The sequence below is a fragment of the Lentzea sp. NPDC051208 genome (assembly GCF_040682435.1).
Lineage (GTDB): Bacteria > Actinomycetota > Actinomycetes > Mycobacteriales > Pseudonocardiaceae > Lentzea > Lentzea kristufekii.
Window position 1 is genome coordinate 183,730 of the sequence record NZ_JBFBAW010000002.1, and the last position, 57,671, is coordinate 241,400.

Annotated in this window: 48 protein-coding genes (2 of these 48 only partly in view); 24 read left to right on the top strand and 24 right to left on the bottom strand. The window is 68.3% G+C overall.

All coding sequences use genetic code 11. The features are described 5' to 3' along the window. On the bottom strand, positions 1–1,577 hold the 5' portion of the coding sequence (locus AB0M48_RS05265; protein ID WP_363836092.1) for a nitrate- and nitrite sensing domain-containing protein. The gene continues 820 nt to the left of window position 1, outside the view; the window shows 1,577 of its 2,397 coding nt (coding positions 1–1,577); the start codon lies at positions 1,575–1,577; the stop codon falls past the left edge of the window. A gap of 1,066 nt (positions 1,578–2,643) precedes the next feature. Here AB0M48_RS05265 and AB0M48_RS05270 point away from each other — a divergent pair. Both AB0M48_RS05270 and AB0M48_RS05275 read left to right on the top strand, forming a co-directional pair. Next, complete coding sequence (locus AB0M48_RS05270) at positions 2,644–3,522, top strand: ATP-binding cassette domain-containing protein (protein WP_363836093.1); 879 nt, start codon at positions 2,644–2,646, stop codon at positions 3,520–3,522. Further along, the gene (locus AB0M48_RS05275) at positions 3,519–4,325 is read left to right on the top strand and encodes a hypothetical protein (RefSeq protein ID WP_363836094.1); all 807 of its coding nucleotides are present in this window, start codon (positions 3,519–3,521) and stop codon (positions 4,323–4,325) included. The genes AB0M48_RS05270 and AB0M48_RS05275 overlap by 4 nt, the downstream gene beginning before the upstream one ends. 3 nt (positions 4,326–4,328) lie before the next feature. Here AB0M48_RS05275 and AB0M48_RS05280 read toward each other — a convergent pair whose 3' ends face one another. Further along, the gene (locus AB0M48_RS05280; protein WP_363836095.1) at positions 4,329–4,976 is read right to left on the bottom strand and encodes a hypothetical protein; all 648 of its coding nucleotides are present in this window, start codon (positions 4,974–4,976) and stop codon (positions 4,329–4,331) included. 449 nt (positions 4,977–5,425) lie between these two features. Here AB0M48_RS05280 and AB0M48_RS05285 point away from each other — a divergent pair, with 449 nt between their 5' ends. From AB0M48_RS05285 to AB0M48_RS05305, 5 genes are read left to right on the top strand one after another with little or no spacing between them, the layout of a single operon-like run. Then, positions 5,426–6,739 carry a helix-turn-helix domain-containing protein gene (locus AB0M48_RS05285; RefSeq protein ID WP_363836097.1) on the top strand — a complete coding sequence of 438 codons (1,314 nt, stop codon included), beginning with the start codon at positions 5,426–5,428 and terminating at the stop codon, positions 6,737–6,739. Between the two features lie 35 nt (positions 6,740–6,774). Continuing rightward, on the top strand, positions 6,775–7,731 hold the full coding sequence (locus AB0M48_RS05290) for a MoxR family ATPase (RefSeq protein WP_363836098.1): 957 nt from the start codon (positions 6,775–6,777) through the stop codon (positions 7,729–7,731). 6 nt (positions 7,732–7,737) lie between these two features. After that, the gene (locus AB0M48_RS05295) at positions 7,738–8,871 is read left to right on the top strand and encodes a DUF58 domain-containing protein (RefSeq protein ID WP_363836100.1); all 1,134 of its coding nucleotides are present in this window, start codon (positions 7,738–7,740) and stop codon (positions 8,869–8,871) included. Next, positions 8,868–11,096, top strand: a complete 2,229-nt coding sequence (locus AB0M48_RS05300) for a DUF3488 and transglutaminase-like domain-containing protein (protein WP_363836101.1) — start codon at positions 8,868–8,870, stop codon at positions 11,094–11,096. The genes AB0M48_RS05295 and AB0M48_RS05300 overlap by 4 nt, the downstream gene beginning before the upstream one ends. Next, a complete protein-coding gene (locus AB0M48_RS05305; protein ID WP_363836102.1) occupies positions 11,093–13,684 on the top strand; it encodes a PKD domain-containing protein in 2,592 nt (863 codons plus the stop codon). The genes AB0M48_RS05300 and AB0M48_RS05305 overlap by 4 nt, the downstream gene beginning before the upstream one ends. Positions 13,685–13,687: 3 nt before the next feature. Here AB0M48_RS05305 and AB0M48_RS05310 read toward each other — a convergent pair whose 3' ends face one another. The 3 genes from AB0M48_RS05310 to AB0M48_RS05320 are packed head-to-tail and all read right to left on the bottom strand — an operon-like array spanning position 13,688 to position 16,612. After that, a complete protein-coding gene (locus AB0M48_RS05310; RefSeq protein ID WP_363836103.1) occupies positions 13,688–15,079 on the bottom strand; it encodes a toll/interleukin-1 receptor domain-containing protein in 1,392 nt (463 codons plus the stop codon). 37 nt (positions 15,080–15,116) lie between these two features. Then, the gene (locus AB0M48_RS05315; RefSeq protein ID WP_363836104.1) at positions 15,117–16,121 is read right to left on the bottom strand and encodes a hypothetical protein; all 1,005 of its coding nucleotides are present in this window, start codon (positions 16,119–16,121) and stop codon (positions 15,117–15,119) included. Continuing rightward, a complete protein-coding gene (locus tag AB0M48_RS05320) occupies positions 16,118–16,612 on the bottom strand; it encodes a hypothetical protein (RefSeq protein ID WP_363836105.1) in 495 nt (164 codons plus the stop codon). The genes AB0M48_RS05315 and AB0M48_RS05320 overlap by 4 nt, the downstream gene beginning before the upstream one ends. 369 nt (positions 16,613–16,981) lie before the next feature. Between AB0M48_RS05320 and AB0M48_RS05325 the strand changes: the two genes are divergently transcribed. Continuing rightward, positions 16,982–17,224 carry a hypothetical protein gene (locus AB0M48_RS05325; protein WP_363836106.1) on the top strand — a complete coding sequence of 81 codons (243 nt, stop codon included), beginning with the start codon at positions 16,982–16,984 and terminating at the stop codon, positions 17,222–17,224. Further along, a complete protein-coding gene (locus AB0M48_RS05330; RefSeq protein WP_363836107.1) occupies positions 17,218–18,912 on the top strand; it encodes an HEXXH motif domain-containing protein in 1,695 nt (564 codons plus the stop codon). Before AB0M48_RS05325 ends, AB0M48_RS05330 begins: the two co-directional genes overlap by 7 nt. Positions 18,913–18,916: 4 nt before the next feature. On the opposite strand, the gene fxsT is transcribed toward AB0M48_RS05330, so the two are convergent. From fxsT to AB0M48_RS05345, 3 genes are read right to left on the bottom strand one after another with little or no spacing between them, the layout of a single operon-like run. After that, positions 18,917–23,155 (bottom strand): FxSxx-COOH system tetratricopeptide repeat protein, encoded by a 4,239-nt coding sequence (fxsT, locus tag AB0M48_RS05335; RefSeq protein WP_363836108.1) that lies wholly within the window; start codon positions 23,153–23,155, stop codon positions 18,917–18,919. Next, positions 23,152–24,186: an AAA family ATPase gene (locus AB0M48_RS05340; RefSeq protein WP_363836109.1), complete on the bottom strand. Its 1,035-nt coding sequence runs from the start codon at positions 24,184–24,186 to the stop codon at positions 23,152–23,154. Before AB0M48_RS05340 ends, fxsT begins: the two co-directional genes overlap by 4 nt. Then, positions 24,183–26,300, bottom strand: coding sequence for a hypothetical protein (locus AB0M48_RS05345; RefSeq protein WP_363836110.1), 2,118 nt, complete (start codon positions 26,298–26,300; stop codon positions 24,183–24,185). Before AB0M48_RS05345 ends, AB0M48_RS05340 begins: the two co-directional genes overlap by 4 nt. 126 nt (positions 26,301–26,426) lie before the next feature. Between AB0M48_RS05345 and AB0M48_RS05350 the strand changes: the two genes are divergently transcribed. Next, entirely contained in the window at positions 26,427–27,080 is a 654-nt protein-coding gene (locus AB0M48_RS05350; protein WP_363836111.1) for a Crp/Fnr family transcriptional regulator, read from the top strand. Between the two features lie 82 nt (positions 27,081–27,162). Then, on the top strand, positions 27,163–27,486 hold the full coding sequence (locus AB0M48_RS05355) for a hypothetical protein (protein WP_363836112.1): 324 nt from the start codon (positions 27,163–27,165) through the stop codon (positions 27,484–27,486). Positions 27,487–27,539: 53 nt separating this feature from the next. On the opposite strand, the gene AB0M48_RS05360 is transcribed toward AB0M48_RS05355, so the two are convergent. The 3 genes from AB0M48_RS05360 to AB0M48_RS05370 all read right to left on the bottom strand — a co-directional run bounded on the left by AB0M48_RS05360 (position 27,540) and on the right by AB0M48_RS05370 (position 32,169). After that, positions 27,540–28,640, bottom strand: coding sequence for a serine hydrolase domain-containing protein (locus tag AB0M48_RS05360; RefSeq protein ID WP_363836113.1), 1,101 nt, complete (start codon positions 28,638–28,640; stop codon positions 27,540–27,542). 80 nt (positions 28,641–28,720) lie between these two features. Further along, on the bottom strand, positions 28,721–29,389 hold the full coding sequence (locus tag AB0M48_RS05365; RefSeq protein ID WP_363836114.1) for a phosphoribosylformylglycinamidine synthase subunit PurQ: 669 nt from the start codon (positions 29,387–29,389) through the stop codon (positions 28,721–28,723). Further along, positions 29,386–32,169: an AIR synthase-related protein gene (locus AB0M48_RS05370; RefSeq protein ID WP_363836115.1), complete on the bottom strand. Its 2,784-nt coding sequence runs from the start codon at positions 32,167–32,169 to the stop codon at positions 29,386–29,388. Before AB0M48_RS05370 ends, AB0M48_RS05365 begins: the two co-directional genes overlap by 4 nt. A 312-nt stretch (positions 32,170–32,481) precedes the next feature. On the opposite strand from AB0M48_RS05370, the gene AB0M48_RS05375 reads away from it, so the two are divergent. The 3 genes from AB0M48_RS05375 to AB0M48_RS05385 all read left to right on the top strand — a co-directional run bounded on the left by AB0M48_RS05375 (position 32,482) and on the right by AB0M48_RS05385 (position 34,105). Continuing rightward, positions 32,482–33,318: a hypothetical protein gene (locus tag AB0M48_RS05375; protein WP_363836116.1), complete on the top strand. Its 837-nt coding sequence runs from the start codon at positions 32,482–32,484 to the stop codon at positions 33,316–33,318. Then, positions 33,315–33,623, top strand: coding sequence for a transcriptional regulator (locus AB0M48_RS05380; RefSeq protein WP_363836117.1), 309 nt, complete (start codon positions 33,315–33,317; stop codon positions 33,621–33,623). Before AB0M48_RS05375 ends, AB0M48_RS05380 begins: the two co-directional genes overlap by 4 nt. A gap of 278 nt (positions 33,624–33,901) precedes the next feature. Then, positions 33,902–34,105: a cold-shock protein gene (locus AB0M48_RS05385; protein WP_030475722.1), complete on the top strand. Its 204-nt coding sequence runs from the start codon at positions 33,902–33,904 to the stop codon at positions 34,103–34,105. Between the two features lie 111 nt (positions 34,106–34,216). Here AB0M48_RS05385 and AB0M48_RS05390 read toward each other — a convergent pair whose 3' ends face one another. Beyond that, positions 34,217–34,777, bottom strand: coding sequence for a TetR family transcriptional regulator (locus AB0M48_RS05390; RefSeq protein WP_363836118.1), 561 nt, complete (start codon positions 34,775–34,777; stop codon positions 34,217–34,219). Between the two features lie 59 nt (positions 34,778–34,836). Here AB0M48_RS05390 and AB0M48_RS05395 point away from each other — a divergent pair, with 59 nt between their 5' ends. Then, positions 34,837–35,253, top strand: coding sequence for a DUF3995 domain-containing protein (locus AB0M48_RS05395; protein WP_363836119.1), 417 nt, complete (start codon positions 34,837–34,839; stop codon positions 35,251–35,253). A 10-nt stretch (positions 35,254–35,263) separates the two neighbouring features. On the opposite strand, the gene AB0M48_RS05400 is transcribed toward AB0M48_RS05395, so the two are convergent. Then, on the bottom strand, positions 35,264–35,842 hold the full coding sequence (locus tag AB0M48_RS05400) for a helix-turn-helix domain-containing protein (RefSeq protein WP_363836121.1): 579 nt from the start codon (positions 35,840–35,842) through the stop codon (positions 35,264–35,266). A 159-nt stretch (positions 35,843–36,001) separates the two neighbouring features. On the opposite strand from AB0M48_RS05400, the gene AB0M48_RS05405 reads away from it, so the two are divergent. Both AB0M48_RS05405 and AB0M48_RS05410 read left to right on the top strand, forming a co-directional pair. After that, positions 36,002–36,817, top strand: a complete 816-nt coding sequence (locus AB0M48_RS05405) for an oxidoreductase (RefSeq protein WP_363836122.1) — start codon at positions 36,002–36,004, stop codon at positions 36,815–36,817. Between the two features lie 120 nt (positions 36,818–36,937). Then, positions 36,938–37,810, top strand: a complete 873-nt coding sequence (locus AB0M48_RS05410; protein ID WP_363836123.1) for a phosphotransferase — start codon at positions 36,938–36,940, stop codon at positions 37,808–37,810. Positions 37,811–37,887: 77 nt separating this feature from the next. On the opposite strand, the gene AB0M48_RS05415 is transcribed toward AB0M48_RS05410, so the two are convergent. From AB0M48_RS05415 to AB0M48_RS05425, 3 genes are all read right to left on the bottom strand, one after another. Further along, positions 37,888–39,723 carry a DUF1996 domain-containing protein gene (locus AB0M48_RS05415; RefSeq protein WP_363836124.1) on the bottom strand — a complete coding sequence of 612 codons (1,836 nt, stop codon included), beginning with the start codon at positions 39,721–39,723 and terminating at the stop codon, positions 37,888–37,890. 424 nt (positions 39,724–40,147) lie between these two features. Beyond that, positions 40,148–41,680 (bottom strand): MFS transporter, encoded by a 1,533-nt coding sequence (locus AB0M48_RS05420; protein WP_363836617.1) that lies wholly within the window; start codon positions 41,678–41,680, stop codon positions 40,148–40,150. 155 nt (positions 41,681–41,835) lie between these two features. Then, entirely contained in the window at positions 41,836–42,738 is a 903-nt protein-coding gene (locus AB0M48_RS05425; protein WP_363836125.1) for an NAD(P)/FAD-dependent oxidoreductase, read from the bottom strand. Between the two features lie 98 nt (positions 42,739–42,836). On the opposite strand from AB0M48_RS05425, the gene AB0M48_RS05430 reads away from it, so the two are divergent. Next, positions 42,837–43,418: an XRE family transcriptional regulator gene (locus tag AB0M48_RS05430; protein ID WP_363836126.1), complete on the top strand. Its 582-nt coding sequence runs from the start codon at positions 42,837–42,839 to the stop codon at positions 43,416–43,418. Positions 43,419–44,047: 629 nt separating this feature from the next. Here AB0M48_RS05430 and AB0M48_RS05435 read toward each other — a convergent pair. Further along, on the bottom strand, positions 44,048–44,197 hold the full coding sequence (locus AB0M48_RS05435; RefSeq protein ID WP_363836127.1) for a hypothetical protein: 150 nt from the start codon (positions 44,195–44,197) through the stop codon (positions 44,048–44,050). Between the two features lie 1,066 nt (positions 44,198–45,263). On the opposite strand from AB0M48_RS05435, the gene AB0M48_RS05440 reads away from it, so the two are divergent. Both AB0M48_RS05440 and AB0M48_RS05445 read left to right on the top strand, forming a co-directional pair. After that, positions 45,264–46,193: a cytochrome D1 domain-containing protein gene (locus tag AB0M48_RS05440; RefSeq protein WP_363836619.1), complete on the top strand. Its 930-nt coding sequence runs from the start codon at positions 45,264–45,266 to the stop codon at positions 46,191–46,193. 1,354 nt (positions 46,194–47,547) lie between these two features. Continuing rightward, a complete protein-coding gene (locus AB0M48_RS05445) occupies positions 47,548–47,868 on the top strand; it encodes a hypothetical protein (protein WP_363836129.1) in 321 nt (106 codons plus the stop codon). A 181-nt stretch (positions 47,869–48,049) separates the two neighbouring features. On the opposite strand, the gene AB0M48_RS05450 is transcribed toward AB0M48_RS05445, so the two are convergent. Further along, positions 48,050–48,229 (bottom strand): hypothetical protein, encoded by a 180-nt coding sequence (locus AB0M48_RS05450; RefSeq protein WP_363836131.1) that lies wholly within the window; start codon positions 48,227–48,229, stop codon positions 48,050–48,052. A 460-nt stretch (positions 48,230–48,689) separates the two neighbouring features. Then, on the bottom strand, positions 48,690–49,508 hold the full coding sequence (locus AB0M48_RS05455) for an SAM-dependent methyltransferase (RefSeq protein WP_363836132.1): 819 nt from the start codon (positions 49,506–49,508) through the stop codon (positions 48,690–48,692). 210 nt (positions 49,509–49,718) lie between these two features. On the opposite strand from AB0M48_RS05455, the gene AB0M48_RS05460 reads away from it, so the two are divergent. From AB0M48_RS05460 to AB0M48_RS05470, 3 genes are all read left to right on the top strand, one after another. Then, the gene (locus tag AB0M48_RS05460) at positions 49,719–50,603 is read left to right on the top strand and encodes a helix-turn-helix transcriptional regulator (protein WP_363836133.1); all 885 of its coding nucleotides are present in this window, start codon (positions 49,719–49,721) and stop codon (positions 50,601–50,603) included. 148 nt (positions 50,604–50,751) lie between these two features. Beyond that, positions 50,752–50,967, top strand: coding sequence for a DUF397 domain-containing protein (locus AB0M48_RS05465; RefSeq protein WP_363836135.1), 216 nt, complete (start codon positions 50,752–50,754; stop codon positions 50,965–50,967). Continuing rightward, entirely contained in the window at positions 50,951–51,256 is a 306-nt protein-coding gene (locus AB0M48_RS05470) for a hypothetical protein (RefSeq protein WP_363836136.1), read from the top strand. Before AB0M48_RS05465 ends, AB0M48_RS05470 begins: the two co-directional genes overlap by 17 nt. A gap of 86 nt (positions 51,257–51,342) precedes the next feature. Here the strand turns inward: AB0M48_RS05470 and AB0M48_RS05475 are convergent, their stop codons facing one another. Further along, entirely contained in the window at positions 51,343–51,840 is a 498-nt protein-coding gene (locus AB0M48_RS05475; protein WP_363836137.1) for an NUDIX hydrolase, read from the bottom strand. A gap of 244 nt (positions 51,841–52,084) precedes the next feature. Continuing rightward, positions 52,085–52,381, bottom strand: a complete 297-nt coding sequence (locus AB0M48_RS05480; RefSeq protein WP_363836138.1) for a VOC family protein — start codon at positions 52,379–52,381, stop codon at positions 52,085–52,087. Between AB0M48_RS05480 and AB0M48_RS05485 the strand changes: the two genes are divergently transcribed. Next, complete coding sequence (locus AB0M48_RS05485) at positions 52,350–52,928, top strand: peptidoglycan DD-metalloendopeptidase family protein (RefSeq protein ID WP_363836139.1); 579 nt, start codon at positions 52,350–52,352, stop codon at positions 52,926–52,928. The genes AB0M48_RS05480 and AB0M48_RS05485 overlap by 32 nt on opposite strands. Before the next feature lie 182 nt (positions 52,929–53,110). Here AB0M48_RS05485 and AB0M48_RS05490 read toward each other — a convergent pair whose 3' ends face one another. The 3 genes from AB0M48_RS05490 to AB0M48_RS05500 form a co-directional block, all read right to left on the bottom strand. Beyond that, positions 53,111–53,290: a hypothetical protein gene (locus tag AB0M48_RS05490; protein ID WP_363836140.1), complete on the bottom strand. Its 180-nt coding sequence runs from the start codon at positions 53,288–53,290 to the stop codon at positions 53,111–53,113. Between the two features lie 532 nt (positions 53,291–53,822). After that, the gene (locus AB0M48_RS05495) at positions 53,823–54,152 is read right to left on the bottom strand and encodes a hypothetical protein (protein WP_363836141.1); all 330 of its coding nucleotides are present in this window, start codon (positions 54,150–54,152) and stop codon (positions 53,823–53,825) included. Further along, positions 54,152–57,671 carry the 3' portion of an RHS repeat-associated core domain-containing protein gene (locus AB0M48_RS05500; protein ID WP_363836142.1) on the bottom strand. The gene runs 206 nt beyond the window's last position, so only the last 3,520 of its 3,726 coding nucleotides appear in the window; the start codon falls outside the window, past its right edge; the stop codon is at positions 54,152–54,154. Before AB0M48_RS05500 ends, AB0M48_RS05495 begins: the two co-directional genes overlap by 1 nt.

The following is a 57,671-nucleotide window of genomic DNA, read 5'->3' on the forward strand; positions in this document are numbered from 1 at the left end:
GGAGAGGAGAACGACGTCGCGTTGTCGACGAGCTCGGCGATCAGGTGGATCGTGTCCGCGACGGCGGCGCCGACGAGCGCGACCTCGGGCACCGGGTGCACCTTCACGCGGGCGTACTGCTCGGTCTCCGCGACGGCGGCGCGCACGACGTCGAGCATGCGCACGGGCTTGCGCCACTGCCGGCCCGGCTGCTCGCCGGTGAGGATGATCAGGTTCTCGGCGTTGCGGCGGGCGCGGGTGGCGAGGTGGTCGAGCTGGAAGAACGCGTCGAGGTGATCGGGGTTCTCCTCCTCGCGCTCCAGCTTGTCGAGGATCTTGAGCTGGCGGTGCACCAGGCCCTGGTTGCGGCGCGCGATGTCGAGGAAGACCCGGTTCACGCCTTCACGGGTCTGGCTCTCCTTCACGGCCGCGGCGACGGCGGTGTACTGCGCCGCGTTGAACGCGTCGGCCACCTGCCCGATCTCGTCGTTGCCGTAGTCGAGCGCGGGCACCTCGGCGGCGACGTCGACGTGCTTGCCTTCGCGCAGCCGCTCGACGATGTCCGGCAGGCGTTCGTGCGCGAGCTTGAGCGAGTCGCTCTTCAGGCTGATCAGGCGGACGATCAACGCCTTGTTGACCAGCCGGTTGGAGACGCGCACCGCGACGAAGATGCCGGCGATGACCGCGATCAGGGCGATCAGGCTGCCGATCAGGACGGTGGTGAACTTCTCCTTGCCGTTCGCCATCGCGATGTTGACGGCGCCGGTGGACTGCTCCTGCACCATCGTGGTGAGTTCCTGGGACACCGCGCGGGTGGCGCTCTCGTAGTCCGCCAGCGTGACCTGCTGCCCGATGGGCCGTTCCGCGTTCTGCAGGAGGCGGTTCTCCAGGGTCACCAGCTGCTGGTACGGCGCGCTGCCGGTGAGCTGCTTGAAGTGCTCGCGCACGTTCGGCAGCGAAGTGGGCTCGATGACGTTGAGCGTGAAGTGGTACGCGCCGACGAGGCTGACGAACTCGCGGTGCTCCTCCGGCGTGAACCTGCCGGTCACGATCGCACCCGCGGCCACCGAGCTGGACCGCGACATGGCGTCGGAGGCCTGGAAGTACTGCAGCGCACCGAGTGCGCCCTGCACGGTCTCGGCGTCGGGCACGATGCGGGCCTGCGTGCCGAACAGCGAGCCACCGGCGTCGAGCACGCTGTTGTAGTAGCGGTAGACCTCGTCCTTGGACGTCGCGCCGGACTCCAGCCGCTCCCGCTGCTCCGGCAGCTGGTCGAGCAGTCCGTTGAGCTTGTTGATGCCGTCGACGATCTCCTGCGGCGCCTGGGAGGCGAGCTCCGCGAACGCCGACTTCATCTTCTCGACGTCCCTGTCGGTGTCCTGCTGCTGCTTGAGCAACGCCGACGTGCTCGAGCCGGACCGGCTCAGGCTCGTCATGGACAGCTCGCGTTCCTTCTGCAGCGACGCGAACGACTGGACCGCGGGGATCGACGCGTCACGGGCACCGGAGGCGACCAGCTGGAGGTAGAGGCCCTCGAACACCGTGTAGGACGAGAACAACGCCCACATGGCCAGAAGGACGACGCTGGGAACCACCACGACACCAGTGAGCCGGGAACGAATTGTCTTGTAATTCGTCTCAGGCACGTTCTTCAGCTTCACAACGCTCCACGACCACCCGAATTGGCGACGGAAAGATAACACCACATGATCAACATGACCAACAGCGATGATCTTGAGGGGGTGAGTGCAGAGTACTCAGTCGGATGCGCAACGCAACACCCCCGTTCCGAGGTTCACTCGCACTCGTTGTGGTGGGTGAACGCGCTCTCCCAGGCGGGGCGGGCCGCCGTGACCGAGCGGGCGAAAGGATGCGAGCTGGGCTTTTGCCAACTGAACTGTGGAAACGCGGCGCTATTGACGGTGAACTTGACAGGGGTGCACGGCGTCTTCTACGCGAGAACGGAGCGCGACCAATCGTCGCTATCCGTCACCAGCTCTTATTCGGGAATTCGCATGACGATCACGGCGGCCGACCGTGATCGGCACAGGCCATTCCTTGATCGCGATCAGCGGGACCGGCCTCTCCCGCGTCGCTGAGAACGCGGTAATAGCGCTGGTCACCGCCACTACGACGACAGCTCCGGTCGTGACCACGGCGAGGAGCGTCCAGGGAACGCGCACCCGATCGTGGAGCGGCCGAACCGCCGGTGCCCGCCAATGCCGCACTGGCCCGCCACGCAACCTGGCACCAGGCCGATGACCGCCACCGCAGTGGCCTCGGCCACAGCTGTGCGGACTGGGGCGGTTCAGCCCCGGCACGGTGAGGCTCTGCGCGTTTCCTGTCCGATTTCTGCCCGCACGCGTCTCCGCCCAATCCGCCGCGGTGCTCACCTCTCCGATACCCGCTCGCTCGATGTGTTCGGCGACGACACCGGCGTTTTGTTCCGTTCCCACCTGGACGACGGACTCGGCCAACAAAGCTTTCGCCCGGTTCGAGCGGCTCCGGAAGTCCTTCGACGACGGTGAGACTCAGCGTTTTTCCTTCCGCCTCGGCGATGAGCACCTCGCCGGTGCGGATCTGTTCGGGTGAACGGCCGTGCAACTGGGCCGCGACACGGCGAATCAGTCCACGACGGACAGTGACTACCGCTACGGTGGGTAGGTGCTTGCAGCGTGGGGGCTGACCAAGGCCTATGAGGGTCGCACCGTCGTCGATCAGGTGGGCTTCGAGCTCCAACCGGGCACCGTGACCGCCTTCCTCGGGCCGAACGGCGCCGGCAAGTCGACGACGCTGCGCATGATCACCGGACTGACCCGGCCCGATCGCGGCCAGGCGACGATCGCGGGGCGCGCGTTCACCGCGTGGCCCAACCCCTCCCACGTCGCGGGCGTGCTGCTCGACGCGGCGGCCGTCCATCCCGGCCGGAGCGGCCGGAGTCATCTGCGGATGGCCGCGACGCTGTCCGGCGTGCCCGCCCGCAGGGCCGACGAGGTGCTGGAGATGCTGGGGCTGGCCGACGCCGCCACCCGCAAGATCGGCAAGTACAGCCTCGGCATGCGGCAGCGCCTCGGCATCGCGCACGCGCTGCTGACCGATCCGCCGTTGCTCGTGCTCGACGAGCCCATCAACGGTCTCGACCCCGAGGGCATCCGCGCGGTGCGCAACCTGTTGCGGGGGCACGCTTCCCGGGGTGGCACAGTGCTGCTGTCCAGCCACGTGCTGTCCGAAGTGGACCAGACGGCCGACCGCGTGCTGGTGATCGGCGGCGGGCGCATCGTGGCGGACGGGCCGCTGGCGAGCCTGACCACGTCCTCCCGGTCCCTGGTGCGCGCCAAGGACATGAACCGCCTGGCGGAGTCGTTGCAGCGGAGTGGCGTCGCCATCCAGCCCGCGCCGGACGGCTTCATCGCCGCGCACGCGCCGGTCGAGAAGATCTCCGACGTCACGTTCGCCGCGGGCATCCCGTTGCTGGGGCTGCGCGAGGAGCAGATGAGCCTGGAAGACCTGTTCTTCCGCCTGACCAGTGGAGGTAGGTCATGACCGTCGGTCATCCGGCCGCGTGGCAGCAGCAGGCGGCGCCTCCCGCCGCGCCCGGCCCGTGGGCCGCCCGCGCCGCCCGGTCGTCGTCGTTCTGGCGGCTGGTGGCGGTGGAGGCGCGCAAGCTCGTCGGCACGCGCTCGGACAAGATCGTGATGGCCTGCGCGCCGGTGTTCCTGGTCGGGCTGATGGCGCTGTTCACGTTGCCGCAGACGAACCTCGCGAGCGCGGGCAGGCAGCTGCAGCCGATGCTCATGGTGATCCAGCTCGGCCTGCTGCTGGTCTTCGCGACCGTGATCAAGCTCGTCGCGGGTGAGTGGCAGTACAAGAGCGTGCAGCCCACGCTCCTGGTGCAGCCCTCGCGCCTGCGCTACCTGCTGGCGCAGGGCACGGTGCTCGCCGGCGTGTGGCTGGTGTGCTCGCTGTTCACGTTCGTCCTGTACCCGTTGCTGATCAAGACCGCGGCGCAGGGGCTCAACCACAACTACCTGCTCGGCTCACGGCCGGGCTGGGTGCTCGGCGTGACGATGCTGGCCACCGCTCAGGTGCTGCTCACGGCGTTGATCGTCTCGCTGCTCATCCCGAACACGGGCGGCTCGCTGACGGTGTTCTTCGTCGTCGTGCCGCTGCTGGCGGTGGCCCGCCTGGCGCTGCCGGAGGTCTTCGGGCTGGTCTACCCGCTCGAGGCGGCCTGGCACATGGCCGGTGACGGCGCGGGATGGCCGCAGACGATCTCGTCGCTGGTGATCTGGCTGACGCTGCTCGCCGTCTCGCTCGTGGTGCTCAGCCGGCGCGACGCGGGCTGACGCTCAGCCCGCTCGGCTGCCGCCGTTCTCGTCGATCAGCGGCAGCAGTTTCTCCGCCGCTTCCCTGGCCCTGGGGCAGAACTCGCGCAGGGCGCGGTCGATCGGCTGGTCGACGTCCTGGGCCGACAGGGCGATGCTCTCGTCGAAGTCCATCGAGGCCGTGACCTCGAACGGCTGCTCGGAGCCGGTGTCGACGGTGACCGTGCAGCTGTCGTTGACCGAACCCGCGATCTTGGTGATGGCGTAGTAGCGGTCCAGCAGGATCGACCGCTGGAAGTAGCCCCCTCCGCCGAGATCGCCGTTCCAGGCGTCGGAGAAGTACTGGGCCTTCGACTTGCGGTTCGACATCGGGCTGAACAGGTGGATCGAGAGGTTGCCCCACGGCTCCCGCGCGGTGCAGCCGCCACCCATGCCGTCGGCGGGCTTCGACTCCAGCCCGAGCACCGACTGGAGGTCGCGCGGAAGCGTGCCGCACTTGTTGTCGAACACCTCGGGACGTGACTTCACGAAGTCCAGGTTGTCGTAGTTGACCGCCTGCGGGTCCAGCCGCGGTCCCGGCGTGGCCACCGGCGGTTCGGGCGGCGAGGTGCAGGCCGTGAGGGCCGCGATGCAGGCCAGTAGTGCGGTGTAACGGATCGTGCGCGTGCCCATGCCGTCAGTTCAGCACATCCGTGATCTTCCGGCGCGGATTCGGCGCAGTTGACCAGGTGCACGACCGGGTGACGCGTGGTCAGGAGGGCGCGCCCGTCCAGTCCCTGTTCACTCTTCAGTTCCCCTTCTTCACGTTTGTCTGTGGCGGCAGGACTGGGCCCCCAGCCCCGGCCTGCCGCCACACCCCCCAGAAACCGGCCGGCGTCTTGCGCTGCCGACCGGAATCAGCATGTCCCGCAACGGCTTCGCGGGGCAGGGGTCTCCCGTCTCCCGATCGTGCTGGCGACGGGAGACGCCTGGGATTCGGCGGGACGGCGGATCAGACTCGGAGGCAGCCAGGCGTCCGCTGACGCCGGCGCTCCGGGGGACTGGGCCTGCGACCAGCGGCTCAGTAGTCTGCAACGGTCGATTCACCGGCCGCCGGGGGCGGCGGTCGAGGGCGGGGACGAATGGCTGAGCAGTCGGATGTCTTTGGGGTGGAGCTGCGGCGCGTGCGCACCGCGGCGGGCCTGTCGCTGGCGGCGCTGGCGGCGCAGGTCCACTACAGCAAGGGCTATCTGGGCAAGATCGAGACTGGATTCAAGCAACCAGGTGTTGATCTGGCCCGGCGCTGCGACGCGGTTCTCGGAGCCGGTGGACGTCTGGCAGCTTTGGTGGACCAGCCCTCCCCCGCGAGCCCGCTCGCAGCCGTCGCGGCCGACGGCGACGGCGACGGCGACGGCGAAGTGTGGGTGATGAGCATGGCTCCGGACGGGTCGAGCTGGATGGTTCCGATGCCCCGGCGTGACGCGATCGCGACGGGAGCCGCGTCGTTGCTCGGGCTGACGCTGGGGGCTCCCCGCGCCGCCTCCGCGAGCGCGGCCCACGACGGCACGCTGGCGGCGTTCCGCTCGTTGTTCACCGAGGTCAGGAAGCTGGGGCAGACGACGAGCCCGAGCGTGGTGCTGCCGATGGTGACGGTGCACACCCACACGTTGCGCGGCATGGCCAACGGCGCCCCCGCACCCGTGCGCGAACAACTGCTGGGGCTCGCCGCCCGCTACAGCGAGTACGCCGGGTGGATGGCCCAGGAGGCCGGTGACGACAGGGCCGCGATGTGGTGGACCCGCAACGCCGTCGAGATGGGCGCCGCGGCCGGTGACACCGAGATGGCCACGTACTCGCTGATCAGGCAGGCGTTGATCACGCTCTACCGCGACGACGCCGCCGGCACCGTCGACCTGGCCCGGCAGGCGCAGGCCGCACCGGGCACCTCCCCCCGCGTCCAGGGGCTCGCCGCGCTGCGCGAGGCTCAGGGCCACGCGCTGGCCTGCGACTACGACCTCTGCCGGCGGGCGCTCGACCGTGCCGCCGTCCTGCTCGCCAGGGCGGACACCGCCGACGGCATGGTCATGGGCTCGGCCTCGGTCAGCGGCGCCGACCTGATCAGCCTCGTCGAGGCGTGGTGCCTGCACGACCTCGGCCAGTCCCGCGAGGCGGCGGACGTCTTCGACCGGCAGCTGTCCCTGGTGCCGGACAGCGCCCACCGCACCCACGCGCGCTTCGGCGCCCGCCGTGCCCTCGCCTACGCCTCCGCCGGCGACATCGACCACGCGAGCGCGCTGACCGCGAAGGTCCTCGACGCCGCCGACCTGGTCGACTCGGCCACCGTGCGCCAGGACCTCAAGCAACTGGCCCGGCTCCTGGGCCGCGAGCGCAAGCAGGCCTCGGTCAGCGAGGTCTACCCCCGCCTGAACGCGGCTCTGCGCAGTCAGCTCCACTGACGATTCACCGAACACCAGCACGATGGGGGCTCGAAGTGTCCGATGCGGCGATTTTCCAGCGCAGGTTCGAGGCGCTGGCCGCGAACGTCGAGGACTTCATCCGCGGCAAGCCCGAGGTGGTCAGGCTGGCCCTCGTCTGCCTGCTCGCCGAGGGACACCTGCTGATCGAGGACGTGCCGGGCGTGGCGAAGACCTCGCTCGCCAAGGCGATCGCGCGGTCGATCGCGGGCGCGGAGGTCAAGCGGATCCAGTTCACCCCCGACCTGCTCCCGTCCGACGTGACCGGAGTGCAGGTGTACGACCAGGGCCGCTCGCGCTTCGAGTTCCGCCAGGGCCCCGTCTTCACCCACATCCTGCTGGGCGACGAGATCAACCGGGCCTCCCCCAAGACCCAGTCGGCACTGCTGGAGGTCATGGCCGAGGGCCAGGTGACCGTCGACGGCCGCCCGATCCCGGTGCCCTACCCGTTCCTGTGCATCGCCACCCAGAACCCGGTCGAGCACCAGGGCACCTACGCCCTGCCGGAAGCGCAGCTGGACAGGTTCATGATGCGCATCAGCATCGGCTACCCCGAGAACCTGGCCGACGAGGTCAGCATCCTGTCCTACGGCGTCACCCGCCGCCGCCCGGACGAGCTCAAGTCCGTGATGGAACTGGACGACCTCCGCCTGATGATCCGCGCCGTCCGCGAGCAACGCGTGGCCGACGACCTCCGCGAGTACGTCGCCCGCCTGGTCCGCGCCACCCGCGTCCACCCGGACGTCGAACTGGGCGTGAGCCCGCGCGGCGGCATCGCCATGATCACCGCGGCACAGGCCTACGCGCTGGCCGCGGGCCGCCCCTACGTGACGGCGGACGACGTGAAGGCGGTGGCGGTGCCGGTGCTGAACCACCGCCTCCTGCTCACCCCGGAAGCCCGCATCCAGCAACGCACCGCCCAGGCGGTCCTGACCGAGGTGCTGGCTGCGGCGCCCGTTCCGAACGGTGGATGACGCGCGGTGCTGACCAGAACCGGCACAGCCATGGCCTGCACGGCCGTCGCCCTGGTAGCCCTGGGCACGTGGGCGGACTACCCCGAACTGGTCACCCTGGGCCTCGCAGCCGCGGCGACCCTCCTCGTCGCCACGCTCTGGCTGGTCGCCGCACCACGCCTGACCGTCGTGCGCGAGGTCCGGCCCCATCGCGTCTTCGAGGGCACGGCCGCCCGAGCCGCCCTGACCGTGACGAACGCCGGCCGCCGCCGCAGCCCACCCCTGCAGGTCACCGAAACCGCTGGCGGTCGTCGCACCGCCGTTCCAGTACCGGCGCTGGCCGCCGGCGACAGCTGCACCGTTGGCTACGCCCTACCGTTGACCACCCGCGGCCGCTACCTGATCCCGCCCGTGCTGCTGGGTCACTCCGACCCCTTGCGGCTGATGCATCGCGGCCGGGCACGCGGCGCGGAGCTGGTCGTGCACGTCTACCCGCGTGTACACCCGCTGGCGACCGTCGAGGTCGGCGGCCCGCAGGACGCCGAAGGTCCGACGAACAACAGTGCGCCTCTCGGCGGGGCGGCGTTCCACAGCTTGCGGGAGTACGCGCCGGGCGACGACCGGCGGCACATCCACTGGGGTGCAACGGCTCGCACCGGCACCGTGATGACCCGTCACGTCGTGGTGCCCGACGAACCCCGCCAGCTGGTAGTGCTGGACACGAGCACCACGCCTTACCCCGGTCCGCACTTCGAGGACGCCGTGCGCGTGGCCGCGTCGTTCTGCGTGGCTGCCGAGAACGCGCGGCTGCCGTTCCTGCTGCGCACCACCGGCGCCGTGGAACGGGAATCCACCGGCCCAGCTCTGGAGTTCCTGTCCACAGTGCAAAAGAGCCACACCGACCAAGGCCTCGCAGTCTTGTCCGAACGCGTGCGCGACGTCATCGCCGGCGCCCAGGGCGTCGCCCTCACGGTGGTGACCGGTCACGTGGATGCCCAGGCCGCCCAGCTTCTCATGATGTTGCGTCCCCGATTCCTGTCGATCAGCCTCGCTGAACTTTCCGCCGCGGACAACGGGATTCGGCCGCACGGCGTGCTCACCGTCATCGCCACCAGCAGCGATCAGTTCGCCATCCACTGGAACCGGCTGGTGCTGCGATGAGCTGGCGACGTCTCCTACCCGGCGCGACAGCAGCCGAGGTGACGCTGGCGGTTGCCGCGTCTGCGGCTGGTGCTTTGGTGTACCTGCAGTTCTTCGCATCTCCCGATTACCTCGTCACCACGGGAATCGCGGGCGTGGTGGGAGGAGCGACAGCGGCACTGGGCCACCGTCGTCCTACCTGGTTCGCCGTGCTCTTGGCCACGACGAACCTGTCCGCCGTCATCGTCTTCGGTGTCTTCCACGGCACCTACTCGGCCGTCTTCGACGGCTTGCACGGAAGCTGGAACCGCCTGCTCACGACCGCCGTGCCAGCTGACCCGTGGGGCGAACTTCTCGCCGTGCCGATCTTGATGACGTGGACTGCGGCCTCGTCGTCGGCTTTGCTGGTCCTCACGACTCGGAACGTGCTCTCGCCGCTGGTACCGCCGCTCTTGGCCTTTGTGTTCGCCATCTTCGTCGTCGGCAACCAGGCGGCCACGGCGAACACGACTGCCACGATCGTGTTCCTGGTAGCGGCACTACCTTTGATCGCAATGCGTGCGCACCGGTGCACCGGCGGCGCCACGGTCCGGTTCGAACGGCACTCGCCCCGATCACTCAGCGCGCTGACCGTCGTGGCTTTGTTGCTCGGCATCAGCGCTCTGGTCGGCATCGCGGGAAGCCGGACGTTGCCCCTTGCGTCCGGTACGGACCGGTTCGACCCTCGCGACGTGTTCGCGCCGCCTGTCAAGATCACCGATGCCCTGACGCCTCTGTCCCGCGTGAAGAGTCAGCTCAAGGAGAAACAGCCGCGCACTCTCTTCACCATGCGGCTCACCCGTGAGGACTCCAGGAAGATCGACCGGGTGCGCACAGCGGCTCTGGACGTGTTCGACGGCAACATCTGGACGTCGTCGGACACGTACCGCACAGCGGGAAGCCGGCTCACCGCCGACCCCGCGCTGACTCAGGGCACGCCGGTCACCGCACGTATCGAACTGAACGATCTCCCAGGCCCCTACCTGCCGGTCATCGGCTGGCCATCCCGACTCAACGCGGACGGCACCGCTCAGGACCGGTTCGGGTTCGATCCTGACTCCGGCGTGGTGGTCGGCACGACCACGAACCTGCGAGGCCTCACCTACGAGGTGACCGGCGAGGTCACCGGCAGGGACTACGGCCCACTGTCTCGAACCATCCCCACGTCCGAGCGAGTGCCGGACCTTCCGCCCGGCATGCCGGACTCACTCCGCATGAAGCTCACGGAGTTCACCAAGACCACTCCATTCGAGAAACTGTTGTCGCTCGAGATGGACCTCAGGACCCGGCCCAACCTGCTGGACGGCCCACCAGGCCAGTCGTACGCCGCTGTGGCGAACCTGATCGACAATGCGACGAGCGGCGCCGGCTTCGCCGAGCAACACGTATCGGCTTTCACCATGCTGGCGCGCGCGTGGGGCTATCCCGCCAGGATCGCCGTCGGCTACCAACTCAATGACTACAAGGACGGCGGCTTCCAAGTCACCACACTCCAGGCGTATGCGTGGTCCGAGGTGCATTTCGCCGGGTACGGCTGGGTTTCGTTCGATCCCGCACCTCCGGTGGGAGGGGAAAGGCAGACCCCACCCACCGAAGTGCCCCGCGTCGCTCCGCCACCTCCTGCATCACCGAGCACGTCCTCCACCACCAATGGCCCGGTCTCTCCCTTGCCCGACGAGGTGGCCGAAGCACAAGGCTATGGCTGGAACGGTGTCCCGGTTGGCGTTCTGCTGCTCGTACCAGGCATCTTCCTGTTCCTGATGTTCGCGGCCGGTTTCGTCGTGTTCGCCAAGGCACGTCGCCGCAAACGCAGGAGAAGCGCGCCGGACCAGGCAGCGAGGGTGCTCGGCGCCTGGCACGAACTGCTCGACCGGCTGACCGAACAGAACGTCTCACCGCCGGTGTCCCTCACTTTTCACGAGGTGGCCGAGCACGCCCGTAGCGTCCTCGGTGACAAGGCGAACCTGATCGCGGATGCAGCCGAAATCGCGACCACGGCGATCTACGCGCCCGACCACGTCGGCCGGTCGGAAGCAGATCAGGCTTGGCAGTTGGAGGAACGGCTGAGAACGGAACTCCACTCCCGGCGCGTCTCCGCAGGCCGACTCGTCGCAACCCTGGATCCCCGTCCACTGTGGACGCGGTGGACCGCGGCACGACGACAGCGACAGGCACGGGAAGGCCTGGAAATGGGGCGGTACCGATGAAACGACGCACCCGGACGCTGGCGGCGCTCACCGCCGTCGCTGTGGCCGCCGCTGTGCTCATGTCCGGGCCCGGATACGACACCGCGCAGGTGCGCATGTTCTCCGGTGCGGCGTGGTTGATGTCCAAGTGGAGTGGCGGCGCGGTGCTCGTGGACGGTGCCAGCGCGGAGCTGGCGGCTACGGTGGCAGTCGCCAAGCAGGGCACCGCGCTCAGCGTCACCCAGCAGGACGGCGCCGCCCTGGTGCTGAATCAGGAGACCGGCGAACTGAGCCGCGTCGACGGTGCTACCCGCGCCATCAGCAGGTCGACCGCCATGCTGGCCGCAAGCCCAGGGCTGGTCGTGAAGGCCGCACGGGACCGCGTCTACGGCGTTGACCTCCTCAGCGGCATGGTCGCGACGGCCGATCTGCACACGCTGGCTCCGATAGGGGAGCCGAACAAGCTGGCGGCAGCTATCAGGCCGGACAGCACCGTGGTGGACGGCAATGGACGCCTGTGGGCGATCGACGACAGGACAGGTGACCTGGTCTGGCTGACCCCGGCCGGTCAGAGGACGCGCACCGCCGCATCCAAGACAGGCAGCCTGGCGATCGCCCGAGGTGCACCGGTGCTCGTGGATCCCGGGCGCGGCACTGCCGAACTGCTTTCCAGCGAGACCGGCACCGTCACTCGATCTGTGCGGACAGATCTCCGACCCAGCGACGTGGTGGCAGTCAGCGGTTCAGCCGATGCCGCGACGGCGCTCATCGCGACAGGCACCCGCGGAGAGCTGATCATGTGCTCCTTCGACGCCGGTTCGTGTGCCGATGCGGTGCGCGTCGGTACACCAGGTGCGGACCTGGGAGCACCCGTCGAGGTCGGCGGACACGCGGTCGTGCCCGACTACTCGACCGGGCAGGCGACGATCGTCGACCTCCGCTCGGCCCAAGTGGTCGCCGTGGGAAAGCTTTTCGACCGTCCCGTCCGTTTCGACCTGATAGCCCGCGACGGCATCGTGTTCTTCAACGACCCGAACGGCAGTGTGGCGGGCGTGCTGGACCTGGCAGGCGACGTCCGGACGATCACCAAGTACGCCGAAGGACCCTCCTCGTACGACCCACCCCAATCTGATCCTCGAGCCCAGGCAGATCAGGCGACCGAAGTCGGTCAAAAGAAGCAGAAGCCTGGACTCGGACTCCCTGGGCAATCGGTGCGAACGCCTCAGACGAACCCGCTGCAGCCGCCCTCAGCGCTGATCCAGGTGAGTCCGAGCAACCGCGGTGAGGTCGGCGACGAGTTCGAACTGAGGCTGGTGCTCAACCGGACCGGTTCCGTGACCACTCAGTGGTCGTTCGGTGACGGAACGATGGAAATGGGTACCACCGTCCGCCACAGTTGGCGAGAGCAAGGAGAGTTCCTCGTCCGTGCCACCACCACGTTCCCTTCCGGCGGGACCGTGGTGACGGAGACGAACGTGACCGTGGACCCGGCACAGGCACCGCCGGGCATCGACCGGATCGACGTCCAGCGCGCGAAGCCCGTGATCGGGGAGTCAGTGCACTTCAGCGCAGACAGCTCCGGGAAGCCGGAGCAATGGGAATGGACCGTGACACCGCTTGGGCAGACCATTCCGGTGGCCACCGCGCAGACGGCTCGGTTCGACCACAGGTTCACCATCCCTGGCAGGTACACCGTCTCGTTGACGATCACGAGGGGCACTCTGACAGCGCGGTCGTCCCGGGAGTTCACCGTGGCGCGGGGAGCGGTCGAGGGCTGGGGCGACATGGGCACCGAGCAGCTCCAGATCCCACCCGAGGCGTCCAGCGGCGTGATGGCGATCGATGCGGGCAGGCTTCACTCTCTCGCGCTGAAGTCAGATGGATCCGTCATCGGCTGGGGAGAGAACTCGAAGGGGGCTGTGGCGATCCCGCCTGAGGCGTCCAGCGGTGTGGTCGCGATCTCAGCCGGCGCGGAACACAGTCTTGCGTTGAAGGCCGATGGCTCCGTCATCGCCTGGGGCGCGGACTTCTCCGTAGGACTGAACGACGTACCAGCGGCAGCCAAGCAGGGTGTGGTCGCCATCGCCGCCGGCGGGTACCACAACCTGGCGCTGAAGAACGGCTCTGTGATCACGTGGGGTACCAACTGGGGAGGACAGAACGACGTTCCTCCAGAAGCCACGAGCGATGTCGTCGCCATCTCGGCCGGAACCTTCCACAGCATGGCTTTGAAGGCGGACGGCACTGTGATCGCCTGGGGCTGGGGTGGGGACGGGCCCTGCGCCATGCACACGCCGGTGCGCGGCGCGGTCGCCATCGCCGGGGGCCATCAGTCCTGCATGTCGGTGCTGAGCAACGGCTCGGTGGTCGGGACGACCTGCCCGACTTGGGAAGGCCCCGCACCCCCAGTACCGCCCACTGCCATGAGCGGCGTCATCGCCGTGGACACCAGTTACCACAGCTTGGCGTTGAAGGCGGACGGCTCCGTCATCGGCTGGGGGGACGACAGCGACGGTCAGGCAACGGTTCCACCCCGGTATTCGAGTGGGGTGCTGGCGGTCTCCGTCGGCGAGATCTTCAGCCTCGTGCTGGTGGAAGGTCTCGACTGACGGCTACGCGTAACGGGCGCGAGTGGCCTGGCGCAGCTCGCGCCAGGCCGCGGCGACCTGCCGGGTGTCACCGCCGAACGCGCCGGACCGCAACAGTGCGGAGTCCGCGTCCAGGCGCGCGGCGTTGCGGTCGTAAATGACGAAGTCGTCTCGATCGAGGCTCACGGCGAACTCGCCCAGCGACGAGAACGGCGCGTCGTGCAACTCCAGCAGGCTGCGCAAGAACTCATAGTCCGCGAACGCCCAGTCGAAGGCGCTACCGTCCAGGATGTTGAAGAACACCCGGCTCAGCACCTGGCGCAGTTGCACACTCAAGGCCTGCTTGGGAGGCGCTTCTCTCCACAGCGGAAGCGAGGCCGCGTGCCGTGGGTCGACGACGTTCCGCAAGGCCAGCGCGCGCAGAATCGGAGTCGTTGTCCGGCCGTCGGTTCCGATGATCACCGTCTTGCACAGCGTCCGGTGCACGAGGTCCTCCCGGCCTGCCGCCACGCCCGCGACGCCGATCACGTAGACGAGCAGCAACGCCGGATAGACCGTCGAATTCGTCCACACCTCCTGTGTGCCGCGCTGGTGTGGCGCAGGTTGCAGGAAGCGTTCGACCAGGCTCGTCCACAGGTCGTCGTGGCGGCGGTCGCCGGAGCGCACGCCGATGGCCACCAAGCGCAGCAGCGGTGCCAGGTCGTGCTCGTAGCCGGTGAGCCGGTTTTCCAGCTCAGCGGGCAGATCAGCGTCGTCCAGCTGGCCGGATGTGGGGTAGCGAGCTTCCGTCAGGAGTTCGAGAGCTGCGCCGGCGGCGGCCTGGACGCGGTCGCTCACCGTCTGGCCCGGCGGTCCGGCCAGTGCCGCACGGAACTCGGTGATGGGACTGCGCAGCTCTCCCTCGACCGGCCAGGCCTGGCGTGCCGGAGCGGGTATCGGGCGGGACGTGACCAGTTCCGGGACCAGCTCGACCAGTTCGTCGACCAGGCGGGGCAGGTCCAGGTCGTCGCTGCGGTGGTGGATGCGCAGGTACTGGCAGCGGGCGACGCGCTGCAGAACGTCGGGCAGGTCGGCCTCGCGCAGCGGGTCGATGCCGTCCATCAGCACCGGGATGACGCGCAGGCCGCAGTCGAAGGCCTCGAGGATCTCGCGGCGCACCCAGTCGTCGGGCTTGTCGAGGCGGCGGACGCCCTCGCGGTCGACGGCGTTCACCCAGCGGGGGCCGATGAGGGCCAGGAGGACCTCGCACCGGCGCAGGCCGCTCAGGATCTCGCGGGAGAAGTCCTCGCCGAGGCGGATCGACTGGCTCGCGTAGAAGACCTGATCGGCTCCGAAGCGCGCGCTCAACTCCCGCTTGACCAGGGCAGCCGCCCATTCACCGTCACCGGTGCGGTAGTTGACGAACACGCCAGGCATCGCCCTAACCCTCTCACGTGAGGCCGTGACGAGGAGATTACTGACCGCCTCCAAAGCGATTTGCCACCCGGCGCTCTTCGCGGGCCTGTTCGACGCGTTCCTCGAGGGCCTCGAACCACTCGCGGCCCTGGCTGCCGCAGTGGTCGCGGATCTCGTGCTTGAGCTCGGAGGTGTTGGCGTTCAACGTGCGCACCATGCCCAGTCCCTCGTCCACGTGCGACCGCAGCTCGCCCTGGGAGCGGGCCAGGTGGGCCGCGGCTGCCCTCATCTCGGCGCGGGCCCGGCTGCTCACGGTCAACTGGTAAGGCGCGCGCCGGGCGTGGCGGACCAGGGTCGCCATCGTGCGCAGCGAGGTCTGCGCGGAGTGGTAGGCGATGTGCGCGGTGTCGGCGCACTGGTAGGACTCGCGGTGGAACACGCGCAGGGAGTGGAACTCGACGCTGGGCCGCTCCGAACGGGGGAGCGTCTCCGAACGTTGGAGCTTCTCCACGCGTGCCTGCACCTGTTGGGCCTGGCGGCGCACCCGGTCGTTCTGGGCGCGGACGCGCCGCAGCGCCTGGTCGGCCTCGGCGGCCGCCGCGCGCACCTCCTCGACGGTGACCCTGCGGGCGCGACGGTCCCAGAGCCTCATGGCGACCAGGACGGCGAGGCCGATCAGCGCGGTGCTGCCGAAGAGCGATGTGCCGTCGTCGACGACCTGGTCGCCGAGGAGGGAGGGCTCCTTGCGCAGGAACACGAAGGCGTTCGTGGCGGTGAGCAGCACCAGGCCGCGCACCAGGAACCCGGACCAGCGGCGCACCGGTGGCGAGCCGCGCAGCCGGCCGCGGCGGCTCAGCGCGAACCGGACCGCCAGCGCGGCCAGCGGCACCGACACGGCCGAGCCCCAGAGCCATTGCTCCAGGTACACCGCGTGCTCGGGCCGGCCGTCGACGACGATGCGCGCCGCGATCGCCGGTGACACCAGCACCACCGCCAGCGGCATCGCGAAGAACAGGGCGAGGAACGCGAACGCGCAGCCACAGCCCTGCCGGTTGCGGCTCACCGGGTGCGGCGCGGCTTGCGGCGGGCGGGTGCGAGAGCGACCGCGCCGGATCCGTTGAGCACCTTGTCGATGACGTCCGCGACGCCGCCGGTGAGTTCGGAGTGGTGCTGCACGAGCATGGTGGTGAAGTGCTGCGTCAGGTCGATGTAGGCGCGGCGTTCCGCCAGCTCCAGTCCCGGCCTGACGGTCGCGCGCTGCATGTTGACCATGCACTCCCGCAGCGCCGCCGCGCTCTTTCCCGCCCTGCCGAGCTCCTTCTGCATGCCGCGCAGCGTGGCGGTGGACTCCCGGCGGCGCTGGTCCAGCACCGCCAGCCTGATGTCCCTGTCGTCCACCGCCTTCGACTCGTGCACCCGGCGGATCTCGGTGGCCAGCGCGTACGTCTCGGCGACGCAGCGGCCGGCGGGGCCGAGTGGTGTCAGTTGCTCGGCGACACGGGACAGGGCATCGGTGAAGCCGACGTCCCTGCCCTCGAAGGTGACCAAACCCATGGAACTCTCATCCCTCCGCCCACGCGGAGCGTTACATCCCGAACGACCTCGGTCAAGATTCAACTCTCGACGACGGCCCTCGGCCGCCGAGAAAGCACCTGGCACGCAACGGGTTCCGCAGACAGGACACCGCGATATTCCGCCGTGACGGGAATCCGTGTCCATGAATTGTCCACTTTGGCCTCCTACAAGGATTTCCGCTGGTCATGAGATCATGGAGTGACCGAACATCACCCATGGTGCCGAAATTCCCCGTGGTGGCGCAGATGGAGCAGCACCCATGTACGCGAAAGGATCTCCCATACACCAGGCCGATTGGGCATGATGCAAGTGACATCGGTGTCACGGTCGGTAGTCGGGAGGGAACCCGTGGAAGAGGCTCCAGAGGTGAACTGCGCACTCGTCGACCTGACAGGCATTTCTCTCGATGAACTCAGGCACACCACCGACGAGTCGGTGACCGCGTCCGTCCGCGCGGTGCTGCTCGACGTCGCTGATCCGGGCGCCCGGGCGGCGCGGATGAGCGATTCGGGCGGACAGAACGACTGCAGCGGCGCCAGGGTGCCCGAGCGGTGGGACGAGCGGAAGCTGGTACCGCTGATCACGTGCTGACCTCTCATCGGCTGCCGCCTCGGTTCGTCGACCAACTCGCCTGGGGCGGTGGTGATGACGCGGTCCTGACGGTGCTGGACGACGGTCAGTTCAGCGCCCGGCTGGTCGCTCTGCGCGCTCTGCTGGACGAGGTCTCCGGCCGGTCGCTTCTGCTCGGGGTCGACGAAGCGTGGGACCTGCTCGTCGAGGCGCAGCGGAAGTCCCCCGGCCTCGTGCGCGAAACCCTGTTGCTGCCCCAGGTCGGCGTGTGGCTCACCGACGTGTTGCGAAGACTGCACGGGACCGCCGAGTCGGCGGGACCGCTGTGGGCGGACGTCGGCCACCTGAGGTGCGTGGCCGTGGTCGCGGCCCATCTGAGCGATCTCGACTTCTCCCTGGACGTCCCGGTGAGCCGGGGTGTGATCTCGCTGCCCTCGCTGGGCGTCGCGACCTTCCCGGAGGTGCGCACGTGGGCGGTGGCGCGAGCGGAACGCCGGGCGGGTGTGCTCTGCCTGTCCTTCGGGGACCGCACCATTCGCGTCCCTGACGACGAAGGCTGGCTGCCCGTGCGCCGGATCGGTGCCGGTGGCTTCACCCCCCTGCTGGACGACGTCGAGCCGCACCGCGACTACCGCGCCACAGCCGGGCCCCGCCGCTTGACCGGCGTCGAGGTCGCGCTCTGGGAACAGGGTCTCCAGGACGCGTGGCCGTTGCTGCGCACCGAACACGCGGAGGCGCTCCGCGCGCTGGTGAGCACCGTGGTGCCGGTGCCACCGAGGAATGGCGGCATTCCCTACAGCGGCTCCTCCGCGGACGCGTACGGGGCGGTGCTGATGTCACCCCCGCCCGACCCCTCCGCATTCGCCGAGACGCTCACACACGAGGTGCAGCACACGAAACTCGCCGCGCTCGCGACCATGGAACCGCTGTGCGCCGTGGGTGGCAGCGCGTACTGCTACGCGCCGTGGCGCGACGATCCGCGGCCGGTGAGCGGGCTTTTCCAAGGGGTGTACGCCTTTCTCGGCGTGACCGACTTCTGGCGGACACATCGGGAGACGGCCCCGTCCGAGCGCGCCGACTTCGAGTTCGCCTACTGGTGCCGCCAAACAGCGCACGCGGCCCGGTTTCTGCGCGACTGCGACGAACTGACCGCGGCCGGGCGCCGTTTCGCCACGATCATGGCGGCGCGACTGGCGCTGTGGAGCCGGATCCGGGTCGGCGGCGCCGCCGAGCACGCGGCACGCCTCGCCGCACAGGACCACCGCGCCACCTGGCTGGCTCGCCACCTGACACCGGAGCCCGCCGCCGTCGAGAGGCTCGCGGAGGACTGGCTGGCCGGGCGGCCCCGCGGAGCGCTGCCGGTCCCGGCACTGACGCCCCGGCCGGCGTCACCGTTGCCGCGCATGGAACTGCGGCGCCTTCTGCTGCGGACGCCGGCCGGCTTCACGAGCGATGCCTTCACCGACGTGACGACAGCCGACCTCCGCCACCTGGCGGGCGACCAGGAGGCCGCCGCCCGCTTCTACGTCGCCGACATCGCCGCGCGCCCGGACGACGTGTCCCCGTGGATCGGTCTCGGCCTCGCCGATCCGTCGGCGCGGGCCCTGCTGCGCGTACCCGCGGTGGTCATGGCGGTGCACGCCGAGATCCTCCGCCGCACCGGTAAGTTCCCCGACCCACGCGTGCTCGCCGCGTGGGTCGGGAGCTGACCGCTCAGCCCGTCGGCAGTGCTTCCAGGTCGCAGTCCGCCCTGGTGCTGCTGGCGGCCGAGACGGTCGCCGGGTGGTTCTTGCCGAGCGCGCGGCGGAACCTGCTGATCACGTCGATCTGGAGCGACTCGGCGTCCGCGGTGCGGCCCATTCCGCGCAGGTCCAGGACGATGTTGGCGAGACACGCCAGCGTCGAGGGGTGGTCTTCGCCCAGCACCCGCTGGGAGCGTTCGAGCACCCTCTGGTTGAGCGCGTAGGACCTCTCGAAGTCGCCGGACGCCGCGTGGTCACTCGCCCTGTTCGTGGCGCAGACGAGCGTGAACGGGTGGTCGTAGCCCAGCGCGTCCTGCATCGTGACGAACGCGTCCTCGTTGAGCTCGGCGGCCCTTTCGAGCTCTCCCATGAGCCTCAGGGTCACCGCGAGGTTCGTCTTGGCCGCCAGCACGTAGGGGTGGTACTCGCCGAGCGTCTCCGCGTACGCCGCGAGGACCTGCTCGCCCAGTGCCCTCGACTCGGCCAGCGCACCCGCCTGCCGCAGGTCCACCGCGAGGTTCAGCGACGCGGCCAGCGAACCGGGGTAGTTGTCGCCGTACCGCTTCGCGTACCTGAGCACCGCTTCCTCCGAGAGGCGCAGCGCTCCCGCGTGGTCACCCGCCTTGCGCCGGGCGACGGCGAGGTTCTTGATGGCCCGCAACGTGTCCGGGTGGTCGTCGCCGAAGAGCCTGCGGTGTTTCGCCACCGCGGTCTCGAGCATGTCCCTGGCCTGGACGTACTCACCGCACTCGCGGATGTCCAAGCACAGGTTGTTGAGCATCGAGAGCGTGAACCGGTGCTCGTCTCCGAGGATGCGGGCGCGGTGCTCCCAGGTCGCCTGGTCGATGTCGCGGGCCTCGGCGAACCGCCCGACGAGCCGCAGCGCGATCCCGAGGTTGTCCGCCGCGGCGAGGGAAAGCCCGTCCTCCTCGCCGTAGACCGCCTTCGCGGTGCGGTACGCGCCATCGCTGAGCTGCCACGCCTTGGTGAACTCCCCCAGTGCGCGCACGTCCTGAGCGACCATGTTCGCGAGCACGAGGGTGTTCTCGGACTCCTCACCGAGGTTCTCCCGCGCCACCGCGTAGGCGCGCTCGTCGACCGCGAGCGCTTCGGTGTAGCGACCGAGCGCGCGCAGGCAGACACCGACCTGCTTCGCCGTGGACAGCGTGTCCGGCTTCTCCTCACCGAACCGCTCGCTCCAGTAGGCGAGGAGCTCACGCCCGTAGTCCAGACCGCTCTGGTCGTCGCCCCACGCCGCCAGGAAGACAGCGCTGTGCAACGCGGTGCGCCGGACCCACGGGTCGTCGCACTCCTGCATCTTCGACGCGCGCACGTGCGGCAGGAGTTCGATGTACTTGGGCCAGTTGTTCTGGGTGGCGGGGCCACGCGGGTCGTCCGTGGCGAGCAGCACGTGGGCGGCGTGGCGCATCTGCGCGCGTTCCTGCGGGGTCATGCGGTCGAACAACGCGCCCTGCACCAGCCTGTGCAGCAGGATCGTGCCCTTGCTCTGGTCGATCTGCGCCAGGCTGTACCTGTTGATCTGCCGCATCGCCTTGCCGAGCAGCAACGGGTCGCGCAGCGCCTCGCCGAGCTCGTCCGGCACCGGGATGCCCTGCAGCTCGATGAAGAGGCTGCGGCTGATCGGCTCGGGAGCGAAGAACGCGCACACCTGCAGCAGCTGCAGAGCCGCCGGGTTCTCCTCGCTCAGCCGGTCGAACGACACGTTCCACGCGGCCGCGACCGGCACGTGGTAGTCCACGGGCAATCCGGCTTCGAGCAGTTCCGCGCGTTTGCGCGCGAAGAGCGAAAGGTACTCGCCGGCATTCATGCCGGTCTCCCGGAGCCAGGACGCTGCCTGCTCGATCGCGAGGGGCAGGTCTCCGAGCACATCGGCGACCTGTTCCGCGTCGGAGTCGGTCAAACCCTGGTTGCGTCGCTGCAGGAGCTGTTTGCTCTCGGCTCGGCTGAAGAGGTCGACCTCGACCGTCTGCGCGACGCTCGACCAATGGGTGTTCCGTGAAGTCACCAGGATGTGTCCTGAACCGCCGGTCGGGAAAAAAGGTCGGACGTCCTCGGGTTTGTCCGCGTTGTCGAACACCAGCAACCAGCGCCGATAGGGATGTCCGCGCCGCAATGATTCCCGTACCGCCGCAATGACGGAGTTGACCGCGCCGGTGTTCGGGATTCCGAGCTGTGCGGCCAGCTCCACGAAAACCGAGCGGATGTGCGTCGGGTCTTCCGATGGAATCCACCAGACGACGTCGTAGTCGTCCGCGTGCAGATACGCGTACTCGACCGCGACCTGCGACTTGCCGATGCCGCCGAGTCCGTACAGCGCTTCGGGGAGCACTGCGGTCGGGTTGGCGTCACCCGAGGTCAGGCGGGTGTTGAGGGCCGCCAGCATGGCGGTTCGCCCGGTGAAGTTGAAGTTGCGCGGAGGGACGGACCACGCGCGTGGAGCGTCACCTTGCTGACTCAGGATCGTGGACGAGGCCTCATCTCGTACCGTCACTGTCCCTCCTGGGTCAGCTGCATTGAGCGTCGATATTTGTGAGGGATTTTCCTCTTCGGCGGGAGCAGACACGCGCGCGATTGAATCAGCGGACTCGGCCTCCGGTTCTACCCGGTCGGCCGTGAGATCCGCGATCACCGTACTGATACGATTGGACCGTTTGGCGTAGGGCCCGCTCATCGCGCGAAAGATCACCTGTTGCAGGCGCAGATGAGGGAGACTTTCCGGGGTCGCCTCCGAAATGGCGGAGTCCGGATCGTCGAGCGCTTCCTTGATGCCGCGCGTCGCTTCGGCTTTCGGCCCCAGAAAGTCGGCCACGGTGCGCAGAACGCGGGCCGTGTCGGCTCGCGAGCAGGTGGAGAGCAATTCCTGGCGCAATCCGTCCCGGAACTCGTAGGTGCCGGGAGAAGAAGTGCCTTCGTCGCGTTCGACGAGGCCGCCGAGCAGCACCTCGGCCAGGTGCGAGAGCTTCGTGCCGGGCAGCACGGTCTGGCGGACGGCGCTCATCACCGGGAGCTTCAGCGGGACCGGGGTGGCGGCGAGCAGGCCCGCGAGGGCGAACGCCGGCGGGGAGGCGATGGTGCGGAAACGGCTCACCCGGTCGGCGGGGCTCAGGTGCGGCAACGGGTCGACCTCGAAGGTGCTCTCCTTGGCACTCGGGTCGGCGAACAACGTGGTGAGGCGGACGGCGGGGCCGTCGCCGGTGACCAGCCGGGTCCAGTGGCCGAGCCAGTCCGGGCGCAGTTCCAGCACGGGCACGGGCACCGCGGTGTCCGGTGGTCGTTCGTCGGAGGGGTCGGCGAGGCGGTAGCGGATGCGGGCGTTCGGCGCGCCCGCGCCGGGCATCCGCAGCTGCACCCTCGTCGTCACGAGGCCGGTCCAGCTCCACAGCTCGTGCGGGAGCAGGTGCATCACGGACACGTGGATCGACCGGCCCCAGTAGCCGATGACGCGGTCGGCCGCGCCGGTGTGCCACGCCCTGCCGACCCCGTCCGTCACCACGAGCACCAGGCGGCCACCGGACGGGTCGAGCAGTTCCGCCGGGCCGCGGGACGGGCCGTCGGGCGCGCCGACGCGCACCAGCAGGTCGCCGGAGCTCTCCTGGTCGAAGTCGACGAAGTAGAGGCGGACGGTGCGGAAAGCGCCCTGGGTCTCGAGCACCGCGCGGAAGTCCGCGATCTCGCGCTGCCAGATCTCCAGCGACGCCGTGTCCACGACGAGCGCGATCTCGAACGGCCGGGTGAGCGCGGGGAGGAAGGCGGGCAGCCACACGCCGGTCTCGGCGACGCGGACCGCGGTGGTCTCCTCGTCGAACTCCACCTCGTGGTCCGAGGGCACGAGTCGCGCCAGCGGTCGCAACGCCCGGGAGATCGCGCGGGTGTGCGGCAGGCTCTCGGTGACCGGGCGCGCGGCGCCCGGTTCGTGCTGCGGCGGCGTGCCGAGGGCGAACCGCGGAAGGTCGTCCTTTGTGGACCGCGTGACTTCGGGGAGACCGTGCGGAGACGTGGTGGACCGGAGGGCCGGTGGAACGTCCTCGGGAGGCGGAAGTGCCATCGGCAGAACGACGTGCTGTCGCGTCGGCGTGGCCGGCACCGCCGCCGGTCCCGCCACCTCCCTGCTCGCGTTCCACATCCGGCTCGCGAGCCACAGCGCGTCCGCCAGTTCTCTCGCGGTGAGGTCGCGCTCCGCCGCGCTCATTCGAACCCCGTGGTGGAAAGCCGGTGCCACAGGGCGTCGCGCAGGCGTTCCCACGCGACCCGGTCCGCGGTGAGCCCGCTCGACGACGCGAGCTGGATGGTGTTCAGCAGCTGGTCGATCGCGAGTCCGCCCTCGGACTCGCTGCGGCGCAGGAACTTCCGGATCAGCTCGGCGGAACCGCCCGACGCGTCGCGGAAGTGCGCCGCCACCATGCTCGCGAGCTGTTCCTCGTTCGGCGGCTGCATCTCCAGCTGCAACGTCCTGCGCAGGAACGCCGGGGGGAACTCGCGTTCGCGGTTGCTGGTGAACACGATGAACGGGAAAGCGCGGCACACCACCCGTCCCTCGGGGATCTCCGCGCTGCCACCGGGATCCGCGGTGTGCACGACGACCTTCGGCGTCCGGCGCGCGACGCGGGCGAGCTCGCGGATCAGGAACTCCCCGTCCTCCAGCACCGCGAGAAGGTCGTGCGGCAAAGAGAGATCGGCCTTGTCCACCTCGTCCACCACCAGGACCCGCGGCAGCTCGTACGGCAGCAACGCCGTGCCCAGCGGTCCCAGGTGGATGAAGTCGCCGATGTCGGTCGGCTCGTCGAGCACACCGCTCGCCTTGGCGCTGGAAGCGTGCACGCGGCCGATGGCGTCGTACTCGTAGAGGCCGTCCTGCCGCAGCTTGGTGCTCGACGTCACCGGCCACGTCAGGACCGGTCCCAGCGAGAGCTCCCTGGCCACCCGGAACGCGAGCGACGTCTTGCCGGTGCCGGGGCCGCCGGTGACGAGCAACGGCCTGCGCAGCAGCAGGGCGGCGTTGACCATGTCGATCTCGTGCCGGTCGGCCGGGTAGGACGTGTCGGCGCCGGGCGCGCCGATCCGCCGGGTGTTCTCGTTCTCCCCGCCGGCCGGCAGGGGCAGCGCGGGACCGCCCCGGAACACCCGCCACGGCGGCGGTTCCGGCAGGTCGGTCCGCAGGTCCACCTCGGCGCCCGGCTGCCCGGTACCGGTGTAGATGTGCCAGTCGTCGGTGCGTGTCAAGGCGCGACCACCTCCTGCGGCAGGGGTTCCACCTGCCGGGCCGGGTCGTCCCACAGGACGCTGATGTGGCTGCCGGGGTGCCCGTCGCAGTCGTCGGCGTACTGGGCCTGGCCGCGCAGCTTCTTCACGTTCTCCAGCAGCTTGCCGAGCCCGCCGTCCGCCAGCAGGTCGTCGACGGCGGTGCGGAACGCCTTGCCGGCGCAGTCCTCCCGGTGCCAGATCAGCACGGGCACCCCGGTCTTGAGCGCGATCGCCACCTCCACCCTGCCGACGCTGTCGCGGGCGGACGGCGGGTCGGCGAGCACGAGCAGCACGACGTTCTCGGCGAGTGCGAGCTTGGCACCGAGTTTCTGCAGGTGTCTGGGGCCGTCGAGCTGGCTGCGGTGCACCGCGTCGTCGATGGGACTGTCCCCTGCCTGGAGGTGGTTCTGCAGGTTTGTCCATCGCCGCTTCCACCGGCGGTGTTTCGTCTTCTCCCTGCTCCGTTCCAGTGATCTCAGGGACACCAGGTAGTCGACCCCGATCGGGGTCGCCACCTCGTCGGAGAACGAGATCCACTGGTCGACGGGCAGGTTGAGCAGGTCTTTCGGCAGGATCATCTCGATCGAGACGCTGCTCGCGTTCTCCGCCCAGCCCTCGATCCGGCCGACCAGCTCGCCCACCCGCGCCTGCAGCTCGGCGAGGCTGCCGGTGTAGTCGCGGCCGCGCTGCGGGGCCCACGTCGCCGAGTTCACCTGCCACCACTCGGACAGCAGGTAGCGGCCGGGTTCGACGCCGTGCGGCTGCAGCCGCAGCACCAGGGACGCCTCGGCGGGCGCGACCGTCTCCGTGGTCTCCGCGGAGATCGACCCGCGCAACGCGAGCAGGTCGGCGTGCAGGCCCATGGCGCGCGCCTGGTCCTCGGAGAACTGCCAGAGGCGCTGGGAGAGCACGTCCCCCGCGTGCAGCGCGAGGTGTTCGAGCAACGCGAGCGCGGGCGGGACGCCGTCGGGCCGCGCGTTCATCCGCTCCAGCCGGTTCAGCACGTCGACGGCGTCGTGCCGGCCGGGCGGCAGGGGCGCGGCCTGGCTTCCCGCCGCGACCCGGTAGCACTCGGCGAGCTGCGGGAAGTCGGTGTCGCGCAGCAGTTCGGTGATGGTGCGGCGGTCCTCGTCACCGAAGAGCTCCAGCGTCGCCATGTCCTCGACGAGGCGGCTGATCTGCCGCAGCTCCTGGGCTTCCGGCTGCAACTGCCGCAGGGCCTGCAGCAACGTGCGCACCGCTCCCGGCCGGCGTCCGCAGGCGAGCACGATCGCGAAGACGTGCAGCCGGGCGTCGTCGAACTCGGCGACCCGCAGCCGTGGTTCGTGCGGGTCCAGCGCGCTGTTGACGAGCTGGAGGCACAACCTCCGGCCCTCGATCCGCCCCATCAGCGGCATCCTGGCGATCAGCTCGGCCAGGACGCCGAGCGACTCACCGCCGCCGACCACCGCCCCGTCGTCGATCTCGGCCGGTGCCACCGGGGCCGGCGCGGGCGCGGCCGCGGCGTGCATCGACTCGGCGGACAGGCGGATCCACGCCGACGTTCTGGTCTCCTTGACCGCGACCTCGATCTCCCGGTACGCGAGCGGCTCGGCCGCCGGGTCGTGCCACAGCACTTCCTCGTAGAACGCCTTCGACACGATCACCGCGAGCACCGCGGACGAGCCGGCCAGCGCGGACTTGAGCGGGTCTGCCTCCAGCAACCGGAACGTGAGGTTCACGCAGTCGCCGACCGCGCCCTTGGCGTTGAACGTGACCTCACCGAAGTGCAGCGCGATCCGCAGCCGGATGCGCGCCTCCTGGGTGACCGTCGCGTTGTAGCGCAGCAGGTTCGCGATCAACCGGCGGAGCAGGAACTCGGACAGCACCTGTTTGGGCACCTCGGGGGTGAACAGGAACATCGCGCCGTCACCGCGGTCCTCCTGGTGCCAGGAGTGCTCCTCGATGTTGCTTTCGCGCAGCGCGGCGTGCAGCGCGTCGTAGAGTCCGCCGTGGGCGACGAGCTTGTGGTGGTTGGTCCGGCTGGGGTCGCTGAACTTCTCCACGTCGACAGCCAGCACGGCCCGCGGCTCGGCGCGTGGTGTCTGTTCCACGGGTTCTCCCTACCGGCATGGGCGATGGTCCATTATCCGGAGTTGATCTGAATGTGGGTGCATTCCGGCCTGATTTAGATCAATCGGGGCAGTCAGGGGCGCGCGGTTGCCGGAATCATGAGGAGCATGCTGATCGACCGGTCTTTCTGGGGGATGCTCGACGAGGCCGATCGCACAGCGTTGCGGAACACCGCGACTCGTGTCGAATTTGCATCCGGTTCGGTGATCTGCCATCAGGGAGACCAGTCGCGCAACGTGCTCGTGGTGTCGCGGGGCAGGGTCCGGGTGAGCCGCTTCACCGTCACCGGCGAGGAGACGGTGCTCGCCGTCCGCGGCCCCGGCGAGATCATCGGCGAGCTCTCCGCCGTGGACGGCCGCCGCCGTTCCGCGACCCTGACCGCGGTGGACGACGTCAGTGGCCTGGTGATTTCCCCTCGTGCGCTGAAGTCGCTGTGCCACGTGCGACCCGGCATCACCTGGGCGATGCTGCGCGTCGTGGCGTCCCGCCAGCGCGCGATGGTCGGCCAGCAGGACCTCCGCACCGGCCCGTCGCTGCACCGCGTGGGCGCGATGCTGCTCGACCTCGCGCACCGGGAGGCGGACGACCTGATCGCGACGGTGCCGCTCTCCCAGCGCGAGCTGGCCGGAATTGCGGGCATTTCCCGCGAAACGCTCGCCCGCACGTTGAAAGTCCTGCGCGAAGGAGGAATCATCCTGACCCGCCGCAACGGCATAGAAATTCTTCGTGAGGAAGAATTGCGCGCCGTCTGCGGGATCTGACGCTGTGTGGCATCTGACGCAGACATCCGCCGCCCGTGACGATTTCCTGGACGCTCAGTTCGCCGAGCCCGCAGGAGCCGTCATGAAGCGCCGTTCACTGCCCGACCCCGACTCGCGCACTCAGGTCCTGCGGGCGCGTCGCAAGCACACGGAGCAGGTCGTGCTCACCGTCGTCTTCACCGTCGTCCAACTGTGGGCGATCGTGGCGGTCATCGTGCTGGTGGAGGCCCGCGGCGTGCTGGCCGTCGCCGTCGCCGTGGTGCTGTCGGCGTCGCTGATCGCCCTCTGGGACACCTGGCGCACGCTGCTGATGTTCGGCAGGGCGTTGCGGTCCTGGCTGCCGGACGAGCTGCCCGCCGCGGACGCCGCACCGCCACGACGACCGTCGAGCCTGGTGCGGCTGTAGATGCCCGGCGTGGCCCCGGCGGGGGGCGGGGCCACGCCACCCCGGTGCCGGCGTCAAGGCCGATCAGCTGGGGGGCTGGTGACGGCGTTGGCGATCCGCAGCGTCATCAGCTGCTGCGCGGCGTCGCGAGCCGTCGGGGTGAACGAGTACGCGATGCGCCGCTGCTGGTCCCGCGTCGAGAACAGGCCCGCGTTGTACCCGTACTGCTCCCCCGTCTTCCCCCAGACCGTGACGCCGTTGATGGTGAACGTCTGCAGCCCGGTGCTGTAGGCGGCGGGCCGACCGTCCACCATGGACACGTTCGGGAGTGTGAACAGCTTCTCCCGCAAGGCGGGCGGCAGCAGGTCGCCGTCGAACAGCGCCTCGGCGAACCGGGTGAGGTCACCGGTCGTGGAGATGATGTCGCCCTCGCCGTAGGACTTCGACGTGTTGAAGTCGGAGACGTCGACCAGGCCCCGGCCGGGCACGTCCAGGTACCCGTGGACGTGCGCCCCGCGGATGCTCGTCTCGTTGCGGCCGGGCACGTACGTCCTGGTGAGCCCGAGGGGACGCGCGATGCGCTTGTCGACCTCGTGACCGTAGCCGTGGCCGGTGACCTTCTCGATGATCATCGCGGCGAGCACGTAGTTGATGCCCCGGTACTCCTGTTGCGTGCCAGGGGTGAACTTCGGCTCGGTGGCGGGGATCATCTTCAGGCGCTGGTCCGGCGCGTACCGGTCGTAGCGGTGTTCGAGGACCTTCTCCGGTGTGCTCAGGTCGGGGAAGCCGACCTCGAACGGGATTCCGCTGGTGTGGTCGAGCAACTGCCCGACCTCGACGTCGTCCAGCGTCGGCGGCAGGTCCGGGAGGTAGTGCCGGACCGGCGTTTGCAGGCCGATCTTCTGCTCGGCGGCGAGCTGCAGCACGACCGTCGCCACGAACACCTTGGTGACGCTGCCGATGCGGAACCTGTCGTCCGGCCGGACCGGGCGCTGCGTCCGCCGGTCCGCGACGCCTGCGGTGCCGTACCAGCACCCCGCCGAGCCCGACACGCGCAGCTGCGCGGACGTCGCCGCCGGGTTGTCCAGGTCGGAGATGGCCGCGCGCAGGAGTTCCGGCTGCAGCGGCGGTAAGGGTGAAAGCGCGACCACGGCCGCGATCAGGAGTGACTTCATGATCACCAACCTGCCGTGGCCGGCAGGCCGCGACCATGGTGCCGGCCCCCGCGCTCGCGGTAGGGCCGGCACCAGTCGTACTAGCGAACCGCGCGCACGCCGTTGGAGAAGAACGCCAGGCGGACCTCGCGGTCGATCGCCCGCTCCGGGTGGTCCATCAGACCGAACGCCAGACCGTCGGCGCTCGTGATGCCCGCGATGTCCTCGAACGACCCGTCCGGGTTGGAGCCCTTCTCGTACCGCAGTGCGACGCGGTACCCCTCGGTCTCACTGCCCGGGTCGAACCGGCCCTCGCCGTGCGCGCACGGGAAGGTCAGCGTCTGACCGCCCAGGCCGGTGAGCCACGGGCTGTCGTTGTCGCCGTCGACGACGTGCCGCTGGTTCTCCTCGTTGCGGAACGTCCCGGCGCTGTTGACCTTCAGGCCGACCTTGCCGAAACAACCTCCGCGCACGGCGATCTGGAAGCCGTTGCAGATGCCGATCAGCGGACGCGTGCGGCAGGCCTCGAACTGGTCCGCCAGGTGGCTGCGCAGCAACGCCGCCGCCACCGCGCCACCGCCGAGGTGGTCGCCGAACGAGAACCCTCCCGGAATGCAGAGGATGTCGGCGTCGTCGAGCCGTTCGGTGCCCGCCAGCAGGTCGGCCGCGAACCGCATCCGCGGCTCGGCGCCCACCTCGGCGAACGCTCGGACGGTCTCCTCCTGGCAGTTGGTGCCGGGCAGGTACAGGACGTTGACGGTCGGCTTCATGCGATCCTCGCCGTGAACGAGTTGAGCCAGCCGTCGCGCGCGGCCGGAGCGAACAGGTCGATGCCGTCGAGCACGATTCCGGTGCCCTCCAGCGTGCCTTCGAGGACACCGAGGACGACAGGGCTGAGCTCGGCGGGCAGGGCGGCGACGTCGTCGGGGGCGACCTCGACGACAGCGCCGACGCGGTGCTCGGCGAAGAGCGACTCGGTGGTCGCGGACTCCAGCTTGACGCCGATGCCGCTGGCCAGCACGCCCTGGGCGAGCGTCGCCGCGACACCACCGGCACCGATGCGGGCACCGCTGCGCAACAGGTTCCTGCTCGCGGTGAGCGCGCCCAGGTAGCTGTCCACATCGGACAGTGCCAGGTCGTCGAGCGCGCCGGCCGGCAGGCTGAGCTTGCGGGCGGCGACCGTGCCGACCGGGGAGCTCGTGGCCAGACCGACGCGGACCAGCACGTTGCCCGGCGTGGTCCACTGCTCGCGCAGCAGGGCGTCGGTGTGCGGCACCTTGCCCAGTGCGCTCAGGAACACCGCGGGCGGCACGCTGACGAGGCCCTCGTCGGTGTGCACGGAACCCGCGGAGGAGTCCTTGCCCGAGATCAGCGGCACGCCGAAGTGGCGGACCAGCACGGCGAGCTCGTCGACCATGCCGACCAGCCACTCACGCCAGTGCGGCGACAGGTGCGGGGTGTAGAAGTTGTCGCACATGCAGACGTCGTTCACCGCGACGCCGGCGAGCACCTGGCCCGCGAGCACCGAGCAGAACATCTGGCGCGTCGCGGCGACCGGGTCGGCCTCGAACATCCACGGGTTGAACGCGGTGTTCACGACGGCGGCGGCGGGCGAACCCGCGACCGGCGTGCCCGCCCAGTAGGCCGTGCGGACCGAGTGCTCGGTGCCGTAGTGCGGGCCGTACCAGGAGTTGCCCTGGACCGTGGAGTCGTACTGCGAGTCGGCGAAGTGCTGCGAGGCGACCTCCACGTCGGCGACGACCTCCTCCAGCAGCCCGGCGAGCTGCGTGGGCGCCAGCTCCGGCCACTCGGGCACACCCGTCGGGCGCGGCGGCGGGCCGACCTCCTGGCGTTCGACCTCGATGTCGAGCAGGTCGTACGCCACGTCGAAGCCGAGTTCGCCCTGGTGGGCGGGCACGACGTCCGGGGCGCCCGCGATCAGCGCCTCCTCGGTCAGGTCCGGGGCGTGGAACACGTGGTAGCGACCCGTGTCCGCGAACCGGCCGATGACCGTCGAACGCACCATGTGGCGGTCGAGGATCTTCTTCGCCCGCTCCTGGTGCTCCGGCGGCACGGCGAGCAGCATGCGTTCCTGCGACTCGGACAGCAGGATCCGCCACATCGGCAACGCCGCGGTCTTCAGCGGCACCAGCGCGGTGTTGATCCAGACACCGCACGCCTCGCCGATCTCGCCGACGGCGCTGTTCAGGCCCGCGCCACCGACGTCGGTGAGCGCGCTCATGCAGCCCGCTTCGCGCAGTTCGATCAGCGCCTTGCGGAACTTGACCTGCTCCAGCGGCGCGCCGATCTGCACGGCGGCCGTGTCCATGACGGCACCGGCGGAGCTCGCGGACGCGCCGTGGATGCCCTCGTTGCCGGTCAGGCCACCGATGAGCACCACGAAGTCACCGGGCCGCGGCGTGCCGCGCTGCGCCGCCGACACGGGCAGCAGGCCGATGCTGCCGCCGAGCGCGAACGGCTTGGCGCGGTAGGCGGGGTGGAACGTCATGCGCGACGACATCATCGGCACGCCGAAGGTGTTGCCGTACTCCTTGATCGCCCGGATCGTCTCGCCGGCGAGCCTGCGCGCGTCCGGCCGGCCCTTGATGGGCGCGGGCGCCTCGGGCTCACCGATGGCCGTGTACTCGAAGCTGCCGATGGGGTCGGCGCTCAGCCCGGTGCCGAGGATGTCGCGCAGCACGCCGCCGAGCTTGGTCAGCTGCCCGAAGTAGCCGGAGATCGCCGACGGCCCGTTGTGCGTCTCGGCCTTGATGGCGATCGCGTGGCCGTCGTAGAAGTCCCAGACGCCGGCGTTGTCGTGGAACATGCTGAGCACGTTCGGGTTGTCGACGTCCTTCGCGGCCTGGACGAGCCGCCCGAGCAGACTGCCGAGCGACTTCCACGTGGTGTGCGCGCAGTGGTCGCTCCACCGGGCGTCGAGCGCCTCCAGCAGGACGTCCGTGACGAACTCGTCCCCGAGCGCGTTCTGCACGTGCTGCACGTGCTTCATCTGCGCGAGCGACAGGTTGCGCCCACCCGCCGTGCCGAGCTCGGCGAGCGCCGCGTCGTCGAGCCCGCGCAGGTCGTACTGCACCGCCGACTCGTAGTGGCCCTGCGGCACGAGGGTGTCGTAGTGCGGTTCCTCGTCGTGCAGCTCTTCGATGGTCGCGTTGAACCGCGTGGAGACCACCAGGTCCCGCAGCCGCGGCGACGCGGACCTGTAGCTGGTGGCGACCTTGCCGGCCTTGGCCTCGACGCCGAGCAGCCCGCACACGGTGATGATCGAGTCGCTCTCGTTGTCGACCACACCGCGCTTGTAGGCGACCTGGACGGCACCCGCGTCCAGCGGCTGGTCCAGATAGACCTCGACGTCGAGCTGGTCACCGAGCACGGCGGCCACCTCGGCGAGCGCGGCGGCGCCGGGCGAGGTCTCGAACTCGACGTAGTAGTCGCGCCACACCTCGAGGTCGTCGAGTTCCCACGATCGGCCGAGCTCACGGATGTCGGGCTCCGCTACCCCCGCGGAGCGAACCGAGAACTTGTGGATCAACAATCCTCCTGGAGCTGAACGGTCGGGGGCAATTGTCCCCGGTAGCGACCGCGCTCGTGGAAGCACCCAGGCAACCGGGCGAGGCCGCACTGCGACACATGCAGCACCCTAGGCGTTGAGCCCTCTTCAGCCCGAATCGGCGGAGGGCGACGAGCGTCACCCACCGTTCCGGGGGACCACGTGGAGCAGCACGCCGCTGGAGTCCTGCGGCACGACCACCCCTCACCACTGACCGGGCGCGCGGCGACTCCGTTGACAAGTCTGGTTTGCGATGCAAACCTGATTGCATCACAGGTACGTTTGGGGGACGAGATGACGAGTGATCCGGGCGAACTGCTCGACGAACTGGCGGGTCTGCGCAAACGCACCCGGGACGACCGGCACGGGTACTGGTTCCCGTTGCTGCTCATGGGAGTCCTGTCCCTGCTCTCGCTGCCGCTCTCCCAGGCCGATCCGCACCCGACCGAGCACCTCGTCGACGGCGGACCCGGCCCGTGGATCAACCCGCTGGTTCACCTCACGCTGAAGACAGAGGTCGTGCACTCGCTCGCGCTGTCGCTCTACTGGCTGGGCGCGCTGCTCGTGGCCGTGCTCGCCACGGTGTGGTGGTACCGCTGGCGCGCCCGGCGCGTCGGCGTGGAGACCCCGACCGGCTCGTACGTCCGGGTCGCACTGCTCGGCCTGATCGCGGTGCTGTTCGGCATTCCACTGAGCACGAGCGTGATCCTCAAGTACACCTTGTTCTATCCCTTGCCCCACGTCGCCGCCATGGTCATGGCGGTGCTCCTGGGGCTCGCCGTGCTCGCGTTCCGCGCCCGGCGGATGCGGCCGCTGTTCGTCCCCGTCGGCCTGCTGCTGGCGTCGGTCGCCTTGTCGCTGCTGCAGTTGCCCGACGTCGGCATCGACCTCGGGATGGGCGGCGGCGCCCAGTTCATGGCGATCGCGGCCGGCCTGCTGACGCTGGCGTGGATCGAGCGCAGCGTGTTGTGCTCGGTGATCGCGGTGGTGTTCACGACCGTCGCGTTGATCGTCAACAATTCGTCCATGGACAACGACGCTCTGGGCGGCGCCACGGGCGTCCTGCTGCTCGCGACCGTGCTCGTGCTCGGCGGACTGGGCGCACTCGCCGCCGGCAAGGCCTCGTCGTGACGGAGCACCCGACAGCGGCGCTGGACGACGTCGTCCACCAGCGGCACAGACTGGGCATCCTCACCATCGCGGGCGAGGTGAAACGGGTGGAGTTCGCCTACCTGAAGTCCACCCTGAACCTCACCGCCGGCAACCTCTCGCGGCACATCGCGGTGCTGGAGGAGGCCGGGCTGCTGGTGATCGAGAAGGGTTATGAAGGCAAACGGCCCAAGACCTGGGTCAGCGTCACGGCGGCCGGCCGCAAGGCGCTGGCCGCCGAGATGGCCGCCTTGCGCGCGCTGCTGGACCGCCACGGCAAAGCGTGACCTGCCCGTTTCCCGCCGCCGGCTGCCCGCTGCCCGGCCGCGCACCGGCCGTCGTCACCCGATCGGAACGCGATCTTCGACACGATCTTCGATGTTTAGGCGTGGCGGTGCTGGACGTGGCGGCTCACCGGTGTACGGTAGTGGTATCTGTCATGGTTCCGAAGTACCGTTCGCCCGTGATCGCAGGTCACGGGCGTTTTGCTGTTCAGCGTCTCCGGCCATGACGGATCACACGGCCCCGCACAGTGCGGGCGCCAAATTCATGCTTGGAGTGCACCATGGCCACCGGAACCGTCAAGTGGTTCAACGCTGAAAAGGGCTTCGGCTTCATCGAGCAGGACGGTGGCGGCGCCGACGTCTTCGCCCACTACTCGAACATCGCCGCTCAGGGCTTCCGTGAGCTCCAGGAAGGCCAGAAGGTCTCCTTCGACATCACGCAGGGCCAGAAGGGCCCGCAGGCGGAGAACATCGTCCCCGCCTAGTCCCTTACTGCCGCCCGCGGCACGAAGGACCACCAAAGCCCGGCCGGATGGACCATCCGGCCGGGCTTTGTCGTATCCGGACGCCCCCTCGTGCGCGCCATCGGCGAAGCGTCACCCGTTGAGGCTGGTGAGGGTGTCCACCAGGTATGCCAGAGCCTCCGGGTCGTCGACGACCTCCGGCAGCACGTCGGGCGTCGCCCGTCGCAACTGCACCCAGCCGACGTAGGCGGAGTAGGCGACAACAGCCTGGTGCCGAGCCCGCACCGGAGGCAGTCCGAGCTCGGCGTAGGCCTCGGCCAGGAACGCGACCCTGCGTTCGGTGACCCGCCGCAGGACCGGCGCGACCACCGGGTCGTCGGCATGCGCTACCAGCGCGGGTTCCAGCCCACTCGCCGGATCCTCGGTGATCGCGATCCGGAAGAGCTGACGAAGCTTGTCCCGCGGGTCGGCGATGGCCGCCACCCGATCGATCACCGCCACGGTGCCCTCCTGCTCCCACCAGTCCAGAGCGTCGCGCAGCAGCGCCGTCCGATCGGTGAAGTGCCAGTAGAAGCTGCCCCGCGTCACCCCGAGCCGCTGGGCGAGCGGCACCACGGCCACCGCGCTCACACCGCCCTCGGCCAGGGCGACGAGCGCTGCGGTGAGCCAGTCCTGCTTCGACAGCCGAGCCACGTCCATACAGTACTGTACGGTCGACCGTGCAGGGCTGTACGGAACGTTGGAGGCGCACGATGACGGTGTTGGGTCTGGGCACGGCCGCGGTGTTGACGCTGGTCGGCGTCCTGCACGTGGTGTGGATGTTCTCGCCGTGGCCTCTGCGCACCCGCGAGGAGTTCGCCAGCCGAGTGGTCGGCGTGCCGGTGGAGAAGCTGCCGACGGAGCCGATGACAGGCGCGGTCGCGGTGCTGCTCGGGATGGCCGCGTACCTCGTCGCGGGCAGAGCGGGCGTGGCGCCGGTACCAGGCCCCGGTTGGCTGGCGGCCGTGGGGACGGCCGGCGTGGCCGCGGTGTTCCTGCTGCGCGGCGCGGGCGGCCTGGTGGTGTCGTCACGGCAGGACACCGAATTCGCCCGGCTCGACCAGCGGATCTACTCGCCGCTGTGCCTCGTCCTGGCGGCGTGCTGCGCAACAGTCGCCGCGCTGGGATGAGCTTCCCGGCTCAGCTGCGTGGTCCTGCGCCGTGCAGCAGCGTGTCGATGACGAGCGTGGCCAACGCGTCCGGGTCCTCTGCAGTAGGACTCTCGTCGACGCCGGACCTGTTCAGGGCTTCGCTGAGGAGGGCGTAGTACACCTGCCGCGTCCACTCCAGGTCCGCCTCGGGGGCGAGAAGCCCTTCCTCGCGGGCCCGGTTGAGGAGGTCCGTCGTGTGGCCGTTGATCTCCTCCCAGAGGGCCGCCGCGGCGTCGGTGTGCGCCGTGGCGTGACTGAGGGTGAAGCGCCAAGTGGTCTTCACCCTCATGACGTTCGCGGTCACCCGGTACAGCGCCACGAGCGCGGGAGCGGACTCCGGCCGGGCTTCCTCGATCGCGTCGACGAGCTGCTGCTTTGCGGAGACGGCGAGCGCGTCCAGCAGCGCCTGCCGGTTCGCGAACCGGCGGTGCACCGTGATCCTGGTCAGGCCGGCCGCCTCGGCGATCTGCTCCATCGAGGCGTTCGCGTCCTCGGCGAGCACCCGCTCGGCCGCCTCGAGGATCGCACGCACACTGCGCTCGGCATCTGCCCGCAGTGCTCGGCCCATGTCTGTCTCCCGCCTGGTTCGCCATCCGCCTCTCGCAGAGGATACGGGCATGCTACGAGTAACCCATTAACTGATACTTCCGTGTTGCTGCTCGATCTCCTAACTGATACTTTGATGAAACCGATCGGGTTGCCGGTCCACATGGGTCAGGAGTTCGAGATGACGACGAACAAGCCGGTAGCCCTCGTGACGGGCGCGTCCTCCGGCATCGGCAGGGCCGCGGCCCTCGCGCTGGCCGAGGCCGGGTACGACGTGGTCGGCACGAGCCGGGACGCGTCGAAGGTCGCCCCGCTGCGCGGCGTGGAGTTCCTCGACCTCGACGTGGCCGGCGACGAGTCCGTCACCTCCGCGGTCGGACAGGTGATCGACCGGTTCGGCCGCATCGACGTCCTGGTCAACAACGCCGGGTTCGGCGCGGGCGGCGCCGCCGAGGAAAATTCCATGGCCCAGGACCAGCACGTCTTCGACATCAACGTCTTCGGCGTCATCCGCATGACCAAGGCCGTCCTGCCGCACATGCGCGCCCAGCGCAGCGGCCGCATCATCAACATCTCGTCCGTCGTCGGGTTCATCCCCGTGCCCTACATGGCCGTCTACGCCGCGTCCAAGCACGCCGTCGAGGGCTACTCCGAGTCCCTGGACCACGAGGTCCGCGAGTACGGCGTCCGCGTCCTGCTGGTCGAGCCCTCGTGGACCAACACCTCGTTCGAGGCCAACGCCACGCAGCCCGACCAGCCACTGGAGGTCTACGCCGAGCACCGGCGAGCCTTCGACCAGCGGATGGCGGCAGCGGTCAAGGCCGGCGACGACCCCGCCGTCGTAGCCAAGGCGATCGTCGCGGCCGCCACCGACGCCAAGCCGAAGCTGCGCTACCCCGCCGGCGCGCAGACCGGGCGCGTCCACGCCATGCGGCGCCTCGTCCCGTCGCGGATGTTCGACCAGCAGATCCGCAAGCTCAACCAGCTCCCCGCCTGACCGGCCCGCGTGCGTCCTACCCGAAGGACGTAATGACCTTGCGGCGCCTCGCTTAGAGCAACTCCAAGCACTAGAACGAACAGCGGAGCATGCTCGATGCGCCCAAGGTGAAGGGATCCAGTGTCAGAACAACCTGACCGCTCACCGGTCCTCGCACACCGCGGCCACTCGCTGAGCTCTCGGCTCAGCGAGGCCGACGCGCAGTTCCGGGAGTGGATGCACGAAAACCTCGATCACGCCGCGGCGCACTTCAGGCTCACCGTCATCGGAGAACCTTCGCTCGGCTGGCTGGACCGGTCGATCGGCGCGCCTGTGCGAGGAATCGGCGACCAGATGTGGTTGCGGGTGGTGTCCGAGGACAGGCAGTGGATCGAAGGTGAGTTCTGGACCGGAAATCTCGCAGCGAACGCCTTCACGGGCCTGTCCAAGCCGCGCGTCGTCGATGTCTTCGAGTGGGAGCACAGAAGGCACCAGCGTGCGGAGTTGATGACATTGGTGCCAGGTTCGCCGTGCTCCCGCACCGATGTCCTGCGGCACATGGCCGACCTTCCAGACCAGTGGTGGGCCGACCTGCGCAGAACTAGCGAGTTGATCGCGGCGATGCCGACCGACCGCGTCAACGCGGACCAAGCCTTGGTCACCGGCCGGATGCAGCAGCAGTTCGGGAACTCGGTGAACCCCGTTGTGCGCGAGTGGGAAACGGTCCACGGCGACCTGCACTGGGCGAACCTGATGGGCCCTGAGTTCGGTCTGCTGGACTGGGAGTCGTGGGGTCGCGGTCCACTTGGAACGGACGCCGCCACCCTGCTCAGCTACAGCCTTCTCGTACCGCGGGCCGTTGAGCGAGTGCGCGACACGTTCGCTGACGTGCTGGCGACCGACGCCGGGCTGCTCGCCCAGTTCTACGTGGCCGCCCGGCTGCTGCACCGCGTCGACAGGGGCGATCACCCGGATCTCGCCGCGCCGCTCAGAAGGCACGTCGACAGCTTGTGAAGACATCAACGACAACGAGGAAGCCTCTCCGGACCTGAAGTCCGGGAAGGCTCCCCCGATGTCGAGTCAGGAGGCGGTTACGAGCACTTGCGCCCTTCGTTCACGCACTTCACGATCTTCGCCATCGTCTGGTCGGAGTTGACGTTGGCGTAGTCGTTGTGATCGGAGAACGGGTTGTGGTTCTCCTCCGGGAACGCGTCGAGCTGGTACTGGCCCTTCTGCTGGATGTCGCGGGAAATGTTGTAGGAGATGCTGATCCGCAGCTGCGGGATGGCCTTGAAGCCCTGCGGGCACGCGCCGGTCTGCTTGTCGGCGAACCGGACGTGGTCGCGGTGGTTGGCGCTGTCGGCGTTCTTGCCGTCCCAGCACCCCGCGAAGTCGTGCACCCGCATGACCTTGCTGCCGTTCGGGCAGATCACGTACTTGTCGGACAGGCGGTCCTCGAACCCGCTGCAGGTCCACGTGGCGCGGGCGTTGGCGGGACCGCGGCTGGTCGGCTTGGCGTCACCGACGACCATCTTCAGGAACTTCGGCATGGCCGTGACCTTGCTGGCCGCGTTGCCGCGGTACTCGATCTTCACCTGGGCCGGCCGGACGATCTTGCCGTTGTTGCCGACGAGTTCCAGGTTCTTGCCGGTGGGAGCGGCCAGGGGCGGCGGGGCGACGGTCGTGGTGGTGGCACCACCGTTGTTGTTGCCCCCGTTGTTGTTCCCGCCGTTGTTGTTGCCGCCGTTGTTCTCGTTGCCGCCCTCGTCGCCCTCGTTGAGACCGCACTTCGCGAGGCGGTCCAGCCCCTGCGGCTTCTCGGCGTTGCGGCCGATCGCGATCGCGATCCGGTCGAGGGTCGCGACCCGCTTGTCCTTCAACGGCCCGAGGATCGCGTTGTCGATGAAGTTCGCCCCGCCCTGCCCCTTGGTGGTCACCAGGCGCTGGTTGGCTTCGGCGATCTGCTTGTCCAGCTGGTCGAGGTTGCTGTCCACCTCGTCCAGAGCCTGGTCCGGCACGCCCGGCAGCGCCTCGCGCGCCGACGGGCACTTGATCGTCGGCGTGGCGGCGTCCTGCTCGGCGCCGTTCTGCTCGGCCTGCTGGAGAACACCGTCCGCGGCGAACTTGCGGGGCTTCGGCGAGTGGTTGCCGTGACCTTGACCGCCGCCGTGGCCCCACCGCAGGTCGCAGTCGGCGAGCGGCGTCAGGTTCGGCTTGCGCGCGGACCGGCTGAGGGCGTTCGCGATGCGTTCGAGGGTGGCGACCCGCTTGCTGCGCAGCGGGCCGAGAACGGTGTTGTTGACGAAGTTCGGGTCGCCGGGGTTCTGGGCGCGCGCCACCCGGTCGTTGGCTTCCTTGAGCTGCTGCGCGAGTTCTCGGAGGTTGCGGGTGACCTCGTCGCGCACCCGCTGCGGAACGGCGGGCAAGCGCTGGGAGACCCCAGGACACGCGACCTCGCCCGGGCCGTTCTCCTTGATCTTGTCGGGGTTGGAGCCGACGTCCTGCGGGTTGGCCTTGGTGTTGATGCGCACGACCGGCCAGAAGTAGGACGAGCGGTCACCGTTGCGGCAGGTCGTCTCCGAGTCGACCAGGCTCTCGTCGGTCGACTCCGCACTGATCGACAGGTTGCCCACGAAGTCGTGGACGTGTTGGGCACCGTGCTTCAGACCCGGCTGGGCGACCGGGTTGTCGGCACTGAACTTGCCCTGCTCGTTCGTGCCGCAGTCGACCGTGAACACGCCACCGGCGCCGTTCTTGCCGACCTTCGGCTCGACGACGTTCTTGGCGACCCGCTCAATGGGCGCGAACGCACCGAGCGGTGCAGGCTCACCGTTCTTGGCGGCCAACGCCACCGTGGCGGTACCCGCTGCGACCACGGCCACCGCCGACAACGAAGCGATCAGGCGAAACTTCCGTCTGTCCGTCACGCGGTGCGTCATACGTACTCCTCGTTCAAGCGGCGCATGTACGGGAGTACGTATGACGAGGTTCATCGGCTCAACCGAATTGTTACCGTCGACCACGACCGCCGATGCCGGTGGTACGACTGGGCCGAACGGCGGCCTCTCGATCATCAGTCGCCACGGCGACCGGCCTAGGGCGTGTCCCGTCAGTCTCGTCCGCGATAGTCGCGGCCGAGGGCCCCGGAGACGGCACCGCCGCAAAGCCCGAATACGCCCGGTACGAGGGCATTGCGGCGGCACCGCCTCCGGGACTCTCGACCGTGACTCTCATCGAACGGACCTACGGGACACGCCCTAGGGGCGCACCCGTCAGATCGGCAGCCAGCCCCAGCCGTACCGCCGCGGTTCGGCGCGGATGCCGATCTCGTCGTATCGCCCGGCTGTGCCTTCAGTGCCGCTGACCAGCGATGGGGGCGGCTGATTCGACCCGGCTCGACGTGAGAGCGGTCTCGGCGTCGTCCGCCGCGGAGCGCCCCTGCTTCTTCGGGCCTCGCACGGCGACGTAGACGGACAACACCACCATGACGGCCGCTCCCGCCCACATGGACTGCTGCCATCCATCCACAAAGGACTCGCGGGCCGCCTGGGCGATCCGTGTCGCGTGCGAGCCGGCGCTGCTCGCGACCTCGACGGCGTTGGCGACGCCTTCCCTGGCGACGTCTGCCGCCTCCCGGGGGACACCGGACAGCTTGCCGTCGATCGAGTCGCGGTAGCCGGCGGACAGAAGCGCGCCCAGCAGCGCGATGCCCAGGGCGGTGCCGAACTCGCGGGTGACATCGTTGAGCGCGGAGGCGACACCCTGCTTGTCTCGCGACAAGGAGCCGGTGATGGCCTCGGTGGAGGGCGTCATCGACAGGCCCATGCCGATGCCCATAGCGACCAGCCCCGGCAGGATCGACGAGTAGCCGCCCTCCACCGAGACGAACAGCCCCATGAACACCAGTCCCGCACCGGCCAGCGCGACGCCGGTGGTCATGGTCGCGCGGGAGCCAACACGCTCGGCCAGCTTGGCCGCGAGGCCGGAGGCCAGCATCATCGAGATCGCCATGGGCATCAGGGCCGCCGTGGACAGCAGTCCCGACCACCCCAGCACGGCCTGGAAGAACGGGAACAGCACCACGCCGATGCCCGCCTGGACGCCGAAGACCACGAGCAGCGTGAGCGAGCCGCTCGCCAGGCCGCGTTCCCGGAACAGGCGCACGTCCAACAGGGAGGCGTCGCGGCGGCGCAGTTCCCAGACCACGAAGCCGATGCCGGCGACGATGCCGACGGCGAGGCTGATCACCGTCTCGGGTGCCGTCCAGCCGCGTTCGGGCCCCTCCTGCAGCGTGAAGATGAGGCCGACGACGGCGACGGTGGAGAGCAGCGCACCGACGGTGTCGAAGGGGTGAGCCGAGCGCTCGCGGGAATTGGGCACCGACTTCACCGTCGTCACGAGCGCCACGACGATCAGCGCGGTCGGGAGCGCGAACAACCAGCGCCAGTCGGCGATGTCGACCAAGAACGCGGAGAGGAACATGCCCAGGACGCCGCCGCCTCCCGCGACGGCCGTCCACACGCCGATGGCTTTGCCGCGCCGTTCCTCGGGGAAGGTGGAGGTGATGACGGCCAGGGTGATCGGCATGATCATCGCGGCGCCGACACCGCTGAGCGCGCGTGCCGCGATCATGACCTCGGCGCTCGGGGACAGTGCCGCCACCACGTTCGCGATGCCGAACAACGTGAGCCCGGCGGTCAACATGGGCTTGCGCCCCAGGCGGTCACCGATCGCGCCGAGTGGCAGCAGCAGCGCGGCCAGGGACAGCGTGTAGATGTTGATGATCCACAGAACCGTGCCCAGCGAGGCCCCGAACTCGACGGCCATGTGAGTCTGCGCGACGCTGAGGCCCGAGACCGAGGCGACGACGGCCATCAATGACATGGACACAGAGATGAGGATGGTGCGCAGCTGACCCGCGTCCGGTGTGGCAACCCCTTGTGCGGGCTGGTTGGTGCTCATCGGTTCCTCTCGAAGGCATGGGAGATCGCGGCGCCGGGCGATGTCCAGACGCCGGAAGTGGTTGGGGGAAATACAGGTCAGCCGGTGGTGACGCGGTTCAGCGCCGCGTCGGTGTCGGCCGTGACGAGCAGCGAGTTGATGTGCGCGGCGGCCAGGGCACCGGCCGCGGCGGAGGCGCCCATGTTGTCGGGCAGGTCTTCCATCGGCAGCTTCAGCCCGTCCAGTCCGCCGGTGCGGGCCTGCATCCGGTTGGCGACCGCGAGAATGCTCCTGGCGATGATCGAACCGTCGGCCAAGCGCAGGCCGGCGACACTGCCGTCGTCGCCCGCCAGGACCTCTTCCACCGCGATGTCGACGATGCGAACACCCCTGGCGGCAAAGCGTTCGCGGGTGTTCTCGTCGAGTTCGCCGTCGCGGGTGAAGTAGATGAGGTCGTCACTCAACTGCCGGAACAGCAGGGCGTGGCGGACGGACGCGGGGCCGGTGGCGAGGACGCCGATGGCCTCGTCCCGCACTTCCCACCCGTGGCAGTGCGCGACACCGCGGCCCCAGTGCTCGGCGAGCCCCGGCACGTCGGGCAGCACGTCCCGCAGACCGGTGGCCACCAGGATCCGACGCGCCGTGACGGTCCTGTCGTCGGACAGGGTGACGGTGAAGCGCAGGTCGCCGTCGTCCGACGCCCCGGCGGGCTCCGCCGCGGCCACCTCACCGAAGACGACCTTGCCGCCGTAGTAGCGCACCTGCTCGCGTCCGCGCTCCAGGATCTCGGCGGGCGGCATACCGTCCAGCACGACGAAGCCGTGCATGGCCTCGGCCGGTGCGTCGTGAGGATTACCACTGTCAACCACGACGACGGAGCGGCGAGAGCGCGCGAGCATCAGCGCACCGTTCAAGCCGGCCGCTCCCCCGCCGACCACCACAACGTCCACGGTCTCGCCGGTCAGCGCGTCGCTCGCGTACTCGGAAGCCAGTGCAGACATCCCGGCGCGTCCTTTCTGTCGTGCATGGCCCGAGCCGTTCCAGGACCATCTGCCACGAGAGTAAGCAGGACTTGCGCGGCTGGCATACCATCTTGCCTATGACGCAAGAAGAAGGCGCGCTGGACGGCCTCGTGCGCAAACGGATCCGGGCCCTGCGGGTCGCACAGGGCCTGTCCCTGGAGGAACTGGCCAAGCGAGTCCACCTGGGACAGTCCTCGCTGAGCCGCATCGAGAACGGCCAGCGCCGCCTGGCACTGGACCAGCTAGTCGCCCTGGCCCGCGCCTTGGACACCACTCTCGACCAGCTGGTCGAGAACGCGGCGGATGATGTCGTCATCAGTCCGATGAACCACGGCGCCCACGGCCTGAGCTGGCCGATCAAGGGCGACCCCGCCATGAGCGTCATGCGCCGGCGGTTGACCGAGCCACCACCGGACAATCCCGCCAAGATGCGCGCTCACCCCGGCAGGGAGTGGCTGGTAGTGCTGTCCGGCACCGCGACCCTGCTGCTCGGCGACCGCAGCTTCCGCGTCGAGACCAATCGTGCCGCCGAGTTCCCGACCATGATGCCGCATGCCATCGGGGCGGCAGGCCGCCCGTGCGAGGTGATGTTCATCTTCGACCGGGACGCCCGTCGCGGCCATCGCGAGACCGACGTCCCCGAGGACAACGACTCATGACAACACCACCTGCGACGAACTCGCCACCGCCCTCGACGGCACCGGCGATTCCGCAGGCAAGGGCCTCAACCACCTCGTTGGCCGCCTCGGCGAAGCCTTTGACCTCGGCCCGCTCCGCAAGTCCGCTCAACGGATGAGACTGGAGACCAAGCAGTTCCGCGACGCGGGTAAGCTCAAATGGCCCGACACAGCGGTAGGGCCGTTCTTTCACCGGCACAACAGTCTATGAGGCTCCGCAGGGGAGTCGAACATGCCTCCGCCAACACCAGACCGTGCCCGTGATGCACGCGGCCATCGCGATGAACGACATTTTCTCGCTGGCCAGTTAGATCGTTGTCGCTCATTAGTCACTCAGGTCCCCAAATGGCCCCCGGCAAGATCACTGGCGTGAGCGAATCACGACATGCAAAGGCCCTTTGATCAGGCGTTATGCCACGATCAGAGGGCCTTTCACGACCGTCGGGACGACAGGATTTGAACCTGCGACCCTTGACCCCCAGTCCACAAAGGACTCCGAGCTATGGAAGATCAAATTCTCCAGGCGCCGGGCAGTGCGGCACGGCGCAGATCGACCACACCAGAAGACGGGTTCTGGGGCGACAAGGCTGAACCACGGCCGCCATGTCAGGTCACGCGCGACGAGCCGCGTACGGCTCGTCATCGTCGTGGTGCAGCAGAGCACTTGAGGTCAACATCAACAGCACCTTCAGCGCGACGTCGCGGCTGAGGCTCGACTGCGCGCTGCGGGCGATCTCACCGAGGTCGGCCAGCGCCGCCATCACGTCCCTGCTGCGTCATTCCTACCGGGCTCGACCTGCCCGGCACGGTCAAAGGAGTGTTCCACGGGCGGTTCCCCGCCGCGGAGGGCGAGGGCTCGGCGTCGCCAACTACGCGATCGGCTATGCCGACGGTCGCCAGAACAAGCTCTACGTGGTGGACCAGCTGGTCCCGTTCTGGGCACTGAGGAGGCGTTAGATCGTTCCAGAAGCCAACTGTGGCAGTGGGCCATGTCGTGCACGGATCACGACCTCCGACACGGCGGTTATGCAGATCTGCCGCAAGTGGGCACCCGTGACCGTTCCCAGCTCAGCGCCTCGAACTTCTGCGCGACCGCGGTCCGGTGCGGGCCGCGGTCGGCGGCAGGCCGGCCGCCTGAGAGCATCGATCGATGCCCCTGCCGGCATGTCGCCACACCGACGTCGACCTCCTCAGCCCCTGGGAGCTGCTCCGGAAGTCTGTGTGTGCCGGCTGCGACGTCGTCATCGATGCCATGGGAAGGAGCGGCGCGGAAGGCGACGGTCGGCCACGACGGCAGCCGCTGCGGGACCGGTGCGCGCCCTGCACTGCGTCGACACCCTCGTTGTCGAGCAGTTCGCCGTCACCGGCACTGGCCTCGGTCAGGCCGTCGGTGTGGAGCAGCTGGGTCTGACCGGGTTCAGGCCGACGGTGGCGAGGGCGAAGCGCGCGTTCGGCCGCCCCCGCATTCCACCTGAAAGGGCGGCCGACGGCGGGAAAACACTGTTCAACCCGTTCGCGCGAACACGTCGCTCTGACGAGGTACTCCCGCCCACTTCACTCAGCGGAGCCGATGACTAGGCCATTAGTGTCAGCGGCGAGCATGGAGCAATTTGGTCATCGACGCCCCTCCATCTGCTCCAGCGCCACGAGCGCGGTGACGAGCGGGCAGGTCCGGAGGACTCTCCGCGTTCAGCTCGGCACGTTTCGCATGATCACCAGTAATCGAGGAGGTTGTTGATGGAGTTTGTAGCCGAGCTGAAACTCTACTCACAGTTGTGTGCTTCCACTATCAAGCGTAAGCGGTTCACGCGAATAGGCGTGATCGCGATGGTGATCGTGTTCTTCATGCCACCAGCGCCCGTGTCCGCTCTGCGCTACCCGCCGCGTGTCCAGGTCTTCGTCGCCAACAGCGGTGCTGACGTGACCGCCGTTTATGACACGCGACTGGGTGAGGTGGTGGCGACAGTGCCGGTCGGTCACTCACCGGTCGGGGTGGGCGTCGCGGTGGACGGCGATCTGGTGTACGTGACCAACGAGTTGTCCGACACGGTCTCGGTGATCAACGCCAGGACGTACAAGGTGGTGGCCACCGTGCCGGTCGGGCAGCACCCGTTCGGCGTCGCCGTCACCTCCACCCATGCCTACGTGACCAACTTCGGTTCGAACACCGTCACCGTCATCGACGTGCGGACCAACGCGGCCGTGCTGGAGATTCCAGTCGGCAGGTTCCCGCACACACCGGTGACAAGCCCGGACGGCAAGCGCGTCTACGTCACCAACAACGGCGCCCAGAGCATGACGGTGATCGACACCAAGAGCCAGAAACCGATCGCCACCGTCCCTGTGGGCCGTTTCCCCGCCGGTGTGGCTACGAGTCCGAGCGGCGACCGGGTGTACGTGGCCAACACCGGCTCGGACACGGTGACCGTCATCGACGCGCGCGACCTCGACCCGATCAAGTCGACGACCGTCGGCAAGTCGCCGATGGGGGTCTCGGTCACCCCACGCGGTCGGGTGCACGTGGCAAATGCGGGATCGGACACGGTGACCGTTCTCGACCGATCCGGCGACCCGGTTGTTCCCGCTGTCCCGGTGGCGCAGCAGCCCGAGGGAACGGCCGCCAGCCCCGACGACAGTTTCGTCTACGTGACCAACTCCGCTGCCGGGCTCATGTCGATCATCGATGCGGGCACCGGGACGCTGGTCACCACGGTGCCGATCGGCCGTGAGCCCGAAGGCCTCGCCGTGACCTCCTGACCGCTTCGCAGACCAGCCCTCAACAGCGATGACCCCGCGGTTGACCGCCATGTCCCCTCCCGGCCCGGCGCACCACCTCGCCTTACCGTCGTCCTCCAGCACCTCACCCGTGCGCCCCGACCTGCGGTTTGGGCATCCTCGACATCAGGTTCTGCCCGGACGACAAGATCCCTTCATCCATCGCCAACCGGTACACGCGCAGCAGCGCGTTACGTGTGATGTACCGCGCCGGCACCGTCGGCGTGGTTCCGGCGTCGTTGCGCGATGACGCGGACGTGCTCGTACAGTTCGTCCACATCGCGCGGGGTCGGCTCGTGCAGCCCGCGCGTGCCCCAGCATGTGACGATCGTGTTCAGTAGGCGTGGTAGATGACCCGCGACGCCGGAGGCGCTGCGTCACGCACGAGGGCATGAACTGCTCGAAGGTCGGTATGTTCTGCGGGAGCACGGCAGCCAGGAGTTCTTCCGGCTCCATGTTCAAGTGCCGCATCATCGGCCCGGCTGCCGACATGAAGCCCACGCCCGGATGAGAGCTCGCCATCGTCAGCAGAGTCGGCGGTCGTCGAAACGTCGAGACCAGGCAGCGCACCGGTGGACGCATCCGCTCCACGATCCCTTCTGGGATCGGGTAGCGCCTGGTCCAGGGTCTCGAGGCTGTGCAGTACCACGGCGGACATCCACGGCACCGCCACCACCAGTACCGCGTCGCCGGCGTCGTAGCCGCATCAGTGCCGCAATGGCGCGGGTATCAGCACCATGTTGCGGGCGGTCAGCGTCCAGGCGCGCGACTGTCTGGCAACCCGCAGACCGCGGCTACGCCTTGTTCCAGTTGCTGGCCGGCCCTGTGGTGAGCCTCACCCCTCATCGCGACGATCACCACATACCTGGACCGCAACCCCGCCGGAAGCCCGACCGCACGCAGCCGGCCCGGCTGAGTGCCTGAAGTGAGCTGGCGTGCCGAGAATTGCGCCTGTGACGCGCCAACGGCGACAGTCGATGAAATCACCATGACCCCCACGGCCGCGATTCGGCCCAACAGTGCTCGATTCGACAGACTTCGCTCGAATCTGTCGCTTCATATTCGCGAGTAAATTGCCGAGAGTCTGGTACTCGAGCCGGACTTTGTGGTCTTGACCGGCAAAGGAGTGTTGGAAGACGAGCGCGGCCAGCGAACGATCATGAGTAGTTGTGTGGACAACTCAAGATCAGGTGGTGGTCGCGCGGGCGCCGGCGTAGACCCCGCGGCGGGTGTGGATCCCGTTGGCTGGCGGGAGAAGCTCGACGGGCTACGTGAAGCGCGACGCCCAGTCAAACGAGCAACCCCCGCTCACACTGAGGTAGATGTGGAGACGACCATGCTGGCTGCCGTGCCCAGGCCGATTCCGAGCAGCCGCAACCATTCGACCGGGTCGAACTCGCTCATGACGTGCGGGCGGATGCGGTGCAACATCTCGGCGGCCGGCGCGGCGGAGCGCACGGTGTGGCGGTGGGTCGCGGGTGCGCGCATCCGGACTGAGCGGCCGGTGCGGGCATGGTTCGTGATCGACGACCAGGCGCTACGGCGGACAACCCGCCGCGACGAGCGTGGTGACCACCAGTTCCGGCTCGCGAACCAACTGAGCAGCGGTCAGTACGATCTGGTCGCCCTCGCCCCTTCTGGCGCGGAAACCCGCTGACAGCAAAGCATTCTCGGCCGCGGCAGCGTCACGAACGGACACGCTCAGCCTCTGTTGAACGTGCTCGGCGAGGTGGTCCGCGGCAAGCTCGCGGACAAGTCGTCCTTAGTCGATCACCCCGGCACGGGTGGCCAGTCGCGCGACCTCCGTCAGGATATGACTCGACAAGCTGCCCCGACCTTCACGCAGTACACGTGCGTTCGATCTTCGACACCGGCAATCTGCGGCCAGACGGTTCCACATAACGAGTGGAGAACTCCCGCGGACCGAGTTGCTCCACCTGGACCCATCCGAACGTCTCAACGAACTCCGCCACGTCGTCCGGCTCCAGACCGAACTTCCACATGCGCCGCTTGGTCACGAACTCGCGGTAACCGGCCTCGGCACCTCACACGGCATACCTGTACTCGCTGCCCCTCCGAAGATGCGGGTGGCACGACGCCGCTCCGCCGTCGAGTGAACAGGAGGATGCCGTGTGCTCCGCGTCCTTCGCACCGCACGGTGTTCTACTCGGCTCCAACATGTCATGAGGGCCGAACACCACGTCGATCAACGCTCCCGGCCCGGCATTCCACCAACGCCGACAGCCTCAGCACCGTGGCAACTCACCTACTCGCCTTCCGGCCGAAGAATCCAGCTGGCTCCGCGGCATCGGCGACCGCCAGACCCGTGTTGTCCACGTGACCAAGCAGCCCACGCCACCAGGATCCGGGGCACCCCGAGCCTGCCACCGTGCGTTTCAACCAATCCCCCGCAGCGCCAGCGGAGCTGACCTGCCGGCAACGTGGCCTCGGACGGTGACTCGCCGCCAACCGCCGGGGTCAGGGCTTGCGACCCACAGCGCCTGCGATGCAGTACGACACGGGGGGAAGTGGCGTGATGCGCGGACCGTCCGGCCACCAGTCCGCGCACAGCGTCAGGCCGGGGTCGACTAGTTCGAGTCCGGCCATCATGCCCTCGATCTCGTCGCGGGTGCGGAAACGGCCGGTGCCCATCGGGCTGTGCAGGAACGTGTCTTCCATGCGACGGGCGAGATCGCTGTGCTCAGCGGTCTGCGGATCGAGGAAGTGGCTGAGTGCCACGTAGGAACCCGACGGCAGCGCGTCGATGTACTCGCGCATGATCTCTTGTGGGCTGATCTCACCATCGTAGTGGTGCAAAGTACCGAGCTGGAAGAACGCGATCGGCTCCGTGAAGTCGATGTGCTTTCGCACGATCGGATCCTCGAGGATCTCACGGGGGTGGAAGATGTTCGCGGCCGAGAAGTGCGTCTGGTCGTTCTCCTCGAGCAACGCCCGGCCGTGCGCGAGCACCACAGGGTCGTTGTCGATGTACACCACGCGCGCTTCCGGCTGGATCCGCTGCACCACCTGATGGGTGTTCTCCGCCGTGGGCAGACCCGATCCGCAGTCGAGGTACTGGGTGATGCCCGCCTGGCCGGCGATGAAGCGGGTGGCACGGATCAGAAAGTTGCGGTTGTCGAACGCGAGGGTCCGCGCTTCCGGCGCGACCTGCTGCACCCGCCGCAGCACCTCACGGTCGATCTCGTAGTTGTCCTTGCCGTTCAGGAAAGCGTCGTAAACCCTGGCGATACTCGCCTTGGTCGTGTCGATGTAGACGGGCACATCGGTCTCGGGCATCACAAACCTCACAGGCATAGACAGGGTACGGCGCCTGTGCATCAGATCACACGGCGCCCAGGGCGTGGACATGGACCAAATGCGTGAATGTTCTGCAGTGCACGTACAGTGATCAACTCAGCGCCGATGGTTCCTGGGCAACCGCTTTTCGGGTGGACTGTTCTACCTGCACTGGCGCGCGCGAGGCCGGAACGCTAAAGAGGAGCCCTGATGGTGACTGCTGACTCCAACTCCTCGGCGAACGCACGGCCTGGTGGGCCGACGGCGCTGCGCATCGTGCTCGGCGCTCAGTTGCGCAGGCTCCGTGAGGCTGCGGAAATTTCGCGCAGTGAAGCGGGTTTCGCAATCCGCGGATCCGAGTCGAAGATCAGCCGGCTGGAGCTCGGCCGTGTCGGGTTGAAGGACCGCGATGTCGCCGATCTGCTCACCATGTACGGGATCACCGGCCAGGCGGATCGGGACCTGTTTCTCGAGATGGTCGCTCGCTCGAACCAGCCAGGCTGGTGGCATCGCTACACCGACTTGATGCCGGACTGGTTCCAGGATTACGTCGGCCTGGAAGAAGCCGCGTCGAGAATCCTCACCTACGAGCTGCAGTTCGTGCCCGGCCTGTTGCAGACTGAGGATTACGCACGGGCCATCTCTAGCCGCGGTCGCCCGGAAGTCGCGGACAAGGCGGTCGAACAGCGCGTCACCCTGCGCATGCACCGGCAGCAGATCCTGGCCAGGCCCGGCGCACCCCGCCTGTGGGCGGTGATCGACGAGTCGGTGCTGTATCGGCCGATCGGCGGCGTGTCGGTGTTGCGCGGTCAGCTCGAACACCTGCTCACCGTCACCAAGCAGAAGCACATCACCCTGCAGGTTCTGCCGTACTCCCTGAGCGGCTACGCGGCCGAGGGCTCGTTCGCCATGCTGCGGTTCGACGAGCCGGAACTGCCGGACATCGTCTACATCGAGCACGGCGGCGGTGCTCTGTATCTCGACCGAAGCAAGGAACTCGAGCTGTACGGCCGGATGTTCGACCGGCTGACCATCGACGCCCACACGCCGGATCACACACGTCAGGTGCTGACCAAGCGTCTCGCCGAGCTTTAGCTCCGCGGTCACCCCATCGAGCGTGCATCTGCACGTGCATTTACCCGTGCAAGTGCTTCTGCTACCGTGCGTGCACGGTCAGATGCACGTGCAGATGCACCGTCCCTGGGGAGGCGGAATGACTACGAGAGATGCGATCCACAGTGGGATGTCGGCCGCCCTGGTGCCCGAGGCGATGTGGCGGAAAAGCAGGCACAGCGGTGCGACCGGCAACTGCATGGAACTCGCCCAGCTCGACGGCGGCCACATCGCTGTGCGGAATTCCCGCTTCCCGGAGGGCCCCGCGCTGATACTCACCACCGCGGAGGTCGCGGCCTTTCTGGCGGGTGCGAAGGAGGGAGAGTTCGATGACTTTGTCGCGTGACGCCGCAGCGAGCGCCACGGTCCGGCTCAACGCGCTGATCCTGCGAGGCTTCCAGTTCCTCTATCCGCGAGACCACAAAGGTGAGCTCGCCGCCGTCGTGGGTGTCCGCGCCCATGACAACGTCATCGACATCGTCCGTCTGCATGACGAGAACGACGCGATCGCAACGAGGATGCCTGCGGACGAGGTCAACGTCCTGGTGCCGACGCGGTACTCGTGGCAGCGCACCGGCCCCGCCTGCCGCGTGATCGAAGAGCTGCTGGAACTGCCTGACGACCGCATCGCCTGACCTCGAACCGCTGCCCGGTATCCGGCTACAGTAACCCTGGCGCCAACCCCGGCCTCCTCAAATGCCTGTGGGGTGCCGAACACGGCCTAGCTGAGCCAGCAGCCTGACCTGCGTATCAGGCTGCGTCTGGCGATCTCCGCGTCCAGCGGGCTCATGTCCTCACCCACCGGTTCCGATGGTGGCCACCATCGGAAGTCCAGCGCTTCGTCGTTCAGGGTCAGCCGGGGCACCACCTGGAGTTCAATCCGATAGAGAGCCAGGAGTTCCCGGCGTTCCGGCTTCGTGAGATCGAACTCAGCGACGCCGACGAAGGTCAGGTCCGCCAGGTGGATGCCGGTCTCCTCGCGCAACTCCCGCACCGCGGCCTGGCGCATGGTCTCCCCCGGCTCTCGCGTTCCTCCTGGTAACTCCCACTGCTTCCGCCAACTGTCGAACATCATCAGGACGGCGTTCGCGTGAGTGACGACGACCAGCGACGCGGGCACGGCCACCTGCTCGACGAGACGTGCCAGATCCTCTTCGGCGACGAACCGAAAGCCGACCAAGGCGTTGCCGGCACGATCACGGATCGGAAGTTCGGCCATGACGCCAATCCAACCGCAGGACCGGGAGAAGCACGCGCGACAGGGACCGCGAGTCCAGTTTCGAGCCCGAGATCATGCCCAACCGGCAGAAACTCCCAGGCGGTGTGGACGAAAGGTGATCTCGTTGGCTGCCAAGGGATTGCTCCGACCACATCGACGCGATCACCGAGGACGGGCCGCTCGCGCTGACCCGCCGGCAGAGCGAGCGGAGGCCTCAGACGGATTCCGAGGCCCCCAACGTCTCTCAGGCGCGGTAGCCGTAGTCCACGAGCTCGACCAGCAGCCCCGTCGACGGCCCGAGGTGCGCGAACGCCACCCGCAGCCCAGGCCGTCCGCCCTGACAGGGCTTCTCGTCGACCGGGATCGCGCCGCGGTCCTGCAACGCCGCCAGGTCGGCGTCGATGTCGTCCACCTCGAACGCCACGTGGTTCAAGCCAGGCCCCAGCCGCTCGAGGTGCCCGTGCACGGCGGCGTTCTCGCGGAGCGGCGCGACCAGTTCGATCGAGGTCGTGTCGCGGGCACTGCCAGAACCCGTCACCATCCAGCACGACGACGGCTACCGCACCCAGTACATGCACCTGTCGCAGTTCGTGCTGGCCACCGGCGCGCGGATCGGCATGGGCGGGGCGGTCGGGCTGTCCGGCGGCGCGACAGGAGCACCCGGATCGGGCTCGTCCACCGGCCCGCACCTGCACTGGCACATGATCAACCCGAGCGGCACGCGCATCAACCCGCTGACCTACCTGGGCGGTGGTGGCAGCACGGGCCTGCCGAAGACCACCACCGAGCAGGACGGTGTCCCCGGTCCGATCATGTGGAAGCGCGCACAGAACTGGCTGCGCATCGAGCACGGGTACACCGGGCCGATCGACGGTGCGCCGGGGGTGAACACCTACGCGGCGTTGCAGCGGGCCATGCGCGGCTACGGCTACACGGGACCGATCGACGGCGTGCCAGGCGGGAACACGTGGGCGGCGGTGCAGCGACTGGCCGCGCAGTGGGGTTACACCGGCCCGATCGACGGTGCGATGGGGCCCAACTCGTGGCGTGGCTTCGCACGCTTCCTCAACCAGGACAAGTACAACTGAAGCCGAGTCCGATTCACCCGATGCAGCTTCACCGGCGCCGGTCCGCCGGGCCGGTCCGCCGGGGTCGGGCAAAGGTAGCCCGAACTACCTGGTCAGAGCGATCATCGCGTGGTCATGCGAGCAGCGAGTTCGTTCGCGCTCGGCGTCCGGGGTGTGCGTGCCGAAGACCGCGTCCGTGCGGGTCAAGCCGGATGGCGATACTCATGGATGACTCCACCGAGACGGTCCTGTCGATCTATGGTGAGCCGTTCGATCCGGCCGGGTTCAAGAGGCAGCGCGTGCGTTAATGGGCCTGATTCCAGCGTGCGGTCCAGCAGTTCAACGCGGAGTGCCTTGACCCAGCGTTCCATGATCGAGTTCATGCGAGGTGTCCGGACAACGGTCGGCACCTGGCGATCCCGGCGGTGCCGAAGATTTTGTCGATCAGAGCGGGGTATTGGGCGTCGCGGTCACGGGTGAGGAACCTGATCCGGGTCAGATGTCCGGTGTCTTCGAGGTCCATGAGCAGGTTGCGGATGGACTGGGTGATCCAGACATGGGCGGGGTGCGCGGTAGCTCCAGAATCGCTCCAGCACGATCAGTGTGAGAACACCGTCACTCACGAACACAACCTGACCAACCCCGACGCTGGGGGCCTCCTACCACTCGAGGCGCTTTGCAGATAAGCGATCGAAGTCCGAAACAACGCAGCCAAGGTGACGCTTTCCGCCGATACAGTTAAACCAGCAGGTGTCGCGGTCGTGGCGATAGGTGCCGATGGAGCTCCACCTCCTGTGCGTCGGAGCTGTGATCTGGCGGTGCTTTTAGGGGCCTGCTTTCGTCCGCAGGCTGCACCCGCGACGCCGCTGGCCGATCGCCGCTCAACCCGCCTGTCGTACTCCATGCCAAGCAGGACTACCTCTTGGGCTCCAACGCGATGAGGATCAAAGTCACCAGTCGCATTGCAGCATCCCACTCGGCTTGCGTGACAAGAGGAAACGCCTCACGGACCGATGGCGGCACGTCACTGTCCTCGGCGGCGTGAAGAAGGTCGGAGATCGGGATCCCATGCCTCCGAAGCACCAGTGCCGACCGGGCCGGATCCAGCTCCAGCTGTTCGATGCTGTTGAGGTTGTCCGGCGTCTCCGAGCCGAATTCTACGAGTGCGCGCTTGAACTGCGGATCACCCGACTTGCCGTGGGCGATTGCGATCAACTCGTTGATGAAAGCATCGCGCGTGGACATTATCTCCTCTTGATGATGACTTTTTTTACCAGTTTATTGAACTCTTCGATCCGGTTGGCGGGAACCGCGTATCGACTCGGCTCGTTCGTGGGTTTGAGCTCGAACTGTTTCAGCCACTCTCGTGTTCCCAGGTCGGCGTGAAACTCCATCCGGTGCGTGTACTGCTTGGGCTTGCCCAGCTTTCTCGCGTCGACGCGCCCGTCATCGGCGATCCACTTAGGGTTCTCGTGGTGCGGCTCAGGCTTGAGCACCAGGCCTTCGGCTATTTCGGACGCTTTCGCTTCGGCCTCGCTACCGTACCTCTCATAGACCTCGAGCTTGCGCTTGTAGGGCGCGAGCCCCAGGAAGTCGCTCCACTCCATGGGGTTCGACACGTAGGTGTGCGGGTTCGGTGCCGCGTGCAGGCCGATCGGGTCCGGTGTCGTGTAGGCACCGGTCTCCGGGTCGTAGTAGCGGAGGACGTTGTAGTTCTGGCCGGTTTCGGCGTCGTGGTACTGGCCGGGGAAGCGCAGCGGGCAGTGCGCATGACCCTGCGCGGCGGAGATCGACGTACCCCACACCGTAGTCACCTGACGCCAGGCGAGTTCTCCTGTCACGTCCACCAGTTCCACAGGAGTGCCGACCAGGTCGGTCACGATCGCGTAGAACTGCTGGTCGATCGACTCCTGGGGTGCGATCCGCGTGCTTTCGGCTTGTGTGACAGGTGTCGAAGTGCCCGGCTGGTAGTTCCACGTCGTCGTGCGTCCTCCGGACCGCACCTGTTCCGCCAACGTGGCGCCGTCCCAGGTGAAGTCCACGCGCTCCTGAGGTCCCACCTTGGCGATCCGCCGCCCGAACGGGTCGTACAGATACCGCCAGGTCGCACCGTCCGGCGTCGTAACGGATGTCAGACGATCTTCACTGTTCCACACGTACCGCCATGCCCGCGACCGGCCGGACAGCGTGTGTGAGATCCGCTCTGTGATTCGGCCCTGTGCGTCGTGGCGGTACTGCGTTCCACCTGCACGGCGGATTAATGTCCCTTCGTGGGTTCGCGGGCCGGTCGCCGACAGCGGGCCCTCCGCGTGGCTGATGTTGCCACTCTGGTCGTACGTGTACTTCTCGCGGAAAGCTGGCCCGGTCACACCGGTGACTCGTCCGAGTTCATCCAGGTCGAACCGGCGTACGCCCGCGAGTTGGTCCACGATGCTCGTCACCGCGTTGTCAGCGCGGTAGGTATAAGCACGCCGCTGCACGAGCCTCTGCTGACCGGTAACGGACTGGCTGCTCAGGCGGTGGTTCGAGTCCCAGCTCTGGGCCAGCCCGAACTCGCCGAGCCTTCGCGACACCTCACGCCCGGCGTCGTCGTACGCGAAAGTCAAGAGCTGCCCCGCGGTGCGTAGACCCACCGCTCGTCCTGCGGAGTCATACTCCCACAACGATTCTGTGCCGCTGGGCGTCACTCGGCGGATGCGACGGCCAAGCCGGTCGTAACTGGACGCCGTGGTCCGGCCGTTTACGGTCTCCTCGACGACGCGGCCAAGGTCGTCGTGACGGAGACGCACGTCCGCGTCCCGGTTGGTCGCGCGGACCAAGCGGTCGGCTTGGTCGTAGTCGAACGTGGTGATGCCGTCCTCAGCCCGCCGCTCCACCAGCCGACCCAGCACGTCGCGCTGGAACGTCGTGGTGTGGCCCGTGCCGTTGTTACTGGCCACGACCTCTCCCACTGCGTCCCGCACGTAGGTCAGGGTGCGGCCGTTGAAGTCGGTCTGTGCGACGAGTTTGCCGGTCGGGTCGTAGTCGTAGCGCCACAGCAGACCAGCAGGATTGGTCACGCCGACGAGCTGGAGGTTCGTGTCATGGTGGAATTCGACCGTGGCGCCGTCCGGCGTGATCTTGGCCTTCGGCAGGTCGAAGTGGGTGTACTCGAACCGAGTCGACCGGCCGAGCACGTCGGTGTGCTCGACCATATTGCCTTCACCGTCGTACCGCCAGCGTTCGGTCGTGCCATCCGGGAACGTGCGCCAGATCAGCTGGCCCTCAATGGTCCAGCCGAGCTTTGTCACCCCACCCACCGGGTCGGTGATCGTGCTGATGCGGCCGAAGACGTCCCGGGTATAGCTGGTGGTCGCTCCGTCCGGAGCGGTGTCCCCGATCGGCAGACCTGCCGCGTCGCACCACACCTGGCGGGTCCCACCGACAGCGTCGGCAGCCTCCACGAGGTGTCCGTTCTTGTCGTAGCGATAGCGGGTGACGCTGCCGGCCGCGTCGATCTCCGCGGTGAGATTGCCGCGTGGATCGTATTCCCACAGCCACACCGACCCGTCGAACTCGACGGCTCTCGTCGGCTGGCGGAACTCGTTGAATTCGAACGACGAGCGGCTGCCGTCCGGGCGCACGAGTTCGATGAGGTTGCCCGCGTCGTCGTACGTGCAATGGGTCGCGCGTCCCAGCGGGTCAGTAGTCGAGAGGACGTGATCGTACCGGTCGTGCTCAAGGGCAGTGACGTTGCCGAGCGGGTCGACCTCCCGCACGATCTGCTTCATCTCGTTGAGCTGGTAGATCGTGGAGTACCCGAGCGAGTCGGTGAACACCGTCTCGTCGTCGCGATAGGTGAAGGTGCCGTCGAGGAAACCACCTGACCCGACGTTGCGCACGCAGCGACCCTGCTCGTCGTAGACGTAGCGGTACCAACCGCCGTTGCGGTCCTGCCAGCCGGTGATGCGTCCGTCAGCGTCGTAATCGAACTTGACGGCGTGGCCAGAGGAGTTGCGAACCTCGGCCAACCTGCGTTCAGCGTTGTAGGAGAACCGCACGATCGGCACGTCCGACTCGGTGTTCGCGAGCCATAGGCTCGTGATCAGGCCATCAGCGCTCTCGACTCTGACGCGGTAGCCGCCCGAGTGGCGGATCTCAGTGAGGACACCATCGTTGTCGCGATCGAGATCGATGCGGTCCCCGACGCGGTGAACGATCGAGGTCAACGCCAGGGTCGCGCCGACGGACGCGGTGAAGTGCCACGTCGTGCCCGCAGCCGCATCGGTGATCGCGTAACCGTCGTCGATCCGGTGCAGCGGCAGGCGCGGGCCGACTTCCGGCAACACCGGCCCGGCGTCCGGTCGCGGGTAGACCAGGCACATCCCGTCCGCGGCGATGAACACCAGTCCGAGAACATCGCTCTCGATCCGCTGGTCCACTGTGGACGCCCAGGACCGGCCGAATGACTGTCCGGCCCGATAGCTCGACACGTGGGTACGTCGCAGTACCAGCGGCAGCACGCCGGGCAGGTCGACGTCCGTCTGACCCAGCACCATCTCGCCGCTGGCGACGTCAACGGGGTCGTTCTTGCACTTGCGCTCGTTTTCCGGTGTCCTCGTGCCGTTCGGCTCGTCCGGTCGGTTCGGCGAGGTCTCCTTCGCGGCCGACGAGGTCGCACCGTCGCCGGCACCGTCCAAATACTCGGGCAGCATGGAGTGCGATGACTCCGGTGTTGCGATCGAGGTGCCTTCCGGGAGGTTCCCTGCCCGGTACGAACGCGCG

Bases quoted from the DNA above. Each gene is read 5' to 3' on its own strand.
- AB0M48_RS05275 (WP_363836094.1), top strand. From the start codon at position 3,519: ATGACCGTCGGTCATCCGGCCGCGTGGCAGCAGCAGGCGGCGCCTCCC.
- AB0M48_RS05280 (WP_363836095.1), bottom strand. From the start codon at position 4,976: ATGGGCACGCGCACGATCCGTTACACCGCACTACTGGCCTGCATCGCG.
- AB0M48_RS05285 (WP_363836097.1), top strand. From the start codon at position 5,426: ATGGCTGAGCAGTCGGATGTCTTTGGGGTGGAGCTGCGGCGCGTGCGC.
- AB0M48_RS05300 (WP_363836101.1), top strand. From the start codon at position 8,868: ATGAGCTGGCGACGTCTCCTACCCGGCGCGACAGCAGCCGAGGTGACG.
- AB0M48_RS05305 (WP_363836102.1), top strand. From the start codon at position 11,093: ATGAAACGACGCACCCGGACGCTGGCGGCGCTCACCGCCGTCGCTGTG.
- AB0M48_RS05310 (WP_363836103.1), bottom strand. From the start codon at position 15,079: ATGCCTGGCGTGTTCGTCAACTACCGCACCGGTGACGGTGAATGGGCG.
- AB0M48_RS05320 (WP_363836105.1), bottom strand. From the start codon at position 16,612: ATGGGTTTGGTCACCTTCGAGGGCAGGGACGTCGGCTTCACCGATGCC.
- fxsT (WP_363836108.1), bottom strand. From the start codon at position 23,155: ATGAGCGCGGCGGAGCGCGACCTCACCGCGAGAGAACTGGCGGACGCG.
- AB0M48_RS05350 (WP_363836111.1), top strand. From the start codon at position 26,427: ATGCTGATCGACCGGTCTTTCTGGGGGATGCTCGACGAGGCCGATCGC.
- AB0M48_RS05355 (WP_363836112.1), top strand. From the start codon at position 27,163: ATGAAGCGCCGTTCACTGCCCGACCCCGACTCGCGCACTCAGGTCCTG.
- AB0M48_RS05360 (WP_363836113.1), bottom strand. From the start codon at position 28,640: ATGAAGTCACTCCTGATCGCGGCCGTGGTCGCGCTTTCACCCTTACCG.
- AB0M48_RS05365 (WP_363836114.1), bottom strand. From the start codon at position 29,389: ATGAAGCCGACCGTCAACGTCCTGTACCTGCCCGGCACCAACTGCCAG.
- AB0M48_RS05375 (WP_363836116.1), top strand. From the start codon at position 32,482: ATGACGAGTGATCCGGGCGAACTGCTCGACGAACTGGCGGGTCTGCGC.
- AB0M48_RS05385 (WP_030475722.1), top strand. From the start codon at position 33,902: ATGGCCACCGGAACCGTCAAGTGGTTCAACGCTGAAAAGGGCTTCGGC.
- AB0M48_RS05395 (WP_363836119.1), top strand. From the start codon at position 34,837: ATGACGGTGTTGGGTCTGGGCACGGCCGCGGTGTTGACGCTGGTCGGC.
- AB0M48_RS05400 (WP_363836121.1), bottom strand. From the start codon at position 35,842: ATGGGCCGAGCACTGCGGGCAGATGCCGAGCGCAGTGTGCGTGCGATC.
- AB0M48_RS05405 (WP_363836122.1), top strand. From the start codon at position 36,002: ATGACGACGAACAAGCCGGTAGCCCTCGTGACGGGCGCGTCCTCCGGC.
- AB0M48_RS05420 (WP_363836617.1), bottom strand. From the start codon at position 41,680: ATGTCATTGATGGCCGTCGTCGCCTCGGTCTCGGGCCTCAGCGTCGCG.
- AB0M48_RS05425 (WP_363836125.1), bottom strand. From the start codon at position 42,738: ATGTCTGCACTGGCTTCCGAGTACGCGAGCGACGCGCTGACCGGCGAG.
- AB0M48_RS05430 (WP_363836126.1), top strand. From the start codon at position 42,837: ATGACGCAAGAAGAAGGCGCGCTGGACGGCCTCGTGCGCAAACGGATC.
- AB0M48_RS05435 (WP_363836127.1), bottom strand. From the start codon at position 44,197: ATGGCGGCGCTGGCCGACCTCGGTGAGATCGCCCGCAGCGCGCAGTCG.
- AB0M48_RS05440 (WP_363836619.1), top strand. From the start codon at position 45,264: ATGGTGATCGTGTTCTTCATGCCACCAGCGCCCGTGTCCGCTCTGCGC.
- AB0M48_RS05445 (WP_363836129.1), top strand. From the start codon at position 47,548: ATGCTGGCTGCCGTGCCCAGGCCGATTCCGAGCAGCCGCAACCATTCG.
- AB0M48_RS05455 (WP_363836132.1), bottom strand. From the start codon at position 49,508: ATGCCCGAGACCGATGTGCCCGTCTACATCGACACGACCAAGGCGAGT.
- AB0M48_RS05460 (WP_363836133.1), top strand. From the start codon at position 49,719: ATGGTGACTGCTGACTCCAACTCCTCGGCGAACGCACGGCCTGGTGGG.
- AB0M48_RS05465 (WP_363836135.1), top strand. From the start codon at position 50,752: ATGTCGGCCGCCCTGGTGCCCGAGGCGATGTGGCGGAAAAGCAGGCAC.
- AB0M48_RS05470 (WP_363836136.1), top strand. From the start codon at position 50,951: ATGACTTTGTCGCGTGACGCCGCAGCGAGCGCCACGGTCCGGCTCAAC.
- AB0M48_RS05475 (WP_363836137.1), bottom strand. From the start codon at position 51,840: ATGGCCGAACTTCCGATCCGTGATCGTGCCGGCAACGCCTTGGTCGGC.
- AB0M48_RS05480 (WP_363836138.1), bottom strand. From the start codon at position 52,381: ATGGTGACGGGTTCTGGCAGTGCCCGCGACACGACCTCGATCGAACTG.
- AB0M48_RS05490 (WP_363836140.1), bottom strand. From the start codon at position 53,290: ATGAACTCGATCATGGAACGCTGGGTCAAGGCACTCCGCGTTGAACTG.
- AB0M48_RS05495 (WP_363836141.1), bottom strand. From the start codon at position 54,152: ATGTCCACGCGCGATGCTTTCATCAACGAGTTGATCGCAATCGCCCAC.